Origin of the sequence: Nocardia exalbida NBRC 100660, assembly GCF_000308575.1 — a bacterium.
In the GTDB taxonomy this organism is placed as follows: domain Bacteria; phylum Actinomycetota; class Actinomycetes; order Mycobacteriales; family Mycobacteriaceae; genus Nocardia; species Nocardia exalbida.
In genome coordinates, this window is sequence record NZ_BAFZ01000116.1 from 55,874 (window position 1) to 110,228 (window position 54,355).

The window sequence follows — 54,355 nt, forward strand, 5'->3', positions numbered from 1 at the left end:
GGATCGACCACGGCCAGCTTCGTCGCATGCCTGCGATACCGGATGTAGCGGCCGATCGTGGCGCTGGTGCCGCCCGTGCCCGCGCCGACCACGATCCATTCCGGCACCGGATCGGCCTCCAACGCCATCTGCTGGAAGATCGACTCGGCGATGTTGTTGTTGCCGCGCCAGTCGGTGGCGCGCTCGGCGTGGGTGAACTGGTCCATGTAGTGACCGCCGCATTCGGCCGCCAGCCGCGCCGCCTCGGTGTACATGTCCGGCGGGCGCCGCACGAAATGGCAGCGACCGCCCTGCGCCTCGATCAGCGCGATCTTCTGCGGGGAGGTGCTCGCGGGCATCACCGCCACGAAGTCCAAGCCGAGTAGGTTCGCGAAGTACGCCTCGCTGACCGCGGTCGAACCGGAGGACGCCTCCACCACGGTCGTCCCCTCGGTGACCCAGCCGTTGCAGATGGCGTACAGGAACAGCGAGCGGGCCAGGCGGTGCTTGAGGCTGCCGGTGATGTGCGTGGACTCGTCCTTGAGGTAGAGCTGGACGTTCCACCCGGCGGGTAGCGGGTAGCGCAGCAAGTGGGTATCCGCGCTGCGCTGGGAGTCGGCATCGATCAACCGCACCGCGTTGTCGACCCAGTCGCGCGGCGCGGTGTGATCGCAGGACTTCACGAAGACGTCCCCGACTCCGGCGGGGTGGGCGGTTCGTCGCCGCGCAACCGCGCCCGTAGCTCGGCCTTGTCGCGGCGCCTGCGCTCGTCGACCACGGCGATGTCCTCGTTGACCTTGGCCCGCAGCCGCTTGAACAGGGCCAGCGACAGCGGCATCGCGATGATGAGCGCGAACAGGGCCGCGACCACCAACGGAATGTCCACCGACACCAGTCGCGCGGCCAGCACGATCACCGCGGTCAGCACTACCACGAGACCCAACCTGGCGACGGTGTACAGGGCCAGATTGCGGGCCAGCCGACGACCTGCGCCAGCCGTTTGCTGTCCGGAAGCACCTTTTGGTGGAGTTGCGTCACGCACATCCCTCAGCCTATGCGAAGCTGTTGCCCGCCCCCGGTGCACGCCCAATGCCGGGGGTGGGGCGCACATCCGATTTGTCTATTACCTCCCCTTTACCAACTGTAGGTGGTTCGAGTACCTAGGGGTTTCAGTGCGACGATGGCGCCATCTGATGAGGGAACTGTCGAGAACGGAGAGGTTTGCTATGACTGCGATCACCGTCGGCGGCCAGGACACCCTGCTGACTCCGGGCCAGGTTGCTGCCCTGTTCCACGTCGACCCCAAGACCGTGACGCGCTGGGCCCACGCCGGGCGCCTCGGGTCGTTGCGCACACCGGGCGGACATCGCCGGTTTCGCGAATCGGAAGTACTCCAGCTGCTCAAGTCGCTGACCACCGAGGCGACCGCACGCTGATCGCAGGGCACGCGGGCCCGTCGTGCTCGGGTCCGCGCTCGCCCGTAGACCATTTTCTGCGTCTGCGGTGTGCGGGAGTCACCTCCGCGACTACCCTCGTAATCAGGAGGTGAGCGACGTGACGTACCTGTTGGCACTCATCGCGGTGGTGGCAATAGCGGTGTTGTGCTGGAAGGCGTTCGGCCCCGAGCGGACTGGACCCATTGCCCCGCAGACCCGTTCACCACAGCGCAAGCGCGTCATCGGACCCGACGACGACCCGGAGTTCCTCTGGCGACTATCTCGCCAGCACCGCGACGGCGAGTCCGGTTCCGCCGAGCGCTGATCGTTCGCAGTACCCGCGCGATAGCACGCGTCCAGGGATATCCGGCGTTCGCGCGTTCTCTTTGTTCCGCGTATCAACCGTGGCCGTCCGCCGGGGGAACTCCCTCTCCCTCGCCGGACACCACGGCGATCGACACCCCGGTCCGGGTGTGGCAGGCGCGCTGCGGTGCGCCTGCCACACCCGATCCGCGGGTACCGATCAGGGTTCGCCGTTGACGACCGCCATCAGCGCGTCCATGAACGGCTGCCCGCCCTGGATGGCTCCGCCCGCGATCGCGCCGACGACCAAGCCGATCGGGCCGGTGATGATGCTGAAGAAGCCCAGGCCGATCAGGGCCCCGAGCAGTCCGCCGAGCAGCGCGCCGCCGACCACGCCGACGACGTTCTGGTTCAGTTCGGCGATGAGCCGGTTCATCGAGCTGATCGGCTGCATCTCGCCGATCTCCTTGGCATCCGCCTTCGGGGTGAGCGCGAGACGCCGTCCGCTGTCGGAGATTTCGTGCGCCACCGAGAGCTTGCTGCCGGAAACCTGGAAGGTCAGCGGCACTTCGGCGACCACGGCTCCGGTATCGGAGGTCAGCTTGATCTTGGTGCCGTCATCGACCACCGCGAAGGTGCCGTGCTCGACGGCGGTGCTGATGGCCCCGGTCTCGCGCGAGACCGTGGTGCGATAGTCCACCCCCTGCTCGACACCTGCTGTCGTGATCTCTCGATCCGGTTCTACGGGTTGCGCGTTCGCGGCCCCCGCCGTGATGCCCACTGCGGCAACCGCACCGAGCGTAATGGCGGCAATAGTGCCGAACTTCATTCTGGAATTCCTTCTCACCGAGACACCGGCTCCGGAGGCCGGATGGCGTGTGACTGTACAGCGCCCGTGACTTGTTTCCAGATCTGGCGGTCGGCACACACGATCGAGCGGTTCGTTATCCGATTGTGATCACTATGGCTTCGGATGCGCGCACCCAGGTGAATTTCGGGGCGGATCACTATGCCTGGGAAGCAAAACTCGACGCGGACGTGCCGCGTAGTGTAAGCATGGCGTGGTCTTCAATCCGCAAGATTCACAACTTCGAGTCGCTAGGTGGGTCGAAGGGTTCACAGCTCTGGAGGACGTACGTGTCGCGCCAACGTGTCCGCGCCGGTATCACCCTGGCCGCCTTCATGGTCGGGACCGGACTGGCGGCCACCCTCGTGGTCGTCGCCGCGCTATCGATGTCCGGCCCCGCCGAGGAGCCGGCCGCAGCCGCCCAGACCGCCACCGCACCAACCACATCGACACCTCCGCCGACGACCGAGGAACTGCCGACCACCACCGAGCCACTGCCGACCACCTCGGCGATGCGTGGCGCGTCGAACAAGAGCGCCACCAGCCTGCAGGTGAGCATCGGCGACTGCGTGCAGCTCGGCGGCGCAGGCGGGATCGACAAAACCGCTTGTGGCAGCCCTAACTCCGTCTACAAGGTCATCGAGAAGGCGCCCGCGAACGCCGCGTGCCCCACCGACGCCGACCACACCTACAACGAAACCCTGCACGGGGCGGCACAGGCCGCGCTGTGCCTGGACATCGACTGGGTAGTCGGCGGCTGCATGGAACTGACCCCCGGCAATCCCAAGCGACTGGATTGCGCGGCCCCCGCCCCCGGCGCGGTCCGGGTGATCGACATCAAGCAGAACACCGTCGACGTCAACGCCTGCGGCTCGGCCGACAGCGGAATCGTCTACCAGCAACGGCATTTCGTCGTCTGCGTCGCGCGGCTCTAGACCCACCCCGGCTGCCGTAACGCGGGCATTCCCGTAGACGCTCGCACGGTCAGTTAACAGACATGCGAAGTCTCGTGTCTCGTAGGACGATGGACTCGTAGCGTTATCGGTTCCACTGTGGGATATTCAGCGCATTGCCGACCGAAGCTTTGCGCGCATCGCGAACCGAAGGCAATCCCGCGCAATTCGGCCACAAACTCTGAAAATGTTTTCCTCCAGATCGTTCCGGCACAAAGACGCCAATAAAAATTACAGTATTCCGGGAAATGACCATTCCGGGTACGCACCGGTACAGGTCGCGGCGTTCAGTGATCCCGATTGCCTCCCACAGCTCGCCACCGCGGTCCCGGCAATGCCCTCGCAACCTGCACGGGCGGCGAGAACCTCGGCGGTGTAGACCGACGGCACCGTGGTGATCAGCGGAATGAGCTCGTCATCCGCCGCTTCCCGCACGAGATCGATATCGGCAGAGGACATCTGCCGAGGTCTGAGCCTCAAATCGCCTGCTGCTGCGTCCAATTCCGGTACTCGACGTTTCCCGGCCGGCTCCGAGTTCCTCCGCACCAGAAGATGATCGCCGAGCGCGATCTCCACCACCAACGCAAATCGTTCGGTGGCACGTGTGCGCGAAACGCCCGAGGCATCGAGCCTGGTGAAGCTGCGTTTTCAACTATCGCGGATCGTCGATGACCCCTACCGCCGGATGACGGAACGGAAGCCCACCTCGGGGGAATCGGCTTACCGCAAGGGGTGGGTGGCCGTGCACCCTTGGTGTCCTTTCGGCGCATTCCCGTGTCCATGAGGCTGGACAGCGTCATCACGACAGCGGGACCGCCCCGCCACACGAACACCGAGGAGCACACCACATGATGCGAAACCAGCGCTCGACCCGCCGCACCCATCGGCTCGCCCGCGCTCTCGCGATCGCCGCCGCACCCGCCCTGCTCGGGATGGGCCTGGTGACGGCCGGTGTCGCCCAAGCCGGTCAGGACCAGAACCTGGCGAGCTGTTCCTGGCCCGATCCGGCGTGCGGCCCGCAGGCGAATCCGGCACCCGGCGGACAGACCAACCTGAACCCCGGCAGGAAACCCGACCACAACCCCGGCCCGCACCGGCCGCACGCCCGCATCATCGGCGCAGCGGCCCTGTGACCGATCGCGGTGCCGGCATGCGGCTGCGCACACTGGCGAGCCGCATCAATGTGCGAGCCGATCTCCTCAGTATTCGAGTTCGGCCCACGGAATGCTGATCGGGAACGGAAAGTCGAACTCGACGCCGTCCGGGTCCCGGTGGGTCCACTCGGCCGCGAGAATGTAGTTGGCGGTGCGAAGCGGGTGAACCCCGTCCGGAAGCTGCGCATGGCCGATGTCCAGACCGTAAGCGCGGACGGTGGCGATCGCGGCGTACCGGACGAGTCCGCCACCGAGCGCAGGAAGCGCGGGTCAAGCCTCAGTTCAGCCCAGCGTAGGAGTGCAGCCCGCTGATCACCATGTTGATGATGAACAGATTGAACAGCATCGCGACGAAGGCGGCGATGTTGATCCAGGCGGCCTTGGTGTCGCGCCAGCCGGAGGTGGCGCGGGCGTGCAGGTAGGCGGCGTAGAGGACCCAGGCGATGAAGGAGCAGGTTTCCTTCGGGTCCCAGCCCCAGAAGCGGCCCCAGGCGGCCTCGGCCCAAATGGCGCCCAGGATGACACCGGCGCCGAACAGCGGGAAACCGATGATGGTGGCCTTGTAGGCCAGGCGGTCCAGGGTGCGGGCGTCGGGCAGGCGGCGGGCGATGACGCCGAGGACGTTGTCGGACTCCTGGCCCTCCGGTTGGCGCAGGCGGTAGAGGAACAGCATGCTCGCCACGCCCGCGAACAGGAACACGCCACTGCCCACGCTCACGATGGTGACGTGCACCGGCAGCCAGAACGACTTCAACGCGGGCACCACGGGCGCGGCGTCGGCGTAGAGCACCGTGCCCGCGAGGAACAGCAGGATCAATACCGGGACGAGCAGGAACGCCCACATCGCGCGGTAGCGCTGCTCGCGCAGCAGTACCACCCCGACCAGCACGGCGGCGGCCGTCGCCATGGTGACGAACTCGTACATGTTGCCCAGCGGGAAGCGGTTGGTCGCGAAGCCGCGCAACACGATCGCGCCGACGTGCAGCACGATGGCGACCATCAGCACCGAGAACGCCATGTTGCCGAGCCGCTCCGACAGCGGCCGCCGCGCGGGCTCGACGACCCGGCCGGGGCCCTGCGGTGTCGATCCGCCGCCCACGGTCACCAGTTCACGCTCGCTGACCTGGCGGCTGCGCGCCGTCGCGTACTGCCAGATCAGCAGTACCAGCACCAGCGCGTACACCACGATCGCCGTCTTGAACGCGAGATCGCTGTACCTGGCGATGGTTTCGTCGATCGGCATGGTCACTCTCCCGTGGTCTCGGCGTGCTCGTCGAGCAGGCGGGCGCGCAACCGGTCGAACTCGCCGCCCCAGCCCGCCTGGTCGGTCCTGGCCAGCCCGCCCATCTCTACTACAGTGCGTCGTTGGTCTACGGTACCGGCCGTGTCCTCGGCCGGGTAGACCCGCACCCAGATCCGCCTGCGCTTGATCAGCAGCGAGACCAGCAGGCCCGCCATCATGAACAGCGCGCTCACCAGCACCCACTTCTGCGCGGGATCGTGCGAGACCTGGAGATTGACGAACTCCTGCGCGCCGTCGAAGGTGACCTTGGTGCCGTTCGGCAGCGTGGTCGACTCGCCGGGGCGCAGATTGACCCTGGCCTCCTTGGCCAGCCGGCCCTGTTTGACCTGCTCGGGGTCCAGCGCGAACAGCGACTGCGGCTTCCCGGTGTCCAGGCCGGTGTCGCCGCGATAGATGTCGACCGCGACGGCGGGATCGTTCATCGCGGGGAACGCCGAGGTCAGCAACGACCCGTGGAACATCGCCGTGGGCGCGAACAACCCCTCGATCGCGATCTGGTTCTTGCGGCGCTCCTCGTCGGTGGCGTACATGCCACCGGGCGGGTCGATCCGCAGCACGCCGCTGGACAGGAACGTGGAGGCGTCGTCGGGACGCCACTGGATGGACTCGGTGCGGGTCTGGCCGTTGGGGAAGGTGACCGTGAAGGTCGGCGCGTAGCCGTGACCTTGCAGGTAGAGCCGGTCGCCTGCGACGCGCAAGGGGTGGTTGACCTGCACTTGGGTATCGCGCCACGTGTTCGTCCGCAGGTCGTCGCCCGCCTGGTAGGCGAGATTCGCGGTGAACATCTCCGCTTGCCCGTTGGTCAGGTAGTCGGCTCGGAAATCCTTCACCCGCACGCAGATCGGGGTCATCCCGGTGCCGTCGTTGACGTTGCCCGCCTTGAACGAGTCGAACACCGCGGGCGAGGTGGTGCAGAAGCCGGGGCCGTTGTTCGCCAGCACGATGACGCTGCCCTCGTAGCCGAACAGCTTGCCCGCCGCGATGGCGATCAGCAGCCCGACCAGCGCCAGATGGAACACCAGGTTGCCGAGTTCGCGGGTGTAGCCCTTCTCCGCCGAGAGCGCCAGTTCACCCTCGCGGGGGCCGGGGCGGACCACGGTGCGCCAGCCGCGCAGCTGGGCGCGGGCGTGGTCGGCGAGTTCCCGGGGCGACCGCTCGGCCAGGCCCGAGTAGTGGTGCGGCAGCCTGGTCAGGTTGCGCGGCGCCCGCACCGGCGGTGTGCGCAGCGCGCGGTAGTGGTCGAGTGTGCGCGGCAGGATGCAACCGACCAGGGAGATGAACAGCAGCACGTAGACGGCGGTGAACCAGAAGCTGGAGAACACGTCGAACAGCTCGAAGCGGTCCATCCACGGGCCGAGCGTGGGCCGGTCGGCGATGTACTGCTCGACCTTCTGCTCGTTGAGGTTGCGCTGCGGCAGCAACGCGCCGGGAATCGCGGCCAAGGCGAGCAGGAACAGCAGCACCAGGGCGGTGCGCATGCTGGTCAGCCCGCGCCAGGTGTTGCGCAGCAATGCCCAGGCCCGTCCGGGCAGGGATTGGCGCGGCGGCCGCTCGGTGCTTTCGATCGTCGGCTGGTCGGTCACGGTCATATCGGCAAGGTCACCTCGGAGACGAACGCGTCGCGCACCCAGGCGACGAACTGGTCCCACGCCCCGGTGACCAGCGCGGCGCCGACCGCCACGAGCAACAGGCCCCCGATGATCTGGATGGTGCGGGAATTGCGGCGCAGCCACCCCACCCCGCGCAACGCGCTCGCCGAACCGAAGGCCAGCACGACGAACGGCAGACCGAGTCCCAGACAGTAGGCGACGATCAGCGCGACCCCGCGCACCGCCGTCGTCCCGTCGGTGCCCGCGGCCACGGCCATGACGCCGGAAAGCGTGGGGCCAAGGCACGGTGTCCAGCCCAGCGCGAACACTCCGCCCAGCAGCGGCGCGCCCATGATGCTGGTGAGCCTGCGCGGCTCCATCCGGGTGTCGCGCTGCAACGCGGGCACCAGGCCGATGAAGACCAAACCCATCAGGATCGTCACCACGCCGCCGATGCGTTGCAGCAGTTCACGGTTCACGTTGAGGGTCTGGATGACGCCGAAGACGGTCGCCGTGGCGAGCACGAAGACCACGGTGAAACCGGCCACGAACAAGCCGGCCGCACCCGCGACCCGCATCCGCCCCGCGCGAAGCGACTCGGCGGCGGTCACCGCTCCTCCGGTACGGCCCCCGGTGGCCTGTGCGACGGTGGCGGGCGGCGCCTCGGCGCCGACCAGTCCGGCCAGGTAGGAGAGGTAGCCGGGCACGAGCGGCACCACACACGGCGAGGCGAAGGACACCAGACCCGCGAGCAGGCACGCGCCGAGCGCCAGCAGCAGCGGCCCGGAGGCCGCCGTCTGCTGGAACGAATCACCGACTCCGGCGAGCACCATCACAGGTCCTCCCCGGTATCCGGCGCGGTGCGCGCAAGCGTCACACCGATTCCTCCGGCGTGTCCTCTGGCGATCGTCCGGCGCCGCGGCGCAACGACACCTTGTGCTCGGTGGCGGTGGGTTCCTCGGCCGCCTCGAATACGGCGAAGTCCAAGAGGGAGTCGGCGGCGACGCTGCGCGGCACGGTGGCGATACCCGCCCACCGGTCGTCGACGGCCCATCCTCCGCCGATGCGTCGGGCGCCCTGCCGTGGCCGGCAGGCACGCAGGTGGCGGGTACGGCGGTCGCGATTCACTGTGATTCCTCCGCGGCGATACTTTCGATTACCGGCTGTAGATCCTCGGCCAGCAGGGACCGCAGGAAGACCGCGGCGACCCGGTGTTGCCGGTCGAGGACGAGCGTGGTTGGGATGACACTGGTAGGGAAATTCCCGCCGAGCGCCAAGAGCGTGCGCATCGACGGGTCGTAGACGGACGGGTAGCCGACCTTGTTGTCGACCACGAAATCCTGGGCCTTGTCCTGTTGCGGATCGCGGACGTTGATTCCGAGGAACGCGACGCCTTTGTCCTTGGTCGCCTCGTAGACCTGCTCCAGGGCGGGCGCCTCGGCGCGGCACGGACCGCACCACTGGCCCCACAGGTTGAGCACCACGACCTTGCCCGCGTAGTCCTCGACCGAGGTGGTCTTGCCCGCCGTCATCAGGTCGGGACCGGCCAGTTTGCCGATGGTGCCGCGCGCGGCGGGCGGGTCGTAGCGGATGTCGGTCTTGCCGCCGGGCGAGACGAATTCGAAGGTGCCGCCCGAGGCCACCGCGTCCGAACCGGTCGAACAACCCGCGAGCGCGGCGATCAGCGCCACGCACACGAGCAGAACCGGCAGCGCCCGCCCGGTGCGCACCGAGGGGGGGAGGGGGAACGCGGTGGAGCGGGTCATGCGCCGTGCACCGACGGGTCCGAGCCGCCCGCGGGCTCGGAGTAGACGATGTCGACGAGCGTGTCGCCGTGGTAGACCAGCGAGGTCAGCGACGCGAGCGAGCACTGCCGCTGGCGCGGGTCGTGCCAGAGCCGCTGCCCCTGGAGGAACCGCCGCAGCGTCCACACCGGTAGCTGGTGCGAGACCAGCACCGCCTCCCGACCGGCCGCTTCGACCCGGGCTTTGTTCACCGCCGCCAGCATGCGGTGCGCGATCTGCAGGTAGGGCTCGCCCCAGGAGGGGGTGAAGGGATCGCGCAGCTTCCACCAGTGGCGCGGCTTTCGCAGGGCGCCGTCGCCGACCGACACGCGCAGGCCCTCGAAGGTGTTGCCCGCCTCGATGAGGTTCTCGTCGGTGCGGACGATGATGTCGTGCTGCGCGGCGATCGGCTCGGCGGTCTCCTGGGCGCGCTGCAACGGCGAGGCGATGACCAGCGCGATGTCGTGATCGGCCAGGGTCCGCGCGACGGCGGCGGCCTGCGCGCGCCCCGTCACCGACAGGCTGAAGCCGGGCAGGCGGCCGTAGAGGATGCCGTTCGGGTTGTGCACCTCGCCGTGCCGCAGCACGTGGACGATCGTCTCGATGGCGGCGCCGCCGTCGTGCACCCGCTCGGCGGCGCTGATCCGGCCCTCGGCGCGTTCCACCGGCTCGGGGGCCTCGTCCTCCGCCGGGCCCTCGGGGGCCTCTTCTCCCCCGGCCTGCGACGTCGTCCCCGCGGACGCGGCGAAGTGAGCGCCCGCGTCGACCAGGCTGGATGCCACGGGCTCGGTGGTCGCGGACCGGGTCGCGGCGGCGAACTGCTCACCCGCGTCGATCACGGTCGCCTCCGCGACCGGGTCGACGACCGATGCGACGGCGACCGCGCCGTTGGTCGCGGTCACGTCCGGCTCGGCGGACGGCTTGGCCGGCTCGCGCCGGTCGGCATCGGGCTGATCGAGGTCGGAGGTCACGCGCGGGATCCTTCGGGGGTGGCGGCCGCCGCCGCGTGCGCGGCGGCGGGCAGGGCGGCAGCGATACGGTCGAACGCGTCCTCGTCGAGCGCCGCGGAGACGAACCACGCTTCGAACGCGCTCGGCGGCGCGTACACGCCACCGTCGAGCAGGGCGTGGAAGAACGCGGGGTAGCGCCAGGTCTCGCTCGCCTTGGCGGCGGCGTAATCGGTGACCGGGCGTTCGGCGAAGAACACGCTCACCATATTGCCTGCGAATTGCACCTGGTGCCCGACCCCCGCGGCACTCAGCGCCGAGCCGAACAGCTCGCCGAGCCGCTGCGCGTTGCGGTCGAGTGCGGCGTAGACCGCGTCGTCGGCCGCCCGCAGCGTGGCGAGGCCTGCGGCCACCGCGACCGGGTTACCGGACAGCGTGCCCGCCTGGTAGACCAGGCCGAGCGGCGCGAGGTGGTTCATGATCTCGGCGCGTCCGCCGAACGCGGCCGCAGGCAGTCCGCCGCTCATCACCTTGCCGAAGGTGTAGAGATCGCCCGCGACGCCTTCCCGGCCGAACCAGCCCGCACTGCTGACCCGGAAGCCGGTCATCACCTCGTCCATGACGAGCAGCGCACCGTGCTCGGTGGTGAGCGCGCGCAGGCCCGCGTTGAAGCCGGGCAGCGGCGCGACGGCGCCCATGTTGCCCGCCGCCGCCTCGGTGATCACGCAGGCGATCTCGCCGGGGTTCGCGGCGAAGGCGGCGGCGACGGCGTCGAGGTCGTTGTAGGGCAGCACGATGGTGTCGGCCGCCTGCGCGCCCGTCACCCCCGGTGAGGTGGGCAGCCCGAGCGTGGCGACACCCGAGCCCGCGTCGGCGAGCAGCGCGTCGACGTGACCGTGATAACAACCGGCGAACTTGATGATCTTGGTCCGGCCGGTGTAGCCGCGGGCCAGCCGGACCGCGCTCATGGTTGCCTCGGTGCCGGAGTTCACCAGCCGGACCCGCTCCACCGGCGTGACCCGGCGCACGATCGCCTCGGCGAGTTCGATCTCGGCTTCGGTCGGCGCACCGAAGGACAGGCCGCCGCTCGCCGCGCGGCGCACCGCCTCGACGACCGCGGGGTGCGCGTGGCCGAGGATCATCGGCCCCCAGGAACAAACCAGGTCGACGTACTCGTTGCCGTCGGCGTCGACGAGCGTGCAGCCGGCGGCCGAGGCGATGAATCGCGGTGTGCCGCCGACGGATCGAAATGCCCGCACCGGAGAGTTGACGCCCCCCGGAATCACCGAACTCGCCCGGTCGAAGAGCTGAGCGGAAACCGGCACGGTCGCACTGGTCACGCGCGGAGAAGAACTCACGCGTTCCAGTCTCGCAGCACCGGAAAATCGGTTCGACGACAGGGTGTAGTGCAGTGATGCAGGCCGCAGCCGCCTGGCAACACGCCGAGGTGAGGTTCACGCGAAATTCGATCGCTGGACGGTTGCCGGTGCGTAGTCTCAGCTCACATTCGTCCATCGTTCGGGAGGGTCTGCATGCGGATTGCCATCGTCAGCGTGGGTGTGCTCGCCGTCGTCGCGGGAGCCGCCGTGACTCTCGGGGCCGGGTCCGCCGCCGCGCAGCCGTTCGATCAACTCGATCAGGCGCGGCTGGCCGTCCCGCTGGACCACACGGCGACCACCATGCTGGCAGGCGGACCGATCCCGGCGCTGGTCACCATGGTCGTCCCGCCGAACCGGATCGGCGCCGGGCTGAAGGACGACTCGGCGATCTACCGCGACGATCGCGGCGCGGTGCACGCCACCTTGCGCCAAGTGGTCTTGGAGGCCGCGGGCCATCCGGACGGGACGGTCACCGTCTATCTCAATGCTCCCGGCGCCCGCAACGGCCGGGTGCTGGACATCTACCAGCACTGGAACTGAAGCGGGCGCCGCGACGCCGCCGTCAGGCGTACATGCACGGGACCTGCGCCGACATGGTGTGCAGGAAGCACATGAACCCGTTGTAGGGGCCCGCCGAACCCGTATCCGGCACGAGAATCGGCGCGTCGACCGGGTTCGCGTCCTCCAGGGGCAATCCCGGGTTCGCGCCCGCGGGCGCGGCCCCGAGTCCGAGGGCGGCGGCCACGGCAAACGCGGCACAGATCTTCAGGGCGAACCGGTTCATCAAACACTTTCCTTCATTGACGCGCGTTCCAACTACCGCCGAAATACTAACGGCCCCAGAGCCATTCCAGCCAAAGCGCACAGTCGGCAGGCGTCGGGCCGCGGACGGAGCGCGGGTGCACGGTAACTCGCTCGCGCGCCGTCCGCAGCGGTTCGCAGGCACTCCGTGGCTACGTCAGGCCCAGGCAGAACTTGGCGAACCCGGTGGTCACCAGGCACGCCAACGGCGTGGGTAGCAAATGCAGCAACGGTGCGGGCGGAGTGGCGGCGAAGACCGGTGTCACCGGAACAGGCGTTCCGGGAACGGCTTCGGCGGACGCGGTGACGGGTACGGCCGCGGCCGCGCCGATCACACCGGCCGCCACCGCACCGAAAAGTGTTCGCTGGACAGTTGGTTTCATGTCCGTGGCGTTCCCGCGTTCCGCGAGGTCAAACGGCCGCAAATGGACTCGCGCCGATCAGCCGCCGGTCGCGGCGCCACGGCGACCGCGCCACAGACGGGCCACGGCGTCGATGGCGAGCACACCGGCCACCGCGACGAGCAACGTGGCCAGCAGCCACCAAGGGCCCGCGTAGCGGGTGGCGGTGAAACCCGGGGCGTCGCCGGCCGCCGCGAAGTCGGTGGTGCGCACGCCTGCGCGCGCGCTCAGCGCCGCCGCGATCAGGGCGAGCACGAACAGATCCAGTTCCACGAGCACCGCGACGATCCAGCGCCTCAACGGTCGACTCCGTCCGAACTGCGCTGGACGGCTTCGGTCAACGCCGTTCGCAGCGCCTTGTGGTCTCTGGCCCATGCCTGCACCAGGCCGCCGTCGGCCAGCCGCAGCCCGATGCCGGTGCGGCGGCGGGGCACCCCGCTCAGCTCGCCGAGCGCCCTGGCCGACTCCCACTCCTCGTCGTCCCAGGAATCCTCGTCGCGCTCGGGAAGCACCTCCGCGATCGAGTCCAGCGGTAGCGACTCGGTGCCCGACCGCAGCGTCTCCTCGGTGAGCTCGACACTGACGTGCCGCTTGCCCGCGACCACCTGCAGGGCGACGAAACCCGCGATCAGCGCGGCGCAGAACACCAGGGCGAACCAGTGCACGGCACCGCCCGTGGCGAATTCGAGGACGAGAACGGCCAGGCACAGGATCGGGCCGTAGGCCACCGCGCGCCAGCGGGCGCCCGGTTCGGCGAACAAGACGGCGGCAGCGGTCACGCCGGGCCTCCCGCGGCAGCGCGCGCCGACACGGCGAGAAGTGAGATCAGCGACTCAGGCCGGGCAGCAACAGCACGGCGACGGTCAACACGGCGAACAGGATCAACAGGCTCAAGACGGCCAGATCCCGCCGAATGCTGTGCGGCTGCTGGATCACCACTCGCATCGATGCCTCCGATCCTCCGGAGCCATCTGCCGAGTTCCCGCACGGAATACACGACAACGCATGACAAACGACTACCGGTTCCCACGTCCACTGTGACAACCCTCACCATACATGCCGGACTGTCTCGGACAAATTGGGAACGTGTTGCATCAGCGCCCGCCCGGCTGGAAGTAGGCGGTGGAATCGGGCCGGTGGGACAGATAGATGGCGCCCACCGCCAGCACCGCCTGCACGATGGACGCGCCGCCCGCGACGAGCGAAGCCGTCCCGGCCACCGCGTCGATCGCCAGCAGCGCGCCGACGCCGATCACCACCACCCACGCGCCGAGCACCGTCAGCACGGTGCGCGCCCACGGCTTGCCACGCCCGAACTGGTGCACGATCACCGCCGCCAGCGCCGCGACGCCCAGCCCGATCAGCACCACGACGACGTAGACCAGCGACACCATCAATTCCGCGCTGGCCATCGTGACCTGTGGATCCTGCACCCTGGCCTGCTCGAAGACCTCTTCGGCGAACGTGCGCCGCTGATCCAGCGCGGCGACGATCGAGGCGATCAACTGCACGACGCCGAATCCGATCACACCCCACCACAGCTGCCGCGCGGTACCGACATCCTCCGGCATCGGGGGCCGGGCCGGGCCCGCGGCGAACGGTCCCGCCATGTTCGTCACGACAGCCAGTTCGCGGCCTCGGTCGCCCAGTAGGTGAGCACGATATCCGCGCCCGCGCGGCGGATACTCATCAGTGACTCGAGGACGGCGCCACGGCGGTCGATCCAGCCGCGCTCGGCGGCGGCGGTGATCATCGCGTACTCACCGGATATCTGATAGGCGGCGACCGGGACCGTCGTGCGATCGGCGACCTCGCGCAGGATGTCCAGATACGACATGGCCGGCTTCACCATGACGATGTCCGCACCCTCGGCCAGGTCCAATTCCAGTTCGCGGATCGCCTCGCGGCGATTGGCCGGGTCCTGCTGGTAGGTGCGCCGGTCGCCTTCCAGCGAGGAGCCGACGGCCTCCCGGAACGGGCCGTAGAACGCCGAGGCGTATTTCGCGGAGTAGGCCAGGATGCCGGTGTCGATGCGTCCGGCCGCGTCCAGGCCGCGCCGGATCGCGCCGACCTGGCCGTCCATCATGCCGCTGGTACCGAGCAGGTCGGCGCCCGCCTCGGCCTGGGCCAGCGCCATCTCGACGTAGCGGTCCAGCGTCGCGTCGTTGTCGACCGCGCCGTCGGCGGCGAGCACGCCGCAGTGGCCGTGGTCGGTGAACTCGTCCAGGCAGGTGTCCGCCATGACCACGGTCGAGTCGCCCACCTCGTCGGCGAGCGCGCGCAGGCCGCGGTTGAGAATGCCGCGCGGGTCGCTGGCGGCGCTGCCGACGGCGTCCTTGTCCTCCGGGCGCGGCACCCCGAAGAGCATGATGCCGCCCACACCGGCCGTGACGGCCTCGACGGCCGTCTTGCGCAGCGAGTCCAGCGAGTGCTGCACCACGCCCGGCATGGAGCCGATCGGGCGCGGTTCCGCCAAGCCGTCGGCCACGAACATCGGTAGTACCAATTGTCGTGGTTCGAGTGTCGTTTCGGCCACGAGACGACGCAAAGCCGGGGTGCGGCGCAACCGCCGTGGGCGGTCCATTCCGGTCATGAATCGCACGATACGCCCGGCGTGATCGGCTGTCGCGAGCGCCCGTCGCCCGCTTTCGGCCCCCGGCCCGTTACGCGGCGATCGGCCATGTCATCCGACTGATAACGGTGTGTGAAATCACACCTCGCACCGCGCGCGGAGGCGCATACTCCGACTAGGGGCGAGACCCGCTGGGGGACAGCATGACCGATCCGCACATCGACATCTCGCTGGCCAGAGCCGCCGACTTCGAGTCGTGGGTGGCGGTACTGCTGTCGGACTGGTGGCCGGTACTGACCGACGGTCTGCCCCCGCCCGCGGCCGCTCTGCGAACCTGGCGCGCCACCGACGCCACGGGGCAGAACTTCAGCGTGGAGTTCCTCGCCCGGCAATCGGCCGCGTCCGGGGTGATGCCCTGCGCGCACGTCGCCTTTCCCAGCCTCGGTATCCGTCCCGACGAGCACGAGTGGGTGCGCAGCCGGGGCACGCACCTGGTCGGCGGCACCGAGGACGCCACGGTCCAGCTGCGGTTCTCCGAGACCACCCGCAGCGTCTTCCTGCGCTTGCAGAGCAGGCCGTGCCGGGTGCTGGAAGAGGCGGGCCGGCTGCTGCGCCCCGGGGCGGAAATCAGCCTGCGGTTCCCCTGCACCACTTCGGGGCCGCTCGACGTGCGGGTGGCCCGCAACAGCGCACGGCACTTGCTGGCCGAGCACAGCGCACGCCATGCCACCCCCGCCGACCCCTTGCAGCTCGGTCCGCCGCAGCGGGTCGCCGACATCGGCTGGGCCTTCATCTTCCCGTGGTCGACCACATCCTGGTACCTCGACGGCTCCGTTCCCACACTTCCGCCGGGCAGCCGCGGGCCGATCGTGGTCGTCAAGGACACCGGACACACCTGGCTACTGGACAGCCTTCGCAACTACGACGCGCAGCTGGCCGAGTACGCGCGGGCGAACGGGTACCGCGCCCCGCTCCAACAGGCGCGATGATGGACAGCGTGGATTCCGCGGAGTCTCGCGAGGCGGGGTGCTGAGATGACCGAGCGACCGAGCGAGGTCGAACTGCTCGCCATGCAACGACGCGCCGAAGCGCTGTGGGACGCGGGCGACGCGGCGGGCGCCGAACACTGGCTGCGCCGGGCCGCCGCGGGTGGCAGCGCGCCCGCCATGGGAATGCTCGGCGCCCTGCTGGGGGCCGACGGCCGGATCGGCGAGGGGATCAGCTGGCTGGAGACCGCCGCCGCGCGCGGCAACGAGGCGGCGGGGATGCAGCTGGGCCTGCTGCACACCGAGCGCGGAAATCTGGACGAGGCCGAGCGCTGGCTGCGCCCCGCGGCCGAGCGGGGCTTGCCCGAAGCCCTCTGCAACATGGGCGTACTCGCGAATCGGCGCGGCCGCGACGAAGAGGCCGAGCAGTGGTACGAACGAGCGGTTCGTGCCGGAAACCCGACGGCTATGCGCAGCCTGGGCCTGTACCTGGCGCGTCGCGGCGAATTCGACCGTGCGATCGACCTGCTCACCGAGGCCGCGCGCCGCGGAAGAACCGATGCGATGGCGGTGCTCGGCGCGCTGCACCTGGACCGTGGCGACCGAACCGAGGGTGAGCGGTGGCTACGCACGGGCGCCGAAGCGGGTGACCCCGACTCGATGTTCCATCTCGCACTATTCCTTCGCGCGGCCAACTCGCCTTACCTGGCAGGCGATTTCGCCGACCCCGAGGTGCTGCGAACCGCCGCCGCCATCGCGACCGGCCGCACACCGGCGCAGCGGGAAGCTCGGCGGTGGCTGGAACGCGCGGCCGCGCTGGGCCATCCGCAGTCGCTGCGGCTATTGCACGATCTGTGAGCCGCTGGCCGAGTGAAAGCCCTTGTGGCCTGCGAACTTTGTCGGTGTCCCCAGGTAGAATCGAAGGTACGTTCGAGGGGGCTTCCGGCCCCCGATCGCTACGGGAGGGATGCCAATGCGCACACCGCAAACCGTTCTCATCGATCGCCCCTATGCCCCGCTGGAGAAGCGCAGGCTGCCCGCGGGCCGTCCGCGGGCGTGGTATGTCCTGCACAACCGGCGACTGAAGGCGATGCGCCTGGCGATCGCGCTGCTCGACTCCGGCGTCTACGCCCCGAGTTATGCCACGAACAAGCGAATCAGGCACACCGCCGAGGTGATCGGCATCCGGCCTCCGTCCGACGCCACCTGCTCCATGGTCCGCACCTTGATGCGCAAGCGGTACTGAGCGCCGATCACTCGATCGGTTCGCGGTCGCGAAGCCACGTCGCGCTTGACGCAGTGCGTATTCGCGACCGCGAACCAACGGAGGGCGGCCGGGGTAGATGCCCTGTTCGTCCACCCGCGGGCCGACAAGGATCATGACGAGCGCAGAGGTGTACAGGCCACTCGGGCGCACGACCGTCCAGTCGGGTTCGGTTCCTGTGAGCAGGGATATCACGAGGCCGGGAATTCCTCGGAGCCACAGTCAGCGAACAGCGCGAGCCCACATCACGACGCAGGTCGTAACGCGCCGACGCCGCATCGACCACCTGGCCTGCGTACCCGGCAGCGAGCCCGAGACCGAGCATCGCCCCTTGCGGCCCAGGGCGTAAACGCGGCCGCCGACTGGGACCGCCCTCCGCACCCAGAACGGCGAGCTCCGATCCGCAGCGGTCGTCCTTACGCACCCAGCGCACCCCAACCACGTCTTTCGAGCGAAGCGAGACCGAGCATGTTCCGTTCGCGGCCCGAAGGCGCGGCAAAATAAACACAGCTACCTACTGCGGCGGCTCTTCTTCCGCGGAGGCGGCAGGAGGCCTTCGGCGCGCAGCCGGGCCGCGTGCTCGGCCAGCGCTTCGACCAGGGGACCGACCTGGGCCACCTCGGGCTGCACGTCCACGCGCAGGCCGAATTCGATGGCGGTCTCAGCGGTCTTGGGGCCGATGCACGCCACGATGGTGCGCGCGTGCGGCTTGCCCGCGATGCCCACCAGGTTGCGCACCGTGGAGGACGAGGTGAACAGGACCGCGTCGAAGCCGCCGGTCTTGATCATCTCGCGGGTCTCCGCGGGCGGCGGCGAGGCGCGCACCGTGCGGTAGGCCGTCACGTCATCGATCTCCCAGCCGCGGTCGCGCAGGCCCTCGGCCAGCGTCTCGGTGGCGATGTCGGCGCGCGGCAGCAGCACCCGGTTCACCGGGTCGAACACGTCGTCGTAGGGCGGGAAGTCGGCCAGCAGCCCCTCGGAGGACTGCTCGCCGCTGGGCACCAGCTCCGGGTTGATGCCGAACGACCGCACCTTCTCCGCGGTGGCCTCGCCGACGCAGGCGATCTTCACGCCGGAGAACGCCCGCGCGTCCAGGCCGAACTCGGCGAACTTCTCCCAGACCGCGCGCACCGCGTTGGTCGAGGTGAACACCACCCACTGGTAGCGCCCGTCGACCAAACCCTTGACCGCGCGCTCCATCTGGGCGGGGCTGCGCGGTGGCTCGACCGCGATGGTCGGCACCTCCATCGGGATGGCGCCGTGCGTGACGAGCCGTTCGCTCATCTCCGCGGCCTGATCCTTGGTGCGCGGCACCAGCACGGTCCAGCCGTACAGCGCGCGCGACTCCCACCAGGACATCTTCGACCGGTGCGCGACCACCTTGCCGATGGTCACCACCAGCGGGCCGACCAGTTCCGAGGCCGCGCTGTTCAGCGTGGCCAGGGTGGCTTCGATGGTGCGCTGCTGACGGGTGGTGCCCCGCACCGTCACCGCGACCGGGGTCTGCGGCGCCATGCCGTGCTCGACGAGGGCGCTCGCGGTCTCGGCGAGATGCCCGGAGGTCGCGTGCAGCACGAGCGGGCCGGGGGCGGCCGCGAGCGCGGCCCAGTCGACCTCGCCGCGCACGTCCGCCTCGGTGTGCCCGGAACCCAGTGCGATGCCCGCGTAGCTGGGCACCGCGGAGCCGTTGGGCAGGCCGGGCAGCACCTCGAAGACCATGTGCGACCTGGTGACGGCGTTGACTTCGGCGATCACCGAGTCGGTGGTCAGTGGGTCGCCCGCGACCACGCGCACCACGTCGTGCCCGGCGCGCGCTTCGGCGATCAGTGTCTTGGCCACCTCGGCGGGCTCGCCGAGCGCGGGCCGCACGTCGACGGGACGTTCCCCGTCCGGCCCCGGCTCGACCGAGGTGCCGATCAGGGCGAGCACGCCCTTGTCGACGTCCGGGTCGGTGAACGCCAGCGTCGCCCGCCCGATCACCTCACGAGCCCGGACGGTGAGCAGCGCCGGGTCACCAGGACCTGATCCGACGAAAAGGATGCGACCGGGGTGCTTCTTCGTGGCTCGGCTCATGCCTGCACCTCGCTTGCGCTCGGCTCCGGCATACCCGAGGGCACGGTGCCTGTGCTTCCGCTCATCGGCTGTTCTCCATTGGGCTGGGGTTGGGCAAGTCTGTGGCGGGCGAACTCACCGCCCGGGCGGGGGAACCGTCGTCCGGTTCGGCGGCGAGCAACTCGCGCGCACCCATGTCGAGCAATTCGCGGGCAAGCGCACGGCCGAGTTGCTCCGCGTCGGCCGGCGCGCCGACCACCGAGGCACGCAGCACGGCGGATCCGTCGACGGCCGCCGCGCAGGCGCGCAACGACAGCTCGTCCACGATCCGCCCGTCGTCGTCGAGCGATTCGACCACTTCGGCGAGCGCGCCGATCGGCGCGGTGCAGCCCGCCTCCAGCTCGGCCAGCAGCGACCGCTCCGCTACGACCGACGCGCGGGTGGCCGCGTCGTCCAGTCCGGAGAGGATCTCCACCAGCGCGGCGTGGTCGCTGCGGCATTCCACCGCGAGCGCGCCCTGAGCGGGCGCCGACAGCATCTGCACCGGCTCCAAAGCCTCGGTGACCGCGTCCAGCCGGTCGATGCGAGCCAGTCCGGCTCTGGCCACCACCACGGCGTCCAGTTCGCCCTCGCTGACCTTGCGCAGCCGGGTGTCCAGGTTGCCGCGCAGCGGAACGACGTCGAGGCCGAGGCCGAGCGCTCGCAGCTGCGCCGCGCGGCGTGGCGCGGAGGTGCCGACCTTGGCACCGGCGGGCAGCTCGCCGAGCACCAGCCCGCCGCGTGCGACCAGGGCGTCGCGCGGGTCCTCCCTGGGCGGGATGGCGGCGATGGTGAAGCGCGGGTCCTGCGCGGTGGGCAGATCCTTGTATGAGTGCACGGCGATGTCGATCGCGCCCGCCGCCAGCTCGTCGCGGAGCGCGGAGGTGAACACGCCGACGCCGATCTGCTGCACCGGGTCCGACGACAGGTCGCCAGCGGTCTTGATGACGACGAGCTCGGCCGGCTGCCCGGCCGCGATCAGCGCGTCGCGCACCGTGCCGGCCTGGGTGAGCGCGAGCAGGCTCCCCCGGGTGCCGATCCGCCACGGGGGACGGGTGCCCTCCGCGGTCGCCTTGTCTTCTCGCTGCACCATGGTCATGCCGTCTGCCCCTGTTCCTCGCCGCGATGGCCTGCGGTGAAGTCGTCGGCCAGCGCGATCTCCGCGTCGGCCGCTGTGATCTCCGCATGATCTCCGGCGAGCGCGGTGATCTCCATCGGCGCGGCGACCGCTTGGGCCGCACCTGGTTTGAGTTCGAACAATTCGCGCAGCGCTTCGGCGTAGCTGTCGCCGCCCGGCGTGGACGCGAGCTGCTTCACCCGCACCGTCGGCGCGTGCAGCAGCTTGTCGACCACCCGGCGCACCGTGCGCGCGACCTCGTCACGTTCCGGGTCGGCCAGGCCGGGCAACCGCGAATCCAGCCGCAGCAGCTCGGCTTCGACCACCTCCGCGGCGCGCTGGCGCAGCGCCGCCACCGTCGGGGTGACCTCTGCCATCCGCTGACCGGCAAGGTATTTGGCCAATTCGTCGGCCACGATCGACCGCGCGGCCGCGGTGTCGTCGGCGGCGGCGCCCGCAGCCGGATCGCGTTGCAATGTCTCGATATCGATGAGCGTGACGCCGGGCAGTCCGGCGACGGCGTGCTCGACATCGCGCGGCAAGCCGAGATCGCAGAACACCAACGGCCGCTCCACGGTGGCGAATTCCTCGCCGCGCTCGCGCTCGGTGAGCGCGCGGTGGGTGTCGGCGAGCGTCACGACCGTGCCGACCGCACCGGTGCAGGTGACCACCACGTCGGACGCGGCCATCGCCTCGGTGAGCCGCGACAGCTCCATGGCCTCGGCCTCGACGCCGTGCGTTCGCGCGGTCTCGGCGAGTCTGCGCGCCCGCGCGAGAGTGCGGTTCACCACGATGATCCGGCCGATCCCGGCGCGCGAGAGATGCGCGACCGCGAGACCGCCCATGGCGCCCGCTCCGACCACCGCGGCGGTCCGTCCGGCCAGCGGGCCGAGTACCTGCTGCGCGCGATCGAGCGCCACCGAAACCACCGACGCGCCCGCGCGATCGATGCCGGTTTCGGCGTGCACCCGCTTGCCGACCCGCAGCGCGTGCTGGGCCAGTTCGTGCAGGGTCCGTCCGACCGCCTGCTGCGCGTCGGCGGAGGCGTAGGCGCCGCGGATCTGGCTGAGCACCTGCTGCTCGCCGACCACCATCGAGTCCAGTCCGCTGGCCACGGCGAACAGATGCTCGGCGGCGGCCTCGGAGTAACGGACGTAGGCGTGCTTGGTCAGATCGGGCATCGGCAGGCCGGAATGCTTGGTCAGCAGGTCACCGATCTCGGCGAGGCCGCCGTGGAAGGCGTCGACCACCGCGTAGACCTCCACCCGGTTGCAGGTGGAGACGATCATCGCCTCGGACACGTGGCTGGAGGAGATCAGGCGGTCGATCAGTTTCGGCCGGTCGGCATCGGTGACGGCCACCTTCTCCAGGACCGGAACCGGGGCGCTGCGATGCGAGATGCCGACGAGGAGAACGCTCATGCCGCCACCATCCCGGCACGGGCGGGGCACACCGCCGTGCTGTGCTGCATGATTCGCTCGCTGCGCTCACTCATGGTGTGACCACCGATCCCTTGCTGCTTGGCTCCGTTGCCGTATGCGAGGTTGCCGTATGCGGGGTTGCCGAGTGCTGGAGCGCCGGGTGCGCGGGCGCCGCGTGCGGCGCGGGCAGACGGTGCGCGATGCGCCCCGACCCGGCGTGCGCGACCTCCGGCAGCGGAGGCTGCTCGGCGTTGCGCACCCGTTCGAACGAGAGCATCTGCATCTCGACGGCCAGGTCGACGCGACGGACCTCGACCGCCGCCGGTGCGACCAGCTCGCAGGGGGCGAAGCTCAGAATCGACTGCAGTCCGGACGCGACGAGCCGGTCGCACACATCCTGGGCGGCATCGTCGGGCACGGTGATGACCGCGATAGTCGGCTTCAGATCGGCGACCGCGGCGGGCAACTCGGTGACATCACGCACCACCAGGCCCGCGACCGGTATGCCGATCACGCCGGGGTCGCTGTCGAAAATGCCGACCACCGTGAAACCGCGCCGCCGGAATCCGCCGTAGCCGACCAGGGCGCGGCCCAGGTTCCCCGCGCCGACCAGCACGACACGGTGGCCCTGGGACAGGCCGAGGACGCCCTCGATCCGGGCGCGGAGCTTGGCCACGTCGTAGCCGACGCCGCGAACTCCATTGGGGCCGAGGAAGGACAGATCCTTGCGCAATTTGGCCGAATTGACACCCGCCGCGACAGCCAGTTCCTCACTAGATACGATGGCAACACCGTCGTCGGCCAACATGGCGAGGACCCGGAGGTAGGTAGCCAGTCGCGCGACGGTGGCCTGCGGGATGTCCTTCTGCAGAGCCCTGCCGGAGACGCCACCCGGCGCCTCATGCTGCTCTGTCACGTCGTCGGCTCCTCGTCCCGGGCCTCGGGCTCCGGTTCGTCGCTCGACCCCGCTGACCCGGGGGCGGTCCGGTGCCATGGTGTCGAAGTTTCGGATTTCGGGGCGGCTCCGCAGCCTCGGCATGCGGGTCGCGTGCCACCACCGTAACTGCTTGTGAAGCCCTGCACAAAGTCGGTGAAATTGGCCTCATTTTCCGCCGCGACCAGCGCAGCGGCCGAATCGGACGGAAAACCGGGTACTCAGCGCTTCAGGTCAGCCCGTAATCGGGTCTCGTCGACATCGAAATAGCTGTGTTCGCGGCCGTCGAGCAGAACGACGGGAAGCCGGTCGCCGTACTCCGCCCGCAGGCCAGGGTCGGTGGCGGCGGCTTCGTCGACGTCGACGGTCTCCGGTTCGATACCGAATTCGGCGCAGATCACGCTCAGCTGACGCAGTGCCGTCGCACACAGCCCGCACCCCGCGCGAGTCAGCAATGTCACCGAATGTGTGTGATTGGTCATGACCGAAATTTAATCCGGGGCCGAACACCGCGAGGGCTCGGTGTGCGCCACGCGAATGTGTCGCGCGCCGCCTTCTGCCGTGACTGTCGCATGATCCGGCTACTGTTGACATGGTTCGCGCGACGGGCGGAGGTACTGGTGCCGGAACGATCGAAGGTGGCGAGGGCCGGATTCATCGCGGGACGATTCGGTGAGTTTCCGGCGCGGTGGAATCTGAGCCAGATGGGCCAGGGTCTGCAAGACCAGCTCGCCCGCATCTCGCGCAGCCCCTTCGGCCCGAGTGAAGAGGAATTGCGGGCCAATCTGGCCGGTGAGGCGAGCGCCGACGCGGCGCTGACCCTGCACGACGCGGAACTCGCCGCGGGCGAGGCGGAGGCCGGCCTCGAGGCGCCGCGCGACCTGACCGCGGCGGCGTTCTTCGACGTCGACAACACCATGGTGCAGGGCGCGTCCATCGTGCATTTCGCCCGCGGTCTGGCGGCGCGCAAGTACTTCAAGACCTCCGATCTGGTGGACGTCGCCTGGAAACAGGTGAAATTCCGGGTCACCGGCAAGGAGAGCAGCACCGATATGGCCAGCGGCAAGGAGAAGGCGCTGGCGTTCATCGCCGGGCGCTCGACCGCCGAACTGGCCGCGCTGGGCGAGGAGATCTACGACGAGATCATCGCCGACAAGATCTGGCCCGGCACTCGCGCGCTCGCGCAGATGCATCTGGACGCGGGCCAGCAGGTGTGGCTGGTGACCGCGACCCCGGTGGAGCTGGCGCAGGTGATCGCCAAGCGGCTCGGCCTCACCGGAGCGCTGGGCACCGTGGCCGAAAGCGTGGACGGCACGTTCACCGGGCGGCTGGTCGGCGACATCCTGCACGGCCTGGGCAAAGCGCACGCGGTGCGCACCCTGGCGATCCGCGAGGGCCTGAACCTCAAGCGCTGCACCGCGTATTCCGACAGCCACAACGACGTGCCGATGCTCTCGCTGGTCGGCACCGCCGTGGCGATCAACCCGGACTCGGACCTACGCGAAGTCGCCAAGAACCGCGGCTGGGAGATCCGCGACTTCCGCACCGGCCGCAAGGCCGCGAAGATCGGCGTGCCCACCGCCCTCGCCCTCGGCGCGGCAGGTGGCGCCGTCGCCGCCGCCGTAACCCGCCGCCGCGACGACCACTAGCAACCCCTACCCGGTGAAGACGTTGCGGCGCTTGGTGAGCAGCTTGTAGAGCGTCTGCTGGATGGTCTCGCGTACCTGGTCGGTGACCTCGAACATGGTCATCGGGTCGTCGGCGGCCTCCGGCTCGTAAGGCGTTGTCGGGACGGGAGTGCCGAATTCGATGTACCACTTGGACGGCAGCGGTACCGCGCCCAGCGGGCCCAGGTGCGGGAACAGCGGCGTCACCGGGAAGTACGGGAGGCCGAGCAACCGGGCCAGCGGCTTGAGATCGGCCAGCTTCGGGTAGATCTCCTCGGAGCCGACGATCGAGCACGGGATGATCGGCACGCCGGTGCGCACCGCCGCGGCGACGAAGCCGCCCCGGCCGAAGCGTTGCAGCTTGTAGCGATCGGTGTACTGCTTGCCGACGCCCTTGAATCCTTCCGGGAACACGCCGGTCAACTCGCCGGAGCGCAGCAGTCGTTCGGCATCCTCCCGGCAGGCCAGGGTGTGGCCCGCGCGGCGCGCCAGCACACCGAGCACCGGTGTCTCGAAGATCAGGTCGGCCGCCAGCAAGCGCAGCGCGCGCTGCTTGGGGTGCCGGTCGTGCACGGCCAGCTGCAGCATCAGGCCGTCCAGCGGCACGGTGCCCGCGTGGTTGGCCACGATCAGCGCGCCGCCCGCCTCCGGCAGATTTTCGATTCCACTGACCTCCACCCGGAACCACAGGTCCGACAGCGGGCGCAGGGCGGGCAGGATGACCGACTCGAGCAGGTGCTCGTCGAACCCGAATTCGTCGACCTCGTAGTCGCCGGTGAGCCTGCGGCGCGCGAAGTCCGCGGTCTTGGAGATCTGCTTGCCGAGCGCGCCGCGCAGCATCCCGGACAGCGATTGCGGCGCGGCGGGCGTCACCGCCGCGCGCCGCTCGACCAGCGAGGTCACCGGACTCGGAGCGGCCAGGCGGCGTGGCGCCGGACGCTGGCGCGTCTCGATCTGAAGATCGTGGAGTTGGATGACTTTCGCTACGTCATTCATTGGTGTGCTCCCGTACCGGCCCCGAGCAGGCCGAGCAGTTTGTGTTCTGCGGCGTCGATCCACGCTGGATCGACTACGGGCCGCAACGCTGCGCCCCCGATGAAGTCGTCGAACGCCTGCACCGTCGTCCAGCGCGGCTCGAACTCGAGCTCGGTGCGCATGCGCGTGGTGTCCAGGCCACAGCCGAAGTGGAAATAGTCGAGCTGTTCGGCGGAGAACTCCCGCATCACCGGGCCCATGAGGAAGCGACCCGCGGTGCGGAACATCGTGAAGGGAACGGGCAACTCGATCCGGCCCGCCCGCCGGACCGCCTGCGACAGCGACAGCGCGCCGTCACCCGCGATGTTATACGTGCCACTGACCGTGCGCCGTGCCGCATGGGTGAGCGCGGCCACCGCGTCCTCCTCGTGTAACAGCTGCATCCTGGCGTCGCGGCCGAATACGGTCGGAGTCACCGGCGAACGCAGATATTGCGCACCGCGGGCGGCCAGCCGCGGGCCGACGATCGGTGCGAATCGCAAAATCGACGTGGCGATATCGGGACGCCGCCGGGCGAGGCCGCGAACATAACCCTCTATATCGATCATGTCGCGTGCGAACCCGCCGCGCGGTGGCGTGCGAGCGCTCATTTCCTCGCTGAATTTCGCGGGATCCTTCGCACTGCACCCGTACACCGCCGACGAGGAGCGCAGCACCACCCGGCGCACCGAAGCCACCTTCTGGCACACCGCGAACAACTGCATCGCACCGAGGACGTTGTGATCCTTCATCACCGGGCGACCGCCGCCAGCGGGCGGGCGGGTCAGCAGGGCGGCGTGCACCACGGTGTCCACCTCAGCACCATCGATCACCTTACGGATCAACGGGTTTCGGATGTCCGCTCGCACGAATTCGGCGCGGCCCATGCGCCGCTGCAACTCTCGGCCGGGGGTCATCGTGTCGACGGCGAGAATGCGCTCGATCCCGGCATCCTGGGCGAGGCGTGCGACAACCGTGCCGCCGAAGAAGCGGCTGGCTCCAGTGACCAGCACGACCTTCGGCGCGTGTCCTTCCCGACCCTCAGAACCCACCGGCACCCTTTCCCTTGCCAGCCCGCCCTTGTGATTATTCCCAGTGCCCAGGGTAGCGGCTGCCTACCGCTCACCGAGAGTATTAACCAGGATCTAACGATGACTTCAGTCACTTGATACAAATGGCGATTCCAAAATTTCAAATTTCAAACAAAAGGGCCCGTCACCTATTGGTGACGGGCCCCTCGCAGCTAACACGCAGCGATGCCTACTTGCCGAGTTTGCGCCGCTGGACACGCGTGCGGCGAAGCAGCTTGCGGTGCTTCTTCTTCGACATGCGCTTGCGGCGCTTCTTGATCACAGAACCCATAGGGTTGTCCTCGCGTTCTCTCTACTCGGCGCGCACGCTGCCCGTGCGCGATTGCCGGACGTCCGTCCGCCCCGGCCCCGGCCGACGGGCCGGGGTCGCTGGGCAAGCTCACGCCCCGTGTTCGCGCCGCCGGATACCACGAGGCAACGAACAGCGATGCCACCGGCGGGCGAACACGAACCGAGGATCTATCGTACCGGCACGCCCCGCTGGTCTCGAAACCGCCTCATCCGGCGTCGAAATAGGACGTTTCCAGATAGTCGTGTACCGCCTTGGCGTGCACCCGGAACGATCGGCCGACGCGCACGGCGGGCAACTCGCCCGAGTGCACCAGCCGGTAGACCGTCATCTTGGACACCCGCATCAGACTCGCCACTTCCGCGACGGTGAGAAACTGGGTGCCGCCGCCGAGCACGGATTGCCCCTGCGTCGCGGCCTCACGCTGAGTACGGGAATTCCCCCGACCGCCCGCGGGACCGGAGCCGCCGGACGCTCCGGAATTCGCAGACATCTTGTTCGCAGACATCATTGCACCATTGACCTCCGGCACGTCCGCGCCACCGGCTTCCCCACCGGCGGAACAGACACGCACGTGCTCCTTGAAGCTTAGCGGGACCAGTGGTGTTACTGCGACGGGAGTGAGAAATCGGGTTTTCCGATTTCATACAGACCGGTCACTCCGCGGACGCGCCTTGTTCGACCGACCGTTGCTTGGCCGCGAAGAGCGCTTCCAAGAATGCCGAGCGTAGTCCTGCGCGCTCCAGCTCGCGGATCGCCGCGGCGGTGGTGCCCGCAGGCGAGGTGACCGCGGCGCGCAGTTCCGCGGCGGTCTGACCGGAGCCGTCCAGCAGGGCGGCCGAGCCGACCATGGTCTGCACGACGAGCTGGGTGGCCACATCCCTGGTGAGCCCCAGCCCGACGCCCGCGTCGACCATGGCCTCCACGACCAGGAAGAAATAGGCGGGCCCCGATCCGGACACGGCGGTGACCGCGTCCATCTGGCTCTCCGCCACCGTGACCACCTTGCCGACCGCGCCGAGGATCTCGGCGACCAGCTCCAGATGCTGCTCGCGCGCGTAGCGCCCCGGAGCGATGACGCTCATCCCCTGCCCCACCAGCATCGGCGTATTCGGCATCACCCGCACCACCGGGAACCCGGCGGGCATCTTGCCCTCCAGCCGCGCGGTCGGCACACCGGCGGCCAGCGAGACCAGGACCTGATCGCGGTCGCTGTCGATCTCCGCCTTGCCGAGCGGCGCGAGCACGGCGTCCACATCGCCTGGTTTCACCGCGATCACCAGCAGATCCGCGCCGATGGCGGCATCGGCCAAGTCGTCGGTGACCCGGATCCCGAAGCGGTCGGCGAGCTGATGGGCCCGCTCGCGGTGGGTCTCCACGACCACCAGGTCCTTGGTCAGCCGCCCGGACTCCAGCAACCCGGCGACCAACGCCTCCCCGATGCGCCCGCCACCGATCACCGCAATTCTCGTCATGGGGCTCAAGGCTAGACGGCGCGCGCCGGGGCTCAGCGCTGGGGAACGAGCGCCAGCTGACGACTCTGCGCGACGACCGCGCCGGTCGAGTCGAGCACCAGCTGGTCCTCGTCGAACATGCGGCCGCCCACCTCGTGCGTGGTCGCGATGATCCGCAGCCAGCCCGGCGCGGGCCTGCGACGCAGGTAGGTGGTCATCTGCACGGTGGGGGCCCAGCCGAAGTGACCGAGGTTCATCGGCACCGGCGGACTCATGTCGGCGCTCATCATGGCGAAGTACATCGCGACGTCGGGGTCCTGTTCGTCGCCCGGCCTCGGGCGCATCCACATCCGCAGCCGCGGTTCGCCCTTCGCGCCTTCGAGGAAGCGGGCCCATTCGCGGTCGAGATGGATCTCGGCGCCGCGGCCGACGTGCACGATGTCGCCCATCGTCGAACCGGGCTCGTATCCGACGGCGTCGGCAGGCGGCTGCTCGGGCATGTCGGAATGCTCCGGGGCGTAGATCGGGTCGGCGTCGTCGAGGCGGCTGAACGTCAGCGCCGTGCGCACCAGGACGCGACCGTCCTGGACGAGGTCGGTGTCGGCCAGGCAGATCTGCCGACCGATCTTACGAACCCGCACCTCGTATTCGACCTCGCCGGGGTTCGGGGCGCCGAGGAAATCGGAACTGGCGGCGATCGGCGCCATGCCGACCAGCGCGGGATCGGACGCACGCAGCCAATTCGTCGCCGCTGCCGCACTCGCGGCGACCATCGTCCCGCCGTGCACTTTCGGCCCGACGGTCCAGATGTCGTCGATGACGCCCAGATAGCGACCGGTTCCCGGGCTGGTGGGCGGCGCCTCTTCCAGCGCGCACACCCGGCTGAACGGTGCGTCGGTCGTGGCCGCCGGGCCGAAATCGGCCGTCAGCTCCGTCGTCATCCTCACTCCTGTCCTCCGTCGACCCCACCCGATGGCGGCATTCGCGGCTGCGTAGCCGGACGGCCGCCGAGGGGTTCGTACAGCGTACAACGCATCTCCGACAGGATCGCATCGCCGCATACCGGAGTAGCGACGAGCGTCACATCGGTGGTTCGGGCGACCTCCGGCTCGCGCCGGCGGGCGTGGGCGCGGCGGCCACGGCCAGATGCTGGCGGGCGAAGGCCAGCGTGCGATGCAGCATGTCGGCCCGCTCCTTGGTGGTGCGCGCGTTCTGCGTATTGATCTCGGCGACGACCTGACCGGTGAACCCGGTGCGGACCAGGGTCGCGCACACCTCCACGCACGGTTGGGAGCCCTCGCCGGGAACCAAATGTTCGTCGTGCGCGGCGCCCCGGCCGTCGGCCAGATGCAGATGGGCCAGACCGGGGCCCATGCGGGCGGCCAGGGCCAAGGGGTCGGCACCGGCGGTGGCGGTGTGCGACAGATCCAGCGTGTAGTGGCGGAAGCCGGTGTCGGTCGGGTCGTAGGAGGGGCTGAAGGCGGTGAGCGCCGGCCCGGGGCCGCCGCGCCGCTCCAGCCGTTTCACCGCGCCCTCGCGCCGGCCGAACAGCGTGTCCGCCCGCATCGGGAACATGTTCTCCACGGCGACGATCACCGGGCTGTTGTCTTCCAGCTCGGCCACCTGCGCGGCGAACCCGGCGGCATAGCGGCGCTGCCAGCGGAACGGCGGGTGCACGACCACCGTGCTCGCGCCGAGCGACTCGGCGGTACGCACACTGCGCTCGAGTTTCGCCACGGGATCCGAACCCCACACCCGCTGCGAGATCAACAGGCATGGCGCGTGCACCGCGAGCACCGGCACACCGTACTGGCGCGAGTAGGCCTGCACGGTGGCGATGCTCTGACTGGCGGGCTCGGCCCAGACCATCAGCTCGACGCCGTCGTAACCGAGTTCGGCGGCGTAGCGGAACGCGGCCTCCGTATTCTGCGGGTACACCGAGGCGGTCGAGAGCCCCACCTGAATCGGCTTCGGCCGGGACAGATCCCCGCCGTCTTCCGGGGGGCCCGCGCCGGTGCGCGACCCCACCCCGGTCTCGTTCGCCTGTCCTATATTCGCCACGACTGCTCCCTGCTCAGTTCGTGCTGAGAAGAAATGCCAACGGCCCCAGCGTGACGAAGATGCCCACGACCACGGCGATCACGGTGCTGAGGATGTCGTCGGTCCTGCGCAGAATCCGCACGAGGGCCACCAGACCGAGAATCACGATCATCGCCAGCGCCAGCGCCACCCACGGGAGCATCTCCCACATGCGCTCGAAGCCTTTGAACAGCAGCATGCCCGCGACAGCGGCGCCGATGCTCTGACCGCCGAGGATCATCCACTGGCGCCGGTTTTCGTCGTCCTCCGCCTTCTTGGCCGCCCTGGACCGGCGCGGCGCGGTCGCCCTGGTGGCGGCGCGAGGTTCGTCGGCGAGGTCGTCATCGTCGTCCTCGTCCAGCTCGATCGGCTCGTAGACGTCGGTGACGCCGTCCATCTCCGCCACCTCGGCGGCGCGCCCACCGCGCCCACCGCGACCGCCGCGACCGCCCCGCCGCGCCGCGTCGCGCTCGGCCCGGTCGACGCCATCGCGTAGCAGGTCACCCGCGACGGTCTGACCGGAGAGCAACTGCTGGTCCTGGTTGGCCAGCGACCAAGCGGCCGTCGGAATGCCGCCGGCTTCCGGCGGGGGATCGCCCTGCGGCTTGTGCCGCCGGGCCGACCAGGCCGGTAGACCGTTCTCGCCGACGCCCTCCCGGCGAGCTGGTCTTCGATGCGCATCCGGCGGCGGCTCGGGCGCCGCGGGCCTGCCCGGCTTCGGACGCGGATCGGGCGGCGGCGGGAGGGGCAGCGGTTCCGACTCCGGGGCGAAACCACCGGTGGCGGGTGACCAGGCCGTGGTGGACGGGCCGAGATCCTCGGCCGCTTCGGCGGCCTCCGCCGCCCTGCGCCGCGCGGCGCGACCGCCCCTGGCGCCGTTACGCTCGGGAAGAGGCGAGCGGCCGAAGCCGGGCTCGTCGAACTCCGCGTGACCGTTGCGGCCCGGTTCGCCTGCTCCGCGACCGGGCAGCGGCTCCCGGCCGAACGGCTCGGGCCGGACCTCGTGCCAGGACCGGACCTCGGTGGCCTCCTCCTCCGGTTCCTCCCGCCTGCGCCTGCGCCCCGAGCGCGGAGGCGTCTCGGGCACGCCACCCGGCAGGTCGGGCACGTACGGACCGGGGGCCGCCGAAAACAGGTCCGACACCGGGGTATCCGGCGACAGCGGATCGTAGGACGTGCCGTGCCGCGCGGAGGGCATGTCCCGGCCGGGCATGACCCGGCTGGATCGCCCGGGGGGCGGATCGGCTCGCGGTGGGTCGGGCTGCGCGTAGCCGGCCAGCGGGTCGTACATCGAAATCGGGCCCGACATGGGCGAATACGACGACGGGTCGGGCTGCGGCTCGGGCGCGTAAGACGCGGGCTCCGGCGGGGGCGGATCGAACGAGGGCGGCGCGTAGGCGGGCTCCTCCGCTGCGGCATCGGGCGCCGCGTGCGCGGAGTGACCACCGCCTTCCCGGATGACCGGCAGGTCGCCGGTCAGTTCGGCGACGGAGATGCCCCGGCCACTGCGGCGGCGCCTGCCACCACCGGACGAGCCACCGCTCTGCTGGCCGTTTCGTGCCAGCAGCTCCGCGACCGACAGCTGTTTGGAGTCCTCACTCATGACGACACCGTCCCGATCGAGCCCGGCGCGGGCGTGCCGCCGCCGGACGCAGGCCGACCGTCTCCGGTCGCCGTGCCCGCTGAGTACGTTGCTTCGGGTCCACCATTCATATCGGTATCCAGTTTGCGCAGGATGAGCCCTTCACGCAGCGCCCACGGACAAATCTCCAAGGAATCAAGCGAAAGTGCCCGCATACTCGCCTCCGCGACCAATGCGCCGGCCACCAATTGCTGTGACCGATCGGAACTTACGCCTTCCAATTCTGCACGGTCCGCCGCCGTCATTCGCGAGATGAACGCAATCAGTTGGCGCAGGCCCGAGCTCGTGAGTGTACGACGCGCACGCGGGCCCGCGGCCGAGGGCGCCGCTCCGGTCAGTCGGGCCAGGGACCGGAATGTCTTCGAAGTGCCAACGGCCAGATCGGGCTTGCCCGGCTCGAGCAGCTTCTTCGCGGGCACCACCAACTCGGCGTCGAGCCAGTCGCGCAGCACGGCCACCCGCCGCTTGCCCGGCGGGTCCTCGCGCAGCCATTCCCTGGTCAACCGGCCCGCACCGAGCTGCAGGGACACCGCGACGTCGGGTTCCTCGTCGCCGCCGTTGGTCATTTCCAGCGAGCCGCCGCCGATGTCCAGATTGAGAATCCGCCCGGCGCTCCAGCCGTACCACCGGCGCACCGCGAGAAAGGTCAGCCGCGCCTCGTCGACGCCGGTCAGCACCCGCAGGTCGACGCCCGTCGCGGCGCGCACGCGGCCGAGCACCTCTTCGGAGTTGGCCGCCTCGCGCAGCGCCGAGGTGGCGAACGGCATCAGCTCGACGCATTTGGACGTCTCGGCGATGCTGGCGAATTCGGCGACGGTGTCGATCAGCCGCTGCGCGCCCGCCTCGGTGATGCAACCCGCGGCGTCGATGTTCTCCGCCAGCCGCAAGGTGGCCTTGGTCGAGCTCATCGGCAGGGGGTGACCGCCACGATGCGCGTCCACCACGAGCAGGTGAACGGTATTGCTTCCGACATCGAGTACCCCAAGCCGCACATGAACACGGTACTGGGTGGCGCGGCACTACAACCCAGGCGACTGAACTGTTAGCGTCGTATTTCGTGACGGTAGGCGCATCCCAGAGCAGCCAGACCCGGCCCCGACCAGCGGGGAAGATCGACCCAGCCCCCGAAGTCGATCCCGACTTTCCCCGGGAGTGGATCGAGTTCATCGATCCGGCAAACGACGAGCATCTGATCGTCGCCGATCTGACCTGGCTGCTGTCGAGGTGGACGTGCGTGTTCGGCACCCCCGCCTGTCAGGGCATCCTGTCCGACCGGCCGGATGACGGCTGCTGCTCGCACGGCGCGTTCCTCTCCGACGAGGACGACCGCAAACGGCTGGGTCGTGCTGTGAAGATGCTCACACCCCAGGACTGGCAGCTGCGGGGCGAGGCGACCAACGCGCAGGGCAAGATCACCAGGGGCGGCTACCTGGAACTCGACGAACTGGACGACGAGCCCGCGCTGCGCACCCGCCGGTTCGAGGGCGCCTGCATCTTCCTGAATCGCCCCGGCTTCGCGGGGGGCGTCGGCTGCGCACTGCACACCATGGCGCTGCGGCGCGGCATCGAGCCGCTGGAGGTGAAGCCGGACGTGTGCTGGCAGCTGCCGATCCGCCGCACCCAGGACTGGGTGGACCGGCCCGACGGCGTGCAGATCCTGCGCACCGTGATCACCGAGTACGACCGCCGCGGCTGGGGGCCCGGCGGCGCCGATCTGGACTGGTACTGCTCCGGCTCCCCCGACGCGCACGTCGGCAGCAAGCCGGTCTGGCAGTCCTACGGCCCCGAGCTGACCGAACTGATCGGCGCGCCCGCCTACGCGGAGCTGGCCAGGCATTGCAAACGCCGCGAGGGCCTCGGCCTGATCGCCATCCATCCGGCAACGGTGCATGCCGAGCGGATGCCCGATTCCACTTGATCCGCTCGCCTGATCGTTTGCCGACCGAGCGCCCGATAGGGCGGCCGTTCGCCGCGCGCTACCGCGCGTGGTTCACCCCGTCGCCATGCGCACTTCACTCCGATGGGGTTTGATGTGCCGTTATGTCCAAGAAAGTTCTCACCGCGGCGACCATCGCCCTGGGCGCCGCCCTCTCGCTGACCGGAGTAGCCCACGCGGAGCCGAACGGCGACCCGCACAAGTTCTACGACTTCACCACGGAGTTCGTGGCGGCGACCGACCCGGCGGCGGTCAACGCCAAGGCCGCGGGCAAGCTCCTGATCGCCAGCCCGTACGGCACCTCGCACACCATCGCCTGCCGCGGCACCAACACCGCGGACCTCTACGACTGCATGCAGGAAGACGATCTGGGCTGGATCACCCTGCAGAAGACCGAGACCCCGCTCGGCACCACCTGGATCTACTTCCCCTGACATCCGCCGACGCGACGGCCGAGCGCACCGCAGTGCTCTCGGCCGTTCGTGTTCCGCGCCGCGCGCGCGGTCACGCCTCCAGTTTGTAGCCGAGGCCGCGCACGGTGACCAGGTGTTCCGGCTTGGCCGGGTCCGCCTCGATCTTCGAGCGCAGTCGCTTGACGTGCACGTCCAAAGTCTTGGTGTCACCGACGTAGTCGGCGCCCCACACGCGGTCGATCAACTGACCGCGGGTGAGCACCCGCCCGGAATTGCGCAGCAGGTATTCGAGCAGATCGAACTCCTTGAGCGGCAACGTGACCGGCTTGCCGTTCACCATCACGGTGTGCCGGTCCACGTCCATCCGGACCGGACCGGCTTCCAGCACGCCGCTCTCGCTGGTGCCGTCCAGTTCGTCGCCCGCGCCGCGGCGCAGCACGGCGCGGATGCGCGCGATGAGTTCGCGTGCGGAATACGGCTTGGTGACGTAGTCGTCGGCGCCCAGCTCCAGGCCGACCACCTTGTCGATCTCGCTGTCGCGCGCGGTGACCATGATCACCGGGACACCGCTGCGGGTGCGCAACTGCTTGCACACGTCGGTGCCGCTCATGCCCGGCAGCATGAGGTCGAGCAGGACGATGTCCGCACCGGACCGGTCGAACTCGGCGAGCGCGGACGGCCCGTCACCGACCACGGTGACCTCGAAACCCTCCTTGCGCAGCAGGAACGCGAGCGGATCGGCCAGCGACTCCTCATCCTCGACGATCAGAACACTCGTCATCTGCGTGCCTCCACACCATTCGGTCGGCCCGGTCCGGTAGGACGCGGGCTTGTTTCTATCGTGCTCACCACGGCGCCGTCGTGATCGTCGTCGGCGCCTGATTCGTGGTGGGCGGGTATGCGCAAGGTGAACGTCGATCCGGTGCCCAACTTGCTCCACAGGGTGATTTCCCCGTTGTGGTTGGCGGCCACGTGTTTGACGATAGCCAGGCCCAGTCCGGTGCCGCCCGTCTGACGCGAACGCGCCTTGTCGGACCGGAAGAATCGCTCGAACACCCGCTCCTGGTCCTCCTTGGCGATGCCGATGCCGCGGTCGGTGACCGCCATCGCCACGTGATCGCCGCGCAGCGAGCGGCTCACCGACACGTGCGAACCGGCCGGTGAGTACGCGATCGCGTTCTCCACCAGGTTGGACAGGGCGGTGACCAGCAGGGTTTCGTCGCCGAGCACCTCGAGCCCGCTCGGGCGGTCGGTGCTGACCGTGATCCCGGCGGCTTCGGCGGCGGTGCGGGAACGATCGACCGCCTGCGTGACCACGGTGTCCACGTCCACCACCTCGAGTTCGGGCAGTTTCTCCGCGCCCTGCAGGCGGGAGAGGGCGATCAGCTCGGTCACCATCTTGCCGAGGCGGCGCGATTCGCCGAGCACGCGCTGACCGAAGTGTCGCACGGCGTCGGGGTCCTCGGCGGATTCCAGGAGAGCCTCGGCAAGCAGGCTCATCGCGCCGACCGGGGTCTTGAGCTCGTGGCTGACGTTTGCGACGAAGTCGCGGCGGGTGGCCTCCATGCGGGCCTGTTCGGAATCGTCGTCGGCGAACAGCACGGTGAAGGTGGTCTCCTCGCGCGACAGTTGCCTGGCGACGCCGCGTACCGCGATGCGGCCCCGGCCGGGGACCGGATTCTTCGCGGTGAGGTCGAACTCGGCGGATTCGCCGGTGGCCAGCACCTTCTCCACCGCGGCCCAGGCGCGCTCGTCGAGCAGGCGATTGCGGACCAGTCCGAGCTCTTCCGCGCGCGGGTTGACCAGCACGACGTCGCGGTATTCATCGACGACCGCGATACCGCTCTCGGAGGCGAGCACGATCAGGTCGAGCACCTGGGACATGGTGAGACCGGAATCGGCCTGCCTGCGCGCGGCCTGCCTGGCATTCACATACGGGATCAATAGCCCGCCGACTGCCAGGCCGACGACAGCCGCCAAGATGGCCAGCAGCACGGCCTGGGGAACACTCACACTTGAATCGTACGGTCGCCGACCAGTAGGCCACCGCCGGGTACGTGAAGTTTCGCGCAGGTCACAGGCCCTTCCGGCCCCGTTAGCCGCATGTTTACGCACTGTTCGACATGGGGTACCGGCGACGTATTCACCGGGCGGTCAGTCCGCTTCGTCGTCGGCGTCGGCGAGCGCCTCGTTCACGGCGCGACCGTGCTTGTCCACCCAGTCGCCGAGGGCGTAGATCGGGATCAGCAGGTCCGCGCCCGCGGCGGTCAGTTCGTATTCGACTCGCGGCGGCGCCTCGGCGTAGCGGTGACGGCGCACCAGCGTCATCCGCTCCATCCGGCGCAGCGTCTGGGTCAGCATCTTCTGGCTGATCCCGCCGATGGCCGCGCGCAGCTCGCCGGGCCGCATGGGCCCCTCGCGCAGCATGTACACGATCACCGGCAACCAGGAGTTGCCGAAGATGTCCACACCCATCCGCGCGGGGCAATCGGATTCGAAGTCGCCGTACGGCGCGAACTCCACCCGCTCGGCGGTGACCGGTTCGATCGGTGCCGTGCTCACCGTTCCAGCTTGCCAGCGTCGTCGCGCACCCCGGAGTGCCCATCGGGATTCCTAGCGTGGTGAGCGAACACTGTCGAGTCAGGAGTTGGAATGCGAATCGGAATCATCGGCGCCGGAGCGATGGCGCGGGCGCTCGGCGGCGGCTGGAGTGCGGCCGGTCACGAGGTGCTCGTCGGCGCCCGGTCCGCCACCGCCGCGGGAGAACTGGCCGCCACGATCGGCGCGCGGGCCGGAACCATCAGGGAAGCGGCCGGATTCGGCGATGTCGTCGTGCTCGCGTTACCGGTCCAGGCGTTGCCGGAGGTGCTGCACGCCGTCGGAACCCTGCTGACCGGCCGCACGATCGTCGACTGTACGAACGCTTTCGCACCGGATGCCGCGGCACCCGAGGGAACCACCGCGTTCGTGCTCACCGAAGACGCTGTCGCGGAGGGGATCGCGGCGCAGGTGCCCGGTGCGCACGTGGTGAAGGCGTTCAACCTCTGTGCCGCCGAGGTGTGGGAGGCGAAGGAGCGTATCTTCGACGGCCGCCGCCTGGCGATGCCGCTGTGCGGCGACGACGAGGCGGCGGTGCGAGCGGTCGCGGCGCTGGCCGAAGACCTCGGGCTGCAACCGATCCCGGCGGGCGGGCTGCACCGGGCCCGCTATCTGGAGGCCGTATCGGTGTTCACCGTCGGTCTCTGGTTCGCCGGACACGACGTCCGCGCGATGTTCCCGCCCGTGGACGCCGCGTTCGCCGTCACCGACTGACCGGCCGGAAGTCAAGGCGGATCGACCGACCCGAGGTCGGCGAGCTTGCGCTCCAGCACCGCCCGCTCGCGCTGGTTGCCGCACAACCCGATGGCGCGCTCCAGTTCGGTGCGCGCCTCCTTCGTGCGTCCCAGCCGGACGAGCAGTTCCCCGCGAACGCTCGGCAGCAGGTGCCAATGCGACAGCGCCGCGGCGGCGGCGAGTTCGTCCACGATCGGCAGCGCCGCGGCGGGCCCGCGCGCCATCGAGACGGCCACCGCCCGGTTGAGGTCGACCACGGGCGAGGGCGCGAGCCTGCCGAGCGCCTCGTAGATGAGCACGATCCGCTCCCAGTTCGTCTCCTCGACCGACGGGGCCATGGCATGGCATTCGGCGATCGCCGCCTGCAACCCGTAGACGCCCAGTCCCCGGCCGACCTGCTCGGCGCGGGCCAGGGCGGCTCGGCCCCGGCGGATGGCGGCGCGGTCCCAGCGGCGGCGGTCCTGGTGCTCGAGGAGCACCGGCTCACCGTCCGGGCCGGTGCGGGCGGGGAATCGCGCCGTGGTCAGTTCGAGCAGCGCCAGCAGGCCGTGCGTCTCGGGCGCCTCCGGCACCAGCCGGGTCAGCACCCGGGCCAGGCGCAGTGCCCCGCCGGCGAGGTCGAGCCGGATCAGGTCCGCGCCGGAGCTGGCCGATGACCCCTCGGTGAAGATCAGGTAGACCACGCTGAGCACCGAGCCGAGGCGCTCGGCGCGCTGCTCGGCCGGTGGCACCTCGAAAGGCACCCTGGCCGCCGCGAGGGTCTTCTTCGCCCTGGTGATCCGGGCCTGCACGGTGGCGGCCGGAACGAGGAAAGCCTTGGCGATCTCGTCGCTCGTCAGACCGCCGACCACACGCAGGGTGAGCGCGACCCGCGCCTCCCGGGACAGCACGGGATGGCAGGAGATGAACATCAGCGCGAGCAGGTCGTCATCGATCCGGTCCGGATCCCACAGCACATCCTCGGCGTCTCGGGCCGGATCGGCCGGCGCTCCTCCCGAGACGGCGCCGCCCTCGCCCAGATCCCGGGCGAGGGCGGTGTACCGCTCGTCGAGGGCGGAGCGCCGCCGGAACGCGTCGATCGCGCGGCGGCGGCCGACGGTGAGCAACCACCCGGCGGGATTGCGCGGCACGCCGTCGCGCGGCCAGGTCACGAGCGCCTCGGCCAGCGCCTCCTGCGCCAGATCCTCGGCCAGCGCGAAGTCGCCGGTATACCGCGCGAGCGCACCGACGATCCGGGCCGACTCGATCCGCCAGACCGCGGCGACGGCCTCACGGCCGGTGTGGTCGCCCATCGCCGCTCGATCCGCTCAGAGCTGACCGGTGGCCTCGCGCCACGCCCGCTCCTTCTGAATCCACACGTTGTCCTGCGGGAACTCGTCGATCGTTGGGACCCGGCGGATCTCGGTCTTGAAGCCGGGACCGGTCATCGGCATCCGCTTGGCCCATTCGATCGCCTCCTCCTTCGAGGCCACGTTGAGAATGTAGAACCCGCCGAACAGCTCCTTGGTCTCGCCGTACGGGCCGTCGGTGACGACGGGTGTCTCGGAGGAGTAGTCGACGACCACGCCCTCGGCGGCGTCCTCCAATCCCTCCGCCGCGAGCAGCACGCCCGCCCGGATCAGCTCGTCGTTGAACTTGCCCATGGTGTCGAGCAGCTGGTCGAAGTCGGTGTTCACCATCCCCGCGTAGGCCTCGTCGGTGGCGCGCATGATCAGCATGTACTTCATGGTTGTCTCCCTGGCTGTCCGGGTCCCTCTCCGGACCCTCTCACCCCTAGGTCGAACGAGGGCCTTCGGAGATCGACAGACGCGCCGAGATTTTTTCGATCCGGTTCGCCGGACCTTCGATCGGAGCGTGTGCCCTCGCCCATACCCCGCGGCGTCGATCATGATGCGCGAAGGGCACACGCCCGGATCTACCAGCCCGGATTTCCTCTGACCGGGATGTTGACGAAGCTCGGACGGCCGGGATCCAGCTCCAGATGCTGTGGCCGCAGGCCGGTGTCGATCAGCATCGGCAGGATGGGCAGGCCCTTGGGGAAGTTGCCCGCGTACACGTCGACGCGCAGGCGGTGGCCCGGCTGCAAGAGCGCCTCGGTGGCGGGCAGCGCGATGTCCAGCGTGGTCGCCTCGCCGGGGACCGTCGGCCGCCGATTCTCCAGCGAGGTGAACGGCCGCGGATCGGTGTAGTCGCCGTTGGCCGACCTGCTGCTGTTCGCGTCGTCGATCGCCCGCAGCGAAGCCATCAGCTGGCCCGACGACAGCACGCTGGACTGCCCGTCCGGCGCGACGTCGTTCACGGTGACCACCCAGTAGCCGTCGGCCGCGTCCTGCACGGTGTTGAGCCGCACCGCGATCCGCCCGGAGATCGAGGTCGGCTCGGCGACCGGTGCACTGGTGAAGGTCAGGCCGTTCAGCTCCTCGACCCTGGAGTCCTTGGCGCAACCGTCGATCACCGAGAGCACACCGGCGCTGCCTTGCGCGGCGTCGTTGGAGCACAGGCTGGTCAGGCCGGGCGCGACGGTCAGGCGGGCGGGTTCGCCGCTGTCGTCGGGGCTGAGCGAACCGTCGTGGACACTGTCGGCGGTGCCGCTGGGCGCGGCGGACAGATACATCCTGCGGTGCACCGCCTGTTGCGCCTCCGCCGCGGGGCTCGGCGCGGCGAACGAGTCGGTGGTGATCCAGCCCCCACCCTGCTGGCGCAGAGTGATCGGGCCGTACCGGTCGATGCCGTTGTCGACGTCCTTGAGCCATTTGTCGAACCACGCGCGCTGCAACACGTCCAGCCGCGGCGGCAGGCCCGGCTCGCCGTACTCGTTGCCCGAATTGAGGTGGTAGGTGTTGCCCATCAGCAATTGCTTCTGGCCCGGCGGCAGCGGAATCTCGTTGTAGATCTTGGATTCCGAGTAGGCGAACAGGTCGTGCCAACCGCCGGTGACGAAGGTCGGCGTCCGGATCCCGCTCGGATCACCGAGCCAGTCCTGGCGCGGCCGGGAACCGTCGGTCAGCAGTTCCTTGGCGCGCGGGTCGAGATCCTCGAGACGCGCGGTGGTGTAGACGTTCAGCAGGACGTCCATGAAGGTCAACGGATCTCGGGCGCGGTCGGCCAGCCAGGTGGTGTCCAGTTGCCCGTTGAGCACCGATGCCAGATCGGGAATCAGCTTGAGGCCGTTGATCGCGGTCAGCCACAGCGGGATGAAGTTGAAACCGAAGCCGCCACCGGGCGCGAGCACGTCGTTGACCAGGTCGCTGCCCGGCACGACCGGGAAGATCGCCCGCAAGGCGGGTGGGCGCTGCTCGGCGGCCTGCACCTGGTTGATCCCGGAGTAGGAGATGCCGTTCATGCCGATCCGGCCGTTGGACCACGGCTGCCGGGACGCCCAGTCGATCACCTCGACCGTGTCCTGCTGCTCGCGGTCGCGCAGCATGTCCCAGACACCCTGGGAGAAACCGGTGCCGCGCACGTCGACGACCACCTGCGAGTAGCCGCTCTTGATCAGCTGCCGGTCGACGGTGAAGTTGCGCAGTTCGCCGCCGCCGAACGCCTTGGTGAGATCGGTGACGCCGGACAGCGGGGTGCCGCTCATGTCGATCTGGCGGAACAGCTCGATCAGCGCGTCGGACAGGCCGGGAATCGACTGCGCGTGATCGGCCAGGTTCGACACCAGCTTGGTGTAGGGCGTGAGGTTGACGATCGTCGGCGTGGGCGTGTCGATGGGCCGGCCGGAGGCGTCCGCGGGGCGGTAGACGTTGCCCTTCAGGACGGTCCCGTCACTCATCGTGATGGGGACGTCCCATTGGATGTTGATGCCCGGGTACTGCTGGGGGCCGTCTTGCGTGGCCGCCCAGTCCGCTCCGGCGGCGCCGCCGTCCGGGCCGGTGGGCGGCGCGACGGCATCCGCGCCGCCTGCGAGGAAGGGGACGAGCATCGTGACGGCAACTGCCGCCACCGTGGCCCGCAACGCGTACTTCATCGGACGTGATCCACCTCTCGGCTGGTCGAACGACCAGAGTGTACCGACCTACTTGCCGGTAAAAACAGTGGGTAACTTAATCGGCCGATGCTGTAGCACCGTTCGATGGCCCCTCTACCGGCGTGTCGCCCGCAACACCCTGAGCCCGCGTCCGAAACGACAACGCGCTGCCACCCGAAGGGGTGACAGCGCGTTGCGGAGTTCGCGATGTGCCGGCTATTTGCCGCCCTGACCGGCGACGGCCGCGGCGCCCGCGGCGGCCGCCTCGGGGTCCAGGTACTCGTGCGGGCGCACCGGGCGGAGGTCCTCATCCAGCTCGTAGCGCAGCGGGATCCCGGTGGGGATGTTCAGGCCCGCGATGTCCTCGTCGGAGATCTGGTCGAGGTGCTTGACCAGGGCGCGCAGCGAGTTGCCGTGCGCGGCGACCAGCACGGTCTTGCCGGAGAGCAGGTCCTTGGAGATGGTCGACTCCCAGTACGGAACCATCCGGTTGACCACGTCGAGCAGGCACTCGGTCTTCGGGACATCGATTCCCGCGTAGCGCGGATCGCCTTCCTGGCTGTACTCGTTGGCCGGGTCGATCGGCGGCGGCGGGGTGTCGTAGCTGCGGCGCCACAGCATGAACTGCTCGTCGCCGTACTTCTCCCGGACCTGCGCCTTGTTCTTGCCCTGCAGCTCACCGTAGTGGCGCTCGTTGAGCCGCCAGTCCCGGATCACCGGGATCCAGTGCCGGTCGGCGGCGTCCAGCGCGATGTTCGCGGTGGAGATCGCCCGGCGCAGCAGGGATGTGTAGACGACGTCCGGCAGGATGCCGTGCTCGGCCAACAGCTCCCCGGCGCGCTTGCCCTCGGCGATGCCCTTGTCGGTCAGATGCACGTCCACCCAGCCGGTGAACAGGTTCAGGGCGTTCCATTCGCTTTCGCCGTGGCGCAGCAGCACGAGGGTGTACGTCATGCCGCCATCCTCCCATGCGCGCCCGGCCGGGTCGCATCGGTTCCCGCCCCGCCGCCACCGCCCGCGCGGCAAAGCACGATGTCAGACCGGTTCATCGGCGGCGAGCACGCCCGCGCCCACCAGCGTCGCGCCCTCGGTGATCGCGGAGAGCTCCACCCGCAGGCCGTGCAGGAAACTCAGCCCGGCGTGCGCGTCCACCGCGGCGCGCAGCGGATCCCACAGCGGCGCACCGGATTGCGCGAACCCGCCGCCGATCACCACCCGGTCGACGTCCAGCAGGGCGGCGGCCGAGACGATCGCCACGCCGAGCGCGGTGCCCGCCCGGCGCAGGGCGGCGACCGCGACTTCGTCACCCGCGTGCGCGTCCGCGGCCAGTCGCGCACCCGTGCCGCCGGACCAGCCCTGCTCGCGCGCCCAGCGCACCGACGACATGCCGCTGGCGATCGCCTCGACGCAGCCGCGGCCGCCGCAACCGCAAGGTGTGTCCCAGCCGGGCACGACGATGTGCCCCACGTGGCCCGCGTTGCCGGTGCGCCCGAGCAGCACCTTTCCGCCCGCGACGATCCCACCGCCGATCCCCGACGACACCGTCATGGCCAGCGCGTCGGGCACTCCGCGCAGCGCGCCGAGGCGGTGTTCGGCCAGCGCGAGACAGGCGCCGTCGATGGCGAAACGAATCGTGGCGGCCGGGAACAGCTCTCGCACGGCGGCGACCACCGGGAAGCCCGCTTTCCACTCGGGAATGTTCAACGGACCGGTGACGCCGGCCCGCACGTCCACCGGACCGGCCGCACCTATCCCTACGGCGCTGACCGGTTCCGCCCCCGCCACCGCGAGCAGCAGTTCCCGACAGGCCTCCCATACATTCGCGTCCGGCACGTCCACCCGGCGGACTTCGCGCACCTCGGGACCGGGGCACACCACTCCGGCCGCGAACTTGGTCGCGCCGATGTCCAGAGCGAGAATCGCCAACGCCGTGTCCCTTCGCCGAGCCGAGCCACCTGCGATTGTCACCCGATCGGTGCCACGGCGGGCCGGATCCGGCGACCGGTCAGGGCTTGTCGGCGGAGTCGACCAGATGCTCGAAGGCGCGCAGGTTCTGCAACGATTCACCGCGCGAGACGCGCCACTTCCATTCCCGCCGAATCGATTCGGCGAAGCCGAGTTCCAGCAGGACGTTGAAGTCGGCGTCGACGGCCTCGAGAATCTGCCCGAACACCCGGTCCAGTTCGTCAGGGGTGACGGCATGCGCGGACAGGCGGCCGACCAGATAGATGTCGCCGACCCGGTCGAGGGTGTAGGCGACGGCGTAGAGCCTGCGGTTGCGGCGCAGCAGGAACTTGTAGACGCCTTCGAAGTTCTCGTCCGGCTTGCGGCAGACGAACGATTCGACCCGGACACCGTGCTTGCCCACCGTGAGCATCACCGTGGTCTTGAGTTTGCGCTCACCGGGGAGGATGACGACGAAGGTCTCCTCGCCCGGCCGGGTGTACTCGATCTCCCTGTCGCGCAGCGTCTCGTCGATGAGCTGCGCGGTCGCCTGCACCTCGTTCACCGGCGTACTCCCGTCCGGCGCCGCCACAGCGCCCGTGATCTGGCCTGGCTGGTCTCACCGAGCAGGGCTGCCGTCCGCTCTCCGGCGGGGCCGGTGCGGTCGGCGGAGTCCGGGTCGTACGCATCCTCCCGCACGACGCTGTGCGCCAAGCCGCGGCCGCCCAGCGCCGTCCGCTCCTCCCGGAAACCGGCCAGGGCCGCGGCGTAGCTGGCCAGCAGCCCGTCGGCGGTGTGCGCCCAGGAGAAATTGGCCGCGTGCGTGACGGCCTGCTCGCTCATCCGGCGCAGGCGGTCGGGGTCGTCCAGCAGCAGGCCCAGCGCGTTCGCCCAGTCGGCGGTGCGGTGCCCAGGGACCAGCAGACCGGAGACATCGTGCCGCACGGCCGTGCCGAGACCACCGACGTCGGCGGCCAGCACCGGCGTGCCGCTGGCCTGCGCCTCGATGGCGACCAAGCCGAAGGACTCGTTGTAGCTCGGCACCGCGACCAGGTCGGCGGCGCGGTAGACCTGCACCAGCCGCTGCGGGGGCTGCGGGGGCAGGAAGCTGACCCGTGTGGCGATGCCCAGCTCGGCGGCCAGATCGATCAGCGCGTGCGGCCGCTCCAACCCGCTGCCGGACGGACCGCCCACGATCAGCACGCGCAGCTTGCGCTGCGGGTCGGCGCGCAACACCTCCGCCGCGGCGCGCACCAGCACATCGGGCGCCTTCAACGGTTGGATCCGGCCGACGAACGCGACGATCAGCTCGTCGGCGGCCAGCCCCAGTTCGGCGCGGGCGGCCGCCTTGTCACCGGGGTGGTAGCGGCCCAGGTCGGCGCCGGGCGGGACGACGTCGATGCGCTCCGGGTCGGCGCCGTAGAGCTCGACCAGCTGGCGTGCCTCCTCGGCGGTGTTCGCGACCAGCCGATCGGATTCGGCGATCACCTGTTTCTCGCCGATCTCGCGGGTCACCGGTTCGGGACAGTCGCCTTCGGCCAGCGCGGAATTCTTCACCGCCGCCAGGGTGTGCGCGGTGTGCACCAGCGGCACCCGCCACCGGTCCCTGGCCAGCCAGCCGACCTGGCCGGACAGCCAGTAGTGCGAATGCACCAGGTCGTAGTAACCGGGCAGATGCCGGGCCTCTTGCCGCAGCACCTCCGCGGTGAAGGGGCACAGCTGGGTGGGCAGATCGTGCTTGTCCAGCCCCTCGAACGGGCCTGCCACCACGTTGCGCACCAGCACACCGGGCGCGGCCTCCTGGACGGGCGGGACGTTCGACGACGTGGCCCGGGTGAAGATCTCCACCTCGGTGCCGCGCCGGGCCAGCTCGACGGCCGTCTGCAGGACATAGACGTTCATGCCGCCCGCGTCGCCGGTGCCCGGCTGCGCGAGTGGTGAGGTGTGCACCGATAACACGGCGATACGGTTCGGCCGTAGGTCCGGGCGTTGACTCACACTATCCATAGTGCACGTTGCGTTCCCCGGCCCAGACACGCTATCCGCGGCAAGTGAGAGCTATCACAGGGCGGACGTGAATCCGATCACAGGCTGTCGACGAACGCGCTCACCTCGGTGACGAAGCGGGAACGGTCCTCGATGAACAGCCCGTGCTGGGCCCCTTCCCAGAACGACGCACGCGCGTCCGGGACGGCCTCGGCGATGTAGCGGCCGTTCTCGATCGGGACGACCTGGTCGGCCGTGCCGTGCAGGACGAGCACGGGAACGTCCAGCGTGCGCAGTGTCTCGGTGTTGTCGACGGTCCGGTAGAACAGCGCCTTGCGCACCGCGGGCGGGGTGGCGAGGCTGGCACCGAACAGGCGCTGCGCGTCGGGCCCCTTGTCCGCGCCCGGTCCGGTATTGGCGTTGCCGAACACACCGAAGGCACGCACGGCCCGCCCCGCGCTCTCCTCGAAGACGCCCGGTATGGCCTCGCCCATCATGCGGCCGGTCGCCGCGCCCGGCACACCGGGGCCGATGTTCGCCATCGAGCCGGTGTAGACGACGCCCGAGACGGCGTCCGTGCCGTAGGCGGTCAAGTAGTCCGACAGCACGATCCCCCCGTAGGACCAGCCGAGCAGCACCGCGCCGGACGCGATGTCCTCGGCCGCCAGTACCGCCGCGAGGTCGGCCGCCCAGTTCTTCGGATCGTCGTAGCCCGCCGCGGGCGCGTCGGAGTAGCCGTGGCCGCGCAGGTCGACGGCGATCACCCGGTAGCGCGCGGCGAGGTCGTCGGCGGCCGCACCCCAGCAGCGCAGATTCGCCGACCATCCGTGCACCAGCAGCAAGGGGCGCCCGTGCGCCGGACCACTCACCCGATAGACGATGTTCGTTCCGTCCGCGCTCACCACGTCCCGAATAGCCATGCCACCGAGGCTAACCGTCGTTCCGGTGACCGCGGGCGATCGGGCAAACCTCGCGCACCTAGGATCTAACGACATGAGCACTCGCAGCGCCGTCGTCACCGGAGCAAGCTCGGGCATCGGCGAGGCCACCGCCCGGGAGCTGGCGAAGCAGGGCTATCACGTCTACGTCGGTGCGCGCCGGGTCGATCGGCTGCGCCGCCTCGCCGAGGAGATCGGCGGCACCGCAGTGGAACTCGACGTCACCTCCGACGAGTCCGTGCGCGCGTTCGGCGAAGCGGTCGAACGCGTCGACGTGCTGGTCAACAACGCGGGCGGCGCCAAGGGCCTGGCGCCGGTGGCCGAGGCCGACCTGGACGACTGGCGCTGGATGTGGGAGACCAACGTGCTCGGCACGCTGCGCGTCACCAAAACCCTGCTGCCGAAACTGATCGCCTCGGGCGACGGATTGATCGTCACCGTCACCTCGGTGGCCGCGTTCACCGCCTACGACAACGGTTCCGGTTACACCTCCGCCAAACACGCCCAGGCCGTGCTGCACCGCACCCTGCGCGGTGAACTGCTCGGGCAGCCGGTACGCCTGACGGAGATCGCTCCCGGCGCGGTGGAAACCGAGTTCTCGCTGGTGCGATTCCAGGGCGACGCCGAGCGGGCGGCAAAGGTGTACGAGGGCATCGACCCGCTGGTCGCCCAGGACATCGCGGAGGTCATCGGGTTCGTCGCGTCGCGGCCCGCGCACGTCAATCTGGACCAGATCATCATCAAGCCGCGTGACCAGGCCGACGCGGGGCGGTTCGCCCGCCGCACCTGAACATTTCATAGCCGAATAGCATTACTCATTCGGCGACCTGGGCCGGGGTCGCGGATTGTTCGGTCTTCGCTGTGCGTTTCGAGCCGTTAGCATCCGAAAAGCGTCAGTTCAAGGACATCGGATGGGAGTGGTTCGGCTCATGCTCAAGGGCTTCAAAGAGTTCGTGATGCGCGGGAACGTCATCGACCTCGCGGTCGCCGTCGTGATGGGCACCGCGTTCACCTCCGTGGTGACCTCGGTGACGAAGGGCGTCGTCAATCCGCTGCTCGCGGTGTTCGGCAGCACCAACGCGCTCGGCCTCGGCGTTCAGCTGATCCCCTCCAAGCCCGCCACCTTCATCGCCATCGGCCCGATCATCACGGCCGCCATCGATTTCGTCATGGTCGCCGCGGTGCTGTACTTCGTGCTGATCCTGCCCATGAAGACGATCAAGAACCGCTTCGGCACCCCCAAGGCCGCCGAACCGACCCAGATCGAGCTGCTGACCGAGATCCGCGACCTGCTCGCCGAGCGGCACGAAGCGGTTCGCGCGCAACAATCCGCCGACCGCAGAATCGAAGCGGAACACTCGGACGACAGCGAGTTCGAAGAGCAGAACGTGAAGGCGCGCTAGAGCCGGTCAGCGCGCTCCCGCGGGCTGCGGGGGCAGGGGCGTGGCGGAGACCACGGGCGACGGCGAACCTTGCAACGCCGACATGGTCTTCCAGGTGCTCCAGTCGATGGTCCAGTCGTAGAGGTCGCCGTCGGCGGCCGAGAGCGGGATCGAGGTTCCGGTCACCTCCACCGGATCGCCGTACAAGGCCGTGGGGAAAAAGGCCTGGGCGTCGGCGGGCGACAGGTTGATGCACCCGTTGGTGACATTCGCCGAGCCTTGCGCCGACAGCGATTCCGGGTTGGCGTGGATGAATTCGCCGTTGTTGGAGATTCGTACCGCCCAGCGTTCGCGAACGTTGGTGTAGTACGGCGGGTTCGACATCATGAAGTCTTCGTATTTCTCGGTGACCACGTGAACGCCGGAGCGGGTCACGTTGCGCGGTTCGTTGCCCTCGCCGTAACTGGCCGCGAGATCGAACACGGTCCGCCCGTCACGCACCACCTGGATGCGGTGACTGGGAGCGCTCGCCTTCACGATCTGGCTGCGGCCGACGCGGAAATCCGTGGTCAGATCGGAATCGCCGTAGTTGCCCGCGCCCAGGTCCAGTCCGTAGAGCCGGGCCGAGACGTGCACGCTCGTCCCCGGGGTCCAGTAGTTCTTCGGACGCCAGTGCAGGCGTGAGCCGCCGTCGTCCGGGAACCAGGCCCACGCGCCCTCGGTGGGCGGGTCGGTGGTGATCGTGAGCGCCTTCTCCACCGCGGCCTTGTTCACGACCGAGGACTTGAACTGCAAGATGATCGGCGCCGCGATGCCGACCTCCTGGTTGTCACCGATATTCAGGGTCGCGGGGACGGTGTTCTTGGGCGCGAGGGTGCGGAACGAGCCATCGATCGGGATCGGCTTGCCGTCGGTACCGACGGCGGTGCCCGACCAGGTGTAGGTGGCGTCGTAGCCGAGCGGCTCGGTGATGGTGTAGCCGCGCCGGTCCGGAGCGAGCTCACCGCGCACCTGCTTGCCCGCGGCGTTGGTCAGCGCGACCTGATCGATGGTGCCGTCGCTGATCGTCACCGAGACCGGGGCGGTCGGGTTGACGTCGGTGTCGTCGTCGGCGGGGGTCAACTTCACTTTGGCGATCGGGCCGGAGTCGCGACTCGACGGGCCGGAGTCACGGTCTATCGTGCAACCGGCCACCAGGGCGACGACCACCAGCAGGACGGCCGACGCCACGGCAACCGATCGGCGGATCATCGGACGGTGGTTCACTTCGTCGAATCTACGCGCGGCGCGCTACCGGTCTCGTTTCCGCGGCGTGTGGTGTCGGCCTCAGCGCGTCAGAGCGTGACGCCCACTGTGACCGGCTCCGGCTCCAGCCGGATCCCGAAGCGCTCGGCGACGCCGTCGCGGACCGTCCGGGCCAGCGCCACCAGATCGGCGGCACCGGCGGCGCCGCGATTGGTCAGCGCCAGTGTGTGTTTCGTCGACAGCCGAGCGGGCGCTCCGGCGCCGGGGAAGCCCTTGGCGAAACCCGCCCGCTCGATCAGCCAGCCCGCCGAGAACTTGACCCCGTCCGGCGCCGGGTAGGTGGGCACCGCGACATCGCCCAGGTGCGCGGCGATCGCGGCGCGCACCTGCGCCTCCCGCTCCGGCGCGACGACCGGATTGGTGAAAAACGAGCCCGCACTCCAGGTGTCGTGGTCGGCGGGATCGAGCACCATGCCTTTGCCCACGCGCAACCGCAGCACCGCGTCCCGGACCTGCGCCGCGGGCCGGGACTCCCCGTCCCCGGCGCCCAGCACCGAGGCCAGTTCGCCGTAACGCAGCGGCACGCTGGAACCGTCCGGGCGCAGCGCGAACTCGACCGCGAGCACGACGGCGTCGTCACGGTGCTTGAGCACGCTGGTGCGATAACCGAAGCCGAGTTCGCCGGGCTCCACCCAGCGGATCTCCCCGCTCGCGCGGTCCAGCAGGCGCACCCGGCGCAGCAGGGCCGCCACCTCCGCGCCGTAGGCGCCCACGTTCTGCACGGGCGTCGCGCCCGCCGAACCGGGAATGCCGGACAGGCACTCCAGTCCCCCGAGACCGGCCTCGACTGTCGCACGCACCACGGCGTCCCAGTTCGCGCCCGCCTCGGCGATTACACCGCAGTCGCCGATCTCGACGCCGGTGGTGGCGACCAGGACCACCACGCCGTCGAAGCCGTCGTCGCTGATGAGCAGATTGGAGCCGCCCGCGAGCAGCAGGACCGGGACGCCCGCCGCGTCCAGCGCGCGCACCGTCGCGACCAAGGCCTCGGTCGTCGCGCATTCGGCGACCAGGGCGGGGCCGCCGACCCGCAGTGTGGTCAGCTCCGCCAGCCGCACGTCGGCGCGCAGTCGCGCACCGGTACCGGCGAGGAGGTCCGACGGCACAACTCGTGAAGTTCGCACGGTGCTAAACGGTAGCGTGCGCGCTGACGGCTGGACGCTGGTGTATTCCTCTCGCGGCGGACCGGATGGCACCACTCGGACAGCACGAGCGCAACCCGGTGGCTGGCGCGCCGATGGCCGCAGGGGGCGTCGTCCGGCCCGTGAGCGGATCGGACAACACCACTCGTAGGGCTCCGGCGCTGCACGGTAGCGTGTGCACCCATGGCTACACCGCTGGCGTACACGGCCCGCTACTCTCATCCGCCCGCCGCGGTGCGCGCGGCGTTCGCGAACGATCAGTACTGGAAGGATCGCATCGCGGCGGTCGGCGGCCCCAATGCCCGGCTGGATTCGGTCACCGTCAGCGGTGATCAGGTGCGCGTCGAGATGGTGCAGGCCATCGCCGCCGAACAGCTGCCCGCCGCGGTCACCGCGGTGCGCCCCGGCGATCTGATCATCCCGCGCGTCGAAGACTGGACCGGCGATCGGGCCGACTTCGAAGCCCGCGTCGAGGGCGCGCCCGCCGAGGTGCGCGGCACCGTCACGCTGGCCGCCGACGGCTCCGGCGCCGTCGCCACGGTCGAGGGCAGCATCGAGGTGAAGATCCCGCTGTTCGGCAGCAAGATCGAGAAGGCGATCGCGGAGCACCTCACCGAGCTGCTGAAGAACGAGGCGGAATTCACCGGCCGCTGGCTCGCGGAGCACTGATCCACGCGAGGAATGCGGACATTGTTCGACGTCACACCGCGCGGTCCCCGCGTTCGTGGCAGGTCCGCACTCCACCCGCCCGCCGAGGTCGGCGGCGCCGCACCCAGTAACGTGTGAGCCCATGGCACGCCGATTGGACTACTCCGCCCGCTATCCGCTGCACACCACAAAAGAGCTGTACGCGGCGCTGTCGAACCGCGATTACTGGGACGCGCGGATGCAGGAGATGAGGAAGTACTCGCCCGGCAACGAGGTGGTCCGGCTGGAGGCGGGCGACGGCGGGATCGACGTCGAACTGCACCACATCCTGCCCCGCGAGATGCTGCCGGAGATCGCCCAGACGGTCATCCGCAAGGACATGGTGATCACCCGCAAGGAGACCTACAGCCCGTTCGCCCCGGACGAGGTCACCGGCAAGTACTCGGCGGCCATTCCGGCGGGCCCCGGCAGCCTCGGCGGCGCCATCCGACTTTTCCCCACCGACACCGGCTGCACCATGCGCTTCTCCTCGGAGGCGAAGGTGTTCATCCCGATGGTCGGGCCGCGCCTGGAGCAGCTGATGCTGGTGAACCTGGTCGACCTGTTCCGCGGCGAGGCCGAGTTCACGGTCAAGTGGCTGGAAGAACAGCACCCCACCCGCTGACCAGACCGGTCGGCAACATCACCCGTGGCACCACCGCCGTCAACCGCCTCCGGCGCAGCGACCGCCGGCTGATCAACGACGATCTCGTCGCCGACCGGCTGGCCCGCGCACCCGATCCGCTGGTGGTCGACCTCGGTTACGGCGCGAGCCCGTGGACCACCTTCGAGCTGGCGGCGCGCCTGCGCACGATCCGCGCCGACGTGCGCGTGGTGGGGCTCGAGATCGACCCGCAGCGCGTGGTGCCCGGACGCGACGGCGTCACCTTCGCACGCGGCGGCTTCGAATTGGCGGGGCTGCGACCGGTCCTCGTTCGCGCCTTCAATGTGCTGCGGCAATATCCGGAATCGGCGGTCCCGGACGCGTGGTCGACCGTCCTGGCGGGGCTGGCTCCGGACGGACTGCTGGTCGACGGCACCTGCGACGAATTGGGCAGGCGCTGCGCGTGGATCCTGCTCGACCGGGACGGGCCGCGTTCGCTCACGCTGGCCTGGGATCCGTTCACCGTCGAGCGGCCCTCCGACCTCGCCGAACGCCTGCCCAAGGCGCTGATCCACCGCAATGTCCCCGGAGAACCCATCCACGCGCTGCTCGCGGCAGCCGATCGTGCGTGGGCCCACGCCGCGCCGATGGCGCCGTTCGGTCCTCGTGTCCGCTGGCGTGCGGCTGCCCAGGCCTTGCGCGCGGAAGGCTTCCCGATCCGCCCCTACCGCCGTCGCCTACGCGACAATGTGCTCTCGGTCCCGTGGTCGGCCGTCGCGCCGCTCGATCCGAGCTAGCCAGAGTTTCGTCACGCTACGGCTAGCGCCTGGTACACCCGTCTCGCGGCGCGGGGCGAGAGGCGCGCTCCCGCGTCGGTGATCTCCCGGCCCGCGCAGCGGTCGATGGCGACCGCGTCGGCGACCACCTCGTTCAACGCCGCCTGCCCGATATCGCCCTCGGCCAGGTCCAGCACCGTGCGTACCGGCGTCGTCACCAGGAAAGGACCCGCCGATTCCACGTCCGAGCCGGCCAGCGACCGGCGCACGACCGCCAGCCGCGGCGTCACCGGTGGACGTCCCACGCGCACGGACAGGTGCAGGAACCGCGGGCCGAGGCTGCCGAGCCCGTGCAGCTCCGCCGCACTCTGATGGGAGACCACCGCGGCGCCGTCGAACCAGGCAGCCCACATCGCGTATTCGTCGAGCGGACCTTCCGGCCACCCGGCCAACCGCAGCATGCCGATTCCTGCCCTTTCCACCGAACCGTCGCCGAGGCCTGCCCGCACTCGCGCCCCGCACCCCGTGCGCAGTACCTGCCGAGTCGTGAAGAAACCGGCGTGCCGACCGGCCCAGCGGCGCAGAACACGCCATCCTTGTTCCGCGGATCCGATCGCGCGGCTTGCCACATCGCCAGCCATGGGCATCAGGCTACGCTCGGTTTTTGTGCTGCATGTCACATTCGAACCCCTCACTGCCTCCTCAGAGACGGCACAGAAAGGTCGGGAAGAATTTTCGCCATGAGTACGAACACAACCTCCACCAAGACGATCAACCGGCGAGCCCTGCTGATCGCCCTGACCGTGGTAGCTGTTCTGCTCGCCACGATCCTGGTCGGCGGCGAGGCCTACGCCAGGCACACGGTGTCGAAGTGCATCAGTTCGCAGTTCGAGAAGGAGATGGGATCGAAGATCGACGTCGGCTTCGGCCCCAAGCCGATGCTGATCACCTGGATCGACGGCAAGGTGCCCTCGGTGCGGGTGAACAGCGACGACACCAAGTTCGGTCCCGCCGTCGGGATGGTGGTGCACGCCGTCTTCCGGGACGTCGACCTCACCGACCACGGTGGCGGCGAGATCGGCAGTTCCTCGGCCGATGTCACGTGGAGCAACGAGGGGATCAAGGAGACCCTCGGCAGCATGGTCAGTGACGTGAGCTCCTCGGCGAGCAGCGGCCTGCTCACCCTGTCGGTGCTCGGCGGCCTCGCCCAGCTCCAGCTGAAACCCCAGATCGTGAACGGGACGGTGCAGGTGGAGACGATGTCGGCGGAACTGCTCGGCATGGGCCTGCCCGCCGACCTGGTGCAGAGCATCGTCGACCTGTTCACCCAGAGTCTGCAGAGCTACCCGCTCGGCATGGCGGCGACCGAACTACAGGTCACCGACTCCGGCGTCGCGGTCCACCTGTCGGGTGGACGCACTCAGCTCGAGCCCGCGGGC

The 54,355-nt window shown here is 69.6% G+C and carries 63 protein-coding genes (2 of these 63 cut by a window edge); 18 read left to right on the forward strand and 45 right to left on the reverse strand.

Features of this window, described 5'->3' with window-relative positions; translation table 11 throughout:
* Positions 1–662, reverse strand: the 5' portion of a protein-coding gene (gene cds1, locus ON29_RS26135) for an L-cysteine desulfhydrase Cds1 (protein ID WP_040870360.1). The gene continues 424 nt to the left of window position 1, outside the view; 662 of the gene's 1,086 nt are visible here — the first part of the coding sequence; it begins with the start codon at positions 660–662; the stop codon falls past the left edge of the window.
* Entirely contained in the window at positions 659–1,021 is a 363-nt protein-coding gene (locus tag ON29_RS26140; protein WP_062968238.1) for a DUF4229 domain-containing protein, read from the reverse strand. The genes cds1 and ON29_RS26140 overlap by 4 nt, the downstream gene beginning before the upstream one ends.
* 184 nt (positions 1,022–1,205) lie before the next feature.
* Between ON29_RS26140 and ON29_RS26145 the strand changes: the two genes are divergently transcribed.
* Together ON29_RS26145 and ON29_RS26150 are read left to right on the forward strand one after the other, a co-directional pair.
* Positions 1,206–1,415 (forward strand): BldC family transcriptional regulator, encoded by a 210-nt coding sequence (locus ON29_RS26145; RefSeq protein ID WP_040783886.1) that lies wholly within the window; start codon positions 1,206–1,208, stop codon positions 1,413–1,415.
* Positions 1,416–1,533: 118 nt separating this feature from the next.
* Positions 1,534–1,740: a hypothetical protein gene (locus ON29_RS26150; protein WP_040870462.1), complete on the forward strand. Its 207-nt coding sequence runs from the start codon at positions 1,534–1,536 to the stop codon at positions 1,738–1,740.
* Positions 1,741–1,938: 198 nt separating this feature from the next.
* On the opposite strand, the gene ON29_RS26155 is transcribed toward ON29_RS26150, so the two are convergent.
* Positions 1,939–2,547: a DUF8020 domain-containing protein gene (locus tag ON29_RS26155; protein WP_040870361.1), complete on the reverse strand. Its 609-nt coding sequence runs from the start codon at positions 2,545–2,547 to the stop codon at positions 1,939–1,941.
* Between the two features lie 308 nt (positions 2,548–2,855).
* On the opposite strand from ON29_RS26155, the gene lppU reads away from it, so the two are divergent.
* Positions 2,856–3,500: an LppU family putative lipoprotein gene (lppU, locus tag ON29_RS26160; protein WP_051175594.1), complete on the forward strand. Its 645-nt coding sequence runs from the start codon at positions 2,856–2,858 to the stop codon at positions 3,498–3,500.
* 249 nt (positions 3,501–3,749) lie between these two features.
* On the opposite strand, the gene ON29_RS26165 is transcribed toward lppU, so the two are convergent.
* Complete coding sequence (locus tag ON29_RS26165) at positions 3,750–4,097, reverse strand: hypothetical protein (protein WP_157172904.1); 348 nt, start codon at positions 4,095–4,097, stop codon at positions 3,750–3,752.
* Between the two features lie 269 nt (positions 4,098–4,366).
* Here ON29_RS26165 and ON29_RS26170 point away from each other — a divergent pair, with 269 nt between their 5' ends.
* Entirely contained in the window at positions 4,367–4,651 is a 285-nt protein-coding gene (locus ON29_RS26170; RefSeq protein WP_040870364.1) for a hypothetical protein, read from the forward strand.
* 298 nt (positions 4,652–4,949) lie between these two features.
* On the opposite strand, the gene ccsB is transcribed toward ON29_RS26170, so the two are convergent.
* The 7 genes from ccsB to hemL form a co-directional block, all read right to left on the reverse strand.
* Positions 4,950–5,915 (reverse strand): c-type cytochrome biogenesis protein CcsB, encoded by a 966-nt coding sequence (ccsB, locus tag ON29_RS26175; protein ID WP_040870365.1) that lies wholly within the window; start codon positions 5,913–5,915, stop codon positions 4,950–4,952.
* A 2-nt stretch (positions 5,916–5,917) separates the two neighbouring features.
* The gene (gene resB / locus ON29_RS26180) at positions 5,918–7,564 is read right to left on the reverse strand and encodes a cytochrome c biogenesis protein ResB (protein WP_051175595.1); all 1,647 of its coding nucleotides are present in this window, start codon (positions 7,562–7,564) and stop codon (positions 5,918–5,920) included.
* Entirely contained in the window at positions 7,561–8,397 is an 837-nt protein-coding gene (locus tag ON29_RS26185) for a cytochrome c biogenesis CcdA family protein (RefSeq protein WP_040870367.1), read from the reverse strand. Before ON29_RS26185 ends, resB begins: the two co-directional genes overlap by 4 nt.
* A gap of 40 nt (positions 8,398–8,437) precedes the next feature.
* On the reverse strand, positions 8,438–8,692 hold the full coding sequence (locus ON29_RS26190) for a hypothetical protein (RefSeq protein WP_040870368.1): 255 nt from the start codon (positions 8,690–8,692) through the stop codon (positions 8,438–8,440).
* Positions 8,689–9,330 (reverse strand): TlpA disulfide reductase family protein, encoded by a 642-nt coding sequence (locus ON29_RS26195; protein WP_083864075.1) that lies wholly within the window; start codon positions 9,328–9,330, stop codon positions 8,689–8,691. The genes ON29_RS26190 and ON29_RS26195 overlap by 4 nt, the downstream gene beginning before the upstream one ends.
* Positions 9,327–9,974 (reverse strand): histidine phosphatase family protein, encoded by a 648-nt coding sequence (locus ON29_RS26200; protein ID WP_040870468.1) that lies wholly within the window; start codon positions 9,972–9,974, stop codon positions 9,327–9,329. Before ON29_RS26200 ends, ON29_RS26195 begins: the two co-directional genes overlap by 4 nt.
* Before the next feature lie 341 nt (positions 9,975–10,315).
* A complete protein-coding gene (gene hemL, locus ON29_RS26205) occupies positions 10,316–11,635 on the reverse strand; it encodes a glutamate-1-semialdehyde 2,1-aminomutase (protein WP_373283921.1) in 1,320 nt (439 codons plus the stop codon).
* Positions 11,636–11,827: 192 nt separating this feature from the next.
* Between hemL and ON29_RS26210 the strand changes: the two genes are divergently transcribed.
* On the forward strand, positions 11,828–12,214 hold the full coding sequence (locus ON29_RS26210) for a hypothetical protein (protein WP_040870371.1): 387 nt from the start codon (positions 11,828–11,830) through the stop codon (positions 12,212–12,214).
* A gap of 22 nt (positions 12,215–12,236) precedes the next feature.
* Here ON29_RS26210 and ON29_RS26215 read toward each other — a convergent pair whose 3' ends face one another.
* From ON29_RS26215 to hemB, 6 genes are all read right to left on the reverse strand, one after another.
* Entirely contained in the window at positions 12,237–12,458 is a 222-nt protein-coding gene (locus ON29_RS26215; protein ID WP_157172905.1) for a hypothetical protein, read from the reverse strand.
* Between the two features lie 169 nt (positions 12,459–12,627).
* A complete protein-coding gene (locus ON29_RS26220) occupies positions 12,628–12,858 on the reverse strand; it encodes a hypothetical protein (RefSeq protein ID WP_157172906.1) in 231 nt (76 codons plus the stop codon).
* Between the two features lie 57 nt (positions 12,859–12,915).
* Positions 12,916–13,176 (reverse strand): hypothetical protein, encoded by a 261-nt coding sequence (locus tag ON29_RS26225; RefSeq protein ID WP_040870376.1) that lies wholly within the window; start codon positions 13,174–13,176, stop codon positions 12,916–12,918.
* Entirely contained in the window at positions 13,173–13,655 is a 483-nt protein-coding gene (gene mce1N / locus ON29_RS26230) for a transport-regulating membrane protein Mce1N (protein ID WP_040870378.1), read from the reverse strand. The genes ON29_RS26225 and mce1N overlap by 4 nt, the downstream gene beginning before the upstream one ends.
* A 315-nt stretch (positions 13,656–13,970) precedes the next feature.
* Positions 13,971–14,486: a hypothetical protein gene (locus tag ON29_RS26235; RefSeq protein WP_040870470.1), complete on the reverse strand. Its 516-nt coding sequence runs from the start codon at positions 14,484–14,486 to the stop codon at positions 13,971–13,973.
* A 5-nt stretch (positions 14,487–14,491) separates the two neighbouring features.
* Positions 14,492–15,469: a porphobilinogen synthase gene (hemB, locus tag ON29_RS26240; protein ID WP_040870379.1), complete on the reverse strand. Its 978-nt coding sequence runs from the start codon at positions 15,467–15,469 to the stop codon at positions 14,492–14,494.
* Positions 15,470–15,651: 182 nt separating this feature from the next.
* On the opposite strand from hemB, the gene ON29_RS26245 reads away from it, so the two are divergent.
* The 3 genes from ON29_RS26245 (at position 15,652) to ON29_RS26255 (ending at position 17,680) form a co-directional block, all read left to right on the forward strand.
* Entirely contained in the window at positions 15,652–16,437 is a 786-nt protein-coding gene (locus tag ON29_RS26245; protein ID WP_040870380.1) for a hypothetical protein, read from the forward strand.
* 45 nt (positions 16,438–16,482) lie between these two features.
* Entirely contained in the window at positions 16,483–17,292 is an 810-nt protein-coding gene (locus ON29_RS34025) for a tetratricopeptide repeat protein (protein ID WP_051175596.1), read from the forward strand.
* A gap of 115 nt (positions 17,293–17,407) precedes the next feature.
* The gene (locus ON29_RS26255; RefSeq protein ID WP_040870381.1) at positions 17,408–17,680 is read left to right on the forward strand and encodes a hypothetical protein; all 273 of its coding nucleotides are present in this window, start codon (positions 17,408–17,410) and stop codon (positions 17,678–17,680) included.
* 528 nt (positions 17,681–18,208) lie between these two features.
* Here ON29_RS26255 and ON29_RS26260 read toward each other — a convergent pair.
* The 5 genes from ON29_RS26260 to ON29_RS26280 all read right to left on the reverse strand — a co-directional run bounded on the left by ON29_RS26260 (position 18,209) and on the right by ON29_RS26280 (position 23,743).
* The gene (locus tag ON29_RS26260; RefSeq protein WP_040870383.1) at positions 18,209–19,771 is read right to left on the reverse strand and encodes a bifunctional uroporphyrinogen-III C-methyltransferase/uroporphyrinogen-III synthase; all 1,563 of its coding nucleotides are present in this window, start codon (positions 19,769–19,771) and stop codon (positions 18,209–18,211) included.
* Between the two features lie 61 nt (positions 19,772–19,832).
* The gene (gene hemC / locus ON29_RS26265) at positions 19,833–20,888 is read right to left on the reverse strand and encodes a hydroxymethylbilane synthase (protein ID WP_040870385.1); all 1,056 of its coding nucleotides are present in this window, start codon (positions 20,886–20,888) and stop codon (positions 19,833–19,835) included.
* On the reverse strand, positions 20,885–22,327 hold the full coding sequence (locus tag ON29_RS26270; RefSeq protein ID WP_040870387.1) for a glutamyl-tRNA reductase: 1,443 nt from the start codon (positions 22,325–22,327) through the stop codon (positions 20,885–20,887). The genes hemC and ON29_RS26270 overlap by 4 nt, the downstream gene beginning before the upstream one ends.
* A 70-nt stretch (positions 22,328–22,397) precedes the next feature.
* Positions 22,398–23,243, reverse strand: a complete 846-nt coding sequence (locus tag ON29_RS26275) for a redox-sensing transcriptional repressor Rex (RefSeq protein WP_040870389.1) — start codon at positions 23,241–23,243, stop codon at positions 22,398–22,400.
* Positions 23,244–23,482: 239 nt separating this feature from the next.
* Complete coding sequence (locus tag ON29_RS26280; protein ID WP_040870390.1) at positions 23,483–23,743, reverse strand: glutaredoxin family protein; 261 nt, start codon at positions 23,741–23,743, stop codon at positions 23,483–23,485.
* A 222-nt stretch (positions 23,744–23,965) separates the two neighbouring features.
* Between ON29_RS26280 and ON29_RS26285 the strand changes: the two genes are divergently transcribed.
* Entirely contained in the window at positions 23,966–24,910 is a 945-nt protein-coding gene (locus tag ON29_RS26285) for an HAD family hydrolase (protein ID WP_051175609.1), read from the forward strand.
* Between the two features lie 6 nt (positions 24,911–24,916).
* Here ON29_RS26285 and ON29_RS26290 read toward each other — a convergent pair whose 3' ends face one another.
* The 9 genes from ON29_RS26290 to ON29_RS26325 form a co-directional block, all read right to left on the reverse strand.
* Positions 24,917–25,924: a lysophospholipid acyltransferase family protein gene (locus tag ON29_RS26290; RefSeq protein ID WP_040870392.1), complete on the reverse strand. Its 1,008-nt coding sequence runs from the start codon at positions 25,922–25,924 to the stop codon at positions 24,917–24,919.
* Positions 25,921–26,994: an NAD-dependent epimerase/dehydratase family protein gene (locus ON29_RS26295; RefSeq protein ID WP_051175610.1), complete on the reverse strand. Its 1,074-nt coding sequence runs from the start codon at positions 26,992–26,994 to the stop codon at positions 25,921–25,923. Before ON29_RS26295 ends, ON29_RS26290 begins: the two co-directional genes overlap by 4 nt.
* A gap of 208 nt (positions 26,995–27,202) precedes the next feature.
* Entirely contained in the window at positions 27,203–27,304 is a 102-nt protein-coding gene (locus tag ON29_RS35050) for a 30S ribosomal protein bS22 (RefSeq protein WP_003402602.1), read from the reverse strand.
* 226 nt (positions 27,305–27,530) lie between these two features.
* Positions 27,531–27,833, reverse strand: a complete 303-nt coding sequence (locus tag ON29_RS26300) for a helix-turn-helix domain-containing protein (RefSeq protein WP_371855955.1) — start codon at positions 27,831–27,833, stop codon at positions 27,531–27,533.
* Between the two features lie 145 nt (positions 27,834–27,978).
* Positions 27,979–28,797, reverse strand: coding sequence for a pyrroline-5-carboxylate reductase (gene proC, locus ON29_RS26305; RefSeq protein WP_040870396.1), 819 nt, complete (start codon positions 28,795–28,797; stop codon positions 27,979–27,981).
* A 32-nt stretch (positions 28,798–28,829) separates the two neighbouring features.
* Positions 28,830–29,717 (reverse strand): thioesterase family protein, encoded by an 888-nt coding sequence (locus tag ON29_RS26310; protein ID WP_083864077.1) that lies wholly within the window; start codon positions 29,715–29,717, stop codon positions 28,830–28,832.
* 139 nt (positions 29,718–29,856) lie between these two features.
* Positions 29,857–30,735 carry a sugar phosphate isomerase/epimerase family protein gene (locus ON29_RS26315; RefSeq protein WP_051175612.1) on the reverse strand — a complete coding sequence of 293 codons (879 nt, stop codon included), beginning with the start codon at positions 30,733–30,735 and terminating at the stop codon, positions 29,857–29,859.
* Between the two features lie 115 nt (positions 30,736–30,850).
* Positions 30,851–32,458, reverse strand: coding sequence for an Rv0497 family membrane protein (locus ON29_RS36585; RefSeq protein WP_051175598.1), 1,608 nt, complete (start codon positions 32,456–32,458; stop codon positions 30,851–30,853).
* Entirely contained in the window at positions 32,455–33,489 is a 1,035-nt protein-coding gene (locus tag ON29_RS26325; protein ID WP_051175599.1) for a Ppx/GppA family phosphatase, read from the reverse strand. Before ON29_RS26325 ends, ON29_RS36585 begins: the two co-directional genes overlap by 4 nt.
* Positions 33,490–33,554: 65 nt before the next feature.
* Between ON29_RS26325 and ON29_RS26330 the strand changes: the two genes are divergently transcribed.
* A complete protein-coding gene (locus ON29_RS26330) occupies positions 33,555–34,415 on the forward strand; it encodes a DUF3109 family protein (protein WP_051175600.1) in 861 nt (286 codons plus the stop codon).
* Positions 34,416–34,537: 122 nt separating this feature from the next.
* Positions 34,538–34,867, forward strand: coding sequence for a hypothetical protein (locus tag ON29_RS26335; RefSeq protein ID WP_040870397.1), 330 nt, complete (start codon positions 34,538–34,540; stop codon positions 34,865–34,867).
* 70 nt (positions 34,868–34,937) lie between these two features.
* On the opposite strand, the gene ON29_RS26340 is transcribed toward ON29_RS26335, so the two are convergent.
* The 3 genes from ON29_RS26340 to ON29_RS26350 form a co-directional block, all read right to left on the reverse strand.
* Positions 34,938–35,627 (reverse strand): winged helix-turn-helix domain-containing protein, encoded by a 690-nt coding sequence (locus tag ON29_RS26340; RefSeq protein WP_040870398.1) that lies wholly within the window; start codon positions 35,625–35,627, stop codon positions 34,938–34,940.
* Entirely contained in the window at positions 35,624–36,859 is a 1,236-nt protein-coding gene (locus tag ON29_RS26345; RefSeq protein ID WP_040870400.1) for a sensor histidine kinase, read from the reverse strand. The genes ON29_RS26340 and ON29_RS26345 overlap by 4 nt, the downstream gene beginning before the upstream one ends.
* Positions 36,860–37,000: 141 nt before the next feature.
* Positions 37,001–37,408, reverse strand: a complete 408-nt coding sequence (locus ON29_RS26350; RefSeq protein ID WP_083864078.1) for a winged helix-turn-helix transcriptional regulator — start codon at positions 37,406–37,408, stop codon at positions 37,001–37,003.
* 90 nt (positions 37,409–37,498) lie between these two features.
* Here ON29_RS26350 and ON29_RS26355 point away from each other — a divergent pair, with 90 nt between their 5' ends.
* Positions 37,499–38,158: an NADPH-dependent F420 reductase gene (locus ON29_RS26355; protein WP_040870401.1), complete on the forward strand. Its 660-nt coding sequence runs from the start codon at positions 37,499–37,501 to the stop codon at positions 38,156–38,158.
* 11 nt (positions 38,159–38,169) lie between these two features.
* Here ON29_RS26355 and ON29_RS26360 read toward each other — a convergent pair whose 3' ends face one another.
* The 8 genes from ON29_RS26360 to ON29_RS26395 form a co-directional block, all read right to left on the reverse strand.
* A complete protein-coding gene (locus ON29_RS26360; protein WP_040870402.1) occupies positions 38,170–39,471 on the reverse strand; it encodes an RNA polymerase sigma factor in 1,302 nt (433 codons plus the stop codon).
* 15 nt (positions 39,472–39,486) lie between these two features.
* Positions 39,487–39,906: a YciI family protein gene (locus ON29_RS26365; protein ID WP_040870403.1), complete on the reverse strand. Its 420-nt coding sequence runs from the start codon at positions 39,904–39,906 to the stop codon at positions 39,487–39,489.
* Positions 39,907–40,094: 188 nt separating this feature from the next.
* Positions 40,095–42,152, reverse strand: coding sequence for a CocE/NonD family hydrolase (locus tag ON29_RS26370; RefSeq protein ID WP_040870404.1), 2,058 nt, complete (start codon positions 42,150–42,152; stop codon positions 40,095–40,097).
* A gap of 216 nt (positions 42,153–42,368) precedes the next feature.
* Complete coding sequence (locus ON29_RS26375) at positions 42,369–43,106, reverse strand: phosphoglyceromutase (RefSeq protein WP_040870406.1); 738 nt, start codon at positions 43,104–43,106, stop codon at positions 42,369–42,371.
* 81 nt (positions 43,107–43,187) lie between these two features.
* Positions 43,188–44,078, reverse strand: a complete 891-nt coding sequence (locus ON29_RS26380; protein ID WP_040870408.1) for an ROK family protein — start codon at positions 44,076–44,078, stop codon at positions 43,188–43,190.
* 79 nt (positions 44,079–44,157) lie between these two features.
* Positions 44,158–44,652, reverse strand: coding sequence for a type III secretion system chaperone family protein (locus ON29_RS26385; RefSeq protein ID WP_051175614.1), 495 nt, complete (start codon positions 44,650–44,652; stop codon positions 44,158–44,160).
* A gap of 5 nt (positions 44,653–44,657) precedes the next feature.
* Positions 44,658–46,103, reverse strand: a complete 1,446-nt coding sequence (gene mshA / locus ON29_RS26390) for a D-inositol-3-phosphate glycosyltransferase (protein WP_085994945.1) — start codon at positions 46,101–46,103, stop codon at positions 44,658–44,660.
* A 77-nt stretch (positions 46,104–46,180) separates the two neighbouring features.
* A complete protein-coding gene (locus ON29_RS26395) occupies positions 46,181–47,002 on the reverse strand; it encodes an alpha/beta fold hydrolase (RefSeq protein WP_040870410.1) in 822 nt (273 codons plus the stop codon).
* 73 nt (positions 47,003–47,075) lie between these two features.
* On the opposite strand from ON29_RS26395, the gene ON29_RS26400 reads away from it, so the two are divergent.
* Entirely contained in the window at positions 47,076–47,810 is a 735-nt protein-coding gene (locus tag ON29_RS26400) for an SDR family NAD(P)-dependent oxidoreductase (RefSeq protein ID WP_040870411.1), read from the forward strand.
* A gap of 121 nt (positions 47,811–47,931) precedes the next feature.
* Positions 47,932–48,423: a large conductance mechanosensitive channel protein MscL gene (gene mscL, locus ON29_RS26405; RefSeq protein WP_306307227.1), complete on the forward strand. Its 492-nt coding sequence runs from the start codon at positions 47,932–47,934 to the stop codon at positions 48,421–48,423.
* A 6-nt stretch (positions 48,424–48,429) separates the two neighbouring features.
* On the opposite strand, the gene ON29_RS26410 is transcribed toward mscL, so the two are convergent.
* Complete coding sequence (locus ON29_RS26410; RefSeq protein ID WP_040870413.1) at positions 48,430–49,653, reverse strand: L,D-transpeptidase; 1,224 nt, start codon at positions 49,651–49,653, stop codon at positions 48,430–48,432.
* An 83-nt stretch (positions 49,654–49,736) separates the two neighbouring features.
* The gene (locus tag ON29_RS26415) at positions 49,737–50,831 is read right to left on the reverse strand and encodes a UDP-N-acetylmuramate dehydrogenase (RefSeq protein ID WP_373283923.1); all 1,095 of its coding nucleotides are present in this window, start codon (positions 50,829–50,831) and stop codon (positions 49,737–49,739) included.
* Positions 50,832–51,032: 201 nt separating this feature from the next.
* On the opposite strand from ON29_RS26415, the gene ON29_RS26420 reads away from it, so the two are divergent.
* From ON29_RS26420 to ON29_RS26430, 3 genes are all read left to right on the forward strand, one after another.
* The gene (locus tag ON29_RS26420) at positions 51,033–51,518 is read left to right on the forward strand and encodes a DUF2505 domain-containing protein (RefSeq protein ID WP_040870416.1); all 486 of its coding nucleotides are present in this window, start codon (positions 51,033–51,035) and stop codon (positions 51,516–51,518) included.
* A 121-nt stretch (positions 51,519–51,639) separates the two neighbouring features.
* Positions 51,640–52,161 (forward strand): DUF2505 domain-containing protein, encoded by a 522-nt coding sequence (locus ON29_RS26425; RefSeq protein ID WP_040870417.1) that lies wholly within the window; start codon positions 51,640–51,642, stop codon positions 52,159–52,161.
* The gene (locus tag ON29_RS26430; RefSeq protein ID WP_040870486.1) at positions 52,158–52,937 is read left to right on the forward strand and encodes a hypothetical protein; all 780 of its coding nucleotides are present in this window, start codon (positions 52,158–52,160) and stop codon (positions 52,935–52,937) included. The genes ON29_RS26425 and ON29_RS26430 overlap by 4 nt, the downstream gene beginning before the upstream one ends.
* Positions 52,938–52,948: 11 nt before the next feature.
* Here ON29_RS26430 and ON29_RS26435 read toward each other — a convergent pair whose 3' ends face one another.
* Positions 52,949–53,557 carry a hypothetical protein gene (locus ON29_RS26435; protein ID WP_040870487.1) on the reverse strand — a complete coding sequence of 203 codons (609 nt, stop codon included), beginning with the start codon at positions 53,555–53,557 and terminating at the stop codon, positions 52,949–52,951.
* A gap of 99 nt (positions 53,558–53,656) precedes the next feature.
* Between ON29_RS26435 and ON29_RS26440 the strand changes: the two genes are divergently transcribed.
* A protein-coding gene (locus ON29_RS26440) for an LmeA family phospholipid-binding protein (RefSeq protein WP_083864082.1) crosses the window boundary here: on the forward strand, positions 53,657–54,355 show its 5' portion. The gene runs 24 nt beyond the window's last position; the window shows 699 of its 723 coding nt (coding positions 1–699); it begins with the start codon at positions 53,657–53,659; its stop codon lies off the right edge, out of view.

Bases quoted from the DNA above. Each gene is read 5' to 3' on its own strand.
- ON29_RS26370 (WP_040870404.1), bottom strand. From the start codon at position 42,152: ATGAAGTACGCGTTGCGGGCCACGGTGGCGGCAGTTGCCGTCACGATG.
- ON29_RS26335 (WP_040870397.1), top strand. From the start codon at position 34,538: ATGTCCAAGAAAGTTCTCACCGCGGCGACCATCGCCCTGGGCGCCGCC.
- ON29_RS26280 (WP_040870390.1), bottom strand. From the start codon at position 23,743: ATGACCAATCACACACATTCGGTGACATTGCTGACTCGCGCGGGGTGC.
- ON29_RS26425 (WP_040870417.1), top strand. From the start codon at position 51,640: ATGGCACGCCGATTGGACTACTCCGCCCGCTATCCGCTGCACACCACA.
- ON29_RS26365 (WP_040870403.1), bottom strand. From the start codon at position 39,906: ATGAAGTACATGCTGATCATGCGCGCCACCGACGAGGCCTACGCGGGG.
- ON29_RS26300 (WP_371855955.1), bottom strand. From the start codon at position 27,833: ATGATGTCTGCGAACAAGATGTCTGCGAATTCCGGAGCGTCCGGCGGC.
- ON29_RS26185 (WP_040870367.1), bottom strand. From the start codon at position 8,397: ATGGTGCTCGCCGGAGTCGGTGATTCGTTCCAGCAGACGGCGGCCTCC.
- ON29_RS35050 (WP_003402602.1), bottom strand. From the start codon at position 27,304: ATGGGTTCTGTGATCAAGAAGCGCCGCAAGCGCATGTCGAAGAAGAAG.
- hemC (WP_040870385.1), bottom strand. From the start codon at position 20,888: ATGACCATGGTGCAGCGAGAAGACAAGGCGACCGCGGAGGGCACCCGT.
- ON29_RS26245 (WP_040870380.1), top strand. From the start codon at position 15,652: ATGACCGATCCGCACATCGACATCTCGCTGGCCAGAGCCGCCGACTTC.
- resB (WP_051175595.1), bottom strand. From the start codon at position 7,564: ATGACCGTGACCGACCAGCCGACGATCGAAAGCACCGAGCGGCCGCCG.
- hemB (WP_040870379.1), bottom strand. From the start codon at position 15,469: ATGACCGGAATGGACCGCCCACGGCGGTTGCGCCGCACCCCGGCTTTG.
- ON29_RS26260 (WP_040870383.1), bottom strand. From the start codon at position 19,771: ATGAGCCGAGCCACGAAGAAGCACCCCGGTCGCATCCTTTTCGTCGGA.
- ON29_RS26420 (WP_040870416.1), top strand. From the start codon at position 51,033: ATGGCTACACCGCTGGCGTACACGGCCCGCTACTCTCATCCGCCCGCC.
- ON29_RS26310 (WP_083864077.1), bottom strand. From the start codon at position 29,717: ATGACGACGGAGCTGACGGCCGATTTCGGCCCGGCGGCCACGACCGAC.
- ON29_RS26285 (WP_051175609.1), top strand. From the start codon at position 23,966: ATGGGCCAGGGTCTGCAAGACCAGCTCGCCCGCATCTCGCGCAGCCCC.
- ON29_RS26435 (WP_040870487.1), bottom strand. From the start codon at position 53,557: ATGGCTGGCGATGTGGCAAGCCGCGCGATCGGATCCGCGGAACAAGGA.
- proC (WP_040870396.1), bottom strand. From the start codon at position 28,797: ATGACGAGAATTGCGGTGATCGGTGGCGGGCGCATCGGGGAGGCGTTG.
- ccsB (WP_040870365.1), bottom strand. From the start codon at position 5,915: ATGCCGATCGACGAAACCATCGCCAGGTACAGCGATCTCGCGTTCAAG.
- ON29_RS26270 (WP_040870387.1), bottom strand. From the start codon at position 22,327: ATGAGCGTTCTCCTCGTCGGCATCTCGCATCGCAGCGCCCCGGTTCCG.
- ON29_RS26210 (WP_040870371.1), top strand. From the start codon at position 11,828: ATGCGGATTGCCATCGTCAGCGTGGGTGTGCTCGCCGTCGTCGCGGGA.
- ON29_RS26395 (WP_040870410.1), bottom strand. From the start codon at position 47,002: ATGGCTATTCGGGACGTGGTGAGCGCGGACGGAACGAACATCGTCTAT.
- ON29_RS26410 (WP_040870413.1), bottom strand. From the start codon at position 49,653: ATGATCCGCCGATCGGTTGCCGTGGCGTCGGCCGTCCTGCTGGTGGTC.
- ON29_RS26235 (WP_040870470.1), bottom strand. From the start codon at position 14,486: ATGGCGGGACCGTTCGCCGCGGGCCCGGCCCGGCCCCCGATGCCGGAG.
- ON29_RS36585 (WP_051175598.1), bottom strand. From the start codon at position 32,458: ATGAGTGAGGACTCCAAACAGCTGTCGGTCGCGGAGCTGCTGGCACGA.
- mshA (WP_085994945.1), bottom strand. From the start codon at position 46,103: ATGGATAGTGTGAGTCAACGCCCGGACCTACGGCCGAACCGTATCGCC.
- ON29_RS34025 (WP_051175596.1), top strand. From the start codon at position 16,483: ATGACCGAGCGACCGAGCGAGGTCGAACTGCTCGCCATGCAACGACGC.
- ON29_RS26195 (WP_083864075.1), bottom strand. From the start codon at position 9,330: ATGACCCGCTCCACCGCGTTCCCCCTCCCCCCCTCGGTGCGCACCGGG.
- ON29_RS26255 (WP_040870381.1), top strand. From the start codon at position 17,408: ATGCGCACACCGCAAACCGTTCTCATCGATCGCCCCTATGCCCCGCTG.
- ON29_RS26220 (WP_157172906.1), bottom strand. From the start codon at position 12,858: ATGAAACCAACTGTCCAGCGAACACTTTTCGGTGCGGTGGCGGCCGGT.
- ON29_RS26170 (WP_040870364.1), top strand. From the start codon at position 4,367: ATGATGCGAAACCAGCGCTCGACCCGCCGCACCCATCGGCTCGCCCGC.
- ON29_RS26155 (WP_040870361.1), bottom strand. From the start codon at position 2,547: ATGAAGTTCGGCACTATTGCCGCCATTACGCTCGGTGCGGTTGCCGCA.
- ON29_RS26145 (WP_040783886.1), top strand. From the start codon at position 1,206: ATGACTGCGATCACCGTCGGCGGCCAGGACACCCTGCTGACTCCGGGC.
- ON29_RS26360 (WP_040870402.1), bottom strand. From the start codon at position 39,471: ATGGGCGACCACACCGGCCGTGAGGCCGTCGCCGCGGTCTGGCGGATC.
- ON29_RS26340 (WP_040870398.1), bottom strand. From the start codon at position 35,627: ATGACGAGTGTTCTGATCGTCGAGGATGAGGAGTCGCTGGCCGATCCG.
- ON29_RS26400 (WP_040870411.1), top strand. From the start codon at position 47,076: ATGAGCACTCGCAGCGCCGTCGTCACCGGAGCAAGCTCGGGCATCGGC.
- ON29_RS26290 (WP_040870392.1), bottom strand. From the start codon at position 25,924: ATGAATGACGTAGCGAAAGTCATCCAACTCCACGATCTTCAGATCGAG.
- mscL (WP_306307227.1), top strand. From the start codon at position 47,932: ATGGGAGTGGTTCGGCTCATGCTCAAGGGCTTCAAAGAGTTCGTGATG.
- ON29_RS26375 (WP_040870406.1), bottom strand. From the start codon at position 43,106: ATGACGTACACCCTCGTGCTGCTGCGCCACGGCGAAAGCGAATGGAAC.
- ON29_RS26215 (WP_157172905.1), bottom strand. From the start codon at position 12,458: ATGAACCGGTTCGCCCTGAAGATCTGTGCCGCGTTTGCCGTGGCCGCC.
- ON29_RS26355 (WP_040870401.1), top strand. From the start codon at position 37,499: ATGCGAATCGGAATCATCGGCGCCGGAGCGATGGCGCGGGCGCTCGGC.